This window comes from Flavobacterium sp. H4147, assembly GCF_029360735.1.
Classification (GTDB): domain Bacteria; phylum Bacteroidota; class Bacteroidia; order Flavobacteriales; family Flavobacteriaceae; genus Flavobacterium; species Flavobacterium endoglycinae.
On sequence record NZ_JARKNB010000003.1, the window covers coordinates 718,091 to 775,761 of the forward strand.

The 57,671-nt window shown below is 33.3% G+C and carries 21 protein-coding genes (2 of these 21 running past the window's edge); 2 read left to right on the forward strand and 19 right to left on the reverse strand.

Features of this window, described 5'->3' with window-relative positions; genetic code table 11:
- The 10 genes from P2W75_RS17050 to P2W75_RS17095 all read right to left on the reverse strand — a co-directional run.
- On the reverse strand, positions 1 to 568 hold the 5' portion of the coding sequence (locus P2W75_RS17050; protein WP_276381410.1) for an MBL fold metallo-hydrolase. Its footprint begins 1,040 nt before the window's first position; 568 of the gene's 1,608 nt are visible here — the first part of the coding sequence; the start codon lies at positions 566 to 568; the stop codon falls past the left edge of the window.
- 34 nt (positions 569 to 602) lie between these two features.
- Positions 603 to 8,477, reverse strand: coding sequence for a non-ribosomal peptide synthetase (locus P2W75_RS17055; protein WP_276381411.1), 7,875 nt, complete (start codon positions 8,475 to 8,477; stop codon positions 603 to 605).
- A gap of 40 nt (positions 8,478 to 8,517) precedes the next feature.
- Entirely contained in the window at positions 8,518 to 12,951 is a 4,434-nt protein-coding gene (locus P2W75_RS17060) for a type I polyketide synthase (protein WP_276381412.1), read from the reverse strand.
- The gene (locus tag P2W75_RS17065) at positions 12,944 to 25,783 is read right to left on the reverse strand and encodes a non-ribosomal peptide synthetase (RefSeq protein WP_276381413.1); all 12,840 of its coding nucleotides are present in this window, start codon (positions 25,781 to 25,783) and stop codon (positions 12,944 to 12,946) included. The genes P2W75_RS17060 and P2W75_RS17065 overlap by 8 nt, the downstream gene beginning before the upstream one ends.
- Positions 25,780 to 28,998 carry a beta-ketoacyl synthase N-terminal-like domain-containing protein gene (locus P2W75_RS17070; protein WP_276381414.1) on the reverse strand — a complete coding sequence of 1,073 codons (3,219 nt, stop codon included), beginning with the start codon at positions 28,996 to 28,998 and terminating at the stop codon, positions 25,780 to 25,782. Before P2W75_RS17070 ends, P2W75_RS17065 begins: the two co-directional genes overlap by 4 nt.
- Positions 28,999 to 29,015: 17 nt before the next feature.
- Positions 29,016 to 34,460: a MupA/Atu3671 family FMN-dependent luciferase-like monooxygenase gene (locus tag P2W75_RS17075; RefSeq protein ID WP_276381415.1), complete on the reverse strand. Its 5,445-nt coding sequence runs from the start codon at positions 34,458 to 34,460 to the stop codon at positions 29,016 to 29,018.
- Positions 34,448 to 37,858, reverse strand: a complete 3,411-nt coding sequence (locus tag P2W75_RS17080) for an amino acid adenylation domain-containing protein (protein WP_276381416.1) — start codon at positions 37,856 to 37,858, stop codon at positions 34,448 to 34,450. Before P2W75_RS17080 ends, P2W75_RS17075 begins: the two co-directional genes overlap by 13 nt.
- Before the next feature lie 3 nt (positions 37,859 to 37,861).
- Entirely contained in the window at positions 37,862 to 43,405 is a 5,544-nt protein-coding gene (locus P2W75_RS17085; protein ID WP_276381417.1) for a non-ribosomal peptide synthetase, read from the reverse strand.
- A 453-nt stretch (positions 43,406 to 43,858) separates the two neighbouring features.
- Complete coding sequence (locus P2W75_RS17090; protein ID WP_276381418.1) at positions 43,859 to 45,895, reverse strand: tetratricopeptide repeat-containing sensor histidine kinase; 2,037 nt, start codon at positions 45,893 to 45,895, stop codon at positions 43,859 to 43,861.
- A gap of 78 nt (positions 45,896 to 45,973) precedes the next feature.
- Entirely contained in the window at positions 45,974 to 46,204 is a 231-nt protein-coding gene (locus P2W75_RS17095) for a hypothetical protein (protein WP_207295566.1), read from the reverse strand.
- Positions 46,205 to 46,323: 119 nt separating this feature from the next.
- Between P2W75_RS17095 and P2W75_RS17100 the strand changes: the two genes are divergently transcribed.
- Together P2W75_RS17100 and P2W75_RS17105 are read left to right on the forward strand one after the other, a co-directional pair.
- Positions 46,324 to 46,992 carry a response regulator gene (locus P2W75_RS17100; protein WP_207295565.1) on the forward strand — a complete coding sequence of 223 codons (669 nt, stop codon included), beginning with the start codon at positions 46,324 to 46,326 and terminating at the stop codon, positions 46,990 to 46,992.
- A gap of 25 nt (positions 46,993 to 47,017) precedes the next feature.
- Entirely contained in the window at positions 47,018 to 47,440 is a 423-nt protein-coding gene (locus P2W75_RS17105; protein WP_276381419.1) for a nuclear transport factor 2 family protein, read from the forward strand.
- A gap of 97 nt (positions 47,441 to 47,537) precedes the next feature.
- On the opposite strand, the gene P2W75_RS17110 is transcribed toward P2W75_RS17105, so the two are convergent.
- The 9 genes from P2W75_RS17110 to P2W75_RS17150 form a co-directional block, all read right to left on the reverse strand.
- On the reverse strand, positions 47,538 to 48,236 hold the full coding sequence (locus P2W75_RS17110; protein ID WP_276381420.1) for a DUF1826 domain-containing protein: 699 nt from the start codon (positions 48,234 to 48,236) through the stop codon (positions 47,538 to 47,540).
- Between the two features lie 62 nt (positions 48,237 to 48,298).
- The gene (locus P2W75_RS17115; protein ID WP_276381421.1) at positions 48,299 to 49,231 is read right to left on the reverse strand and encodes an AraC family transcriptional regulator; all 933 of its coding nucleotides are present in this window, start codon (positions 49,229 to 49,231) and stop codon (positions 48,299 to 48,301) included.
- Positions 49,232 to 49,304: 73 nt separating this feature from the next.
- Complete coding sequence (locus tag P2W75_RS17120) at positions 49,305 to 50,144, reverse strand: SDR family NAD(P)-dependent oxidoreductase (RefSeq protein WP_276381422.1); 840 nt, start codon at positions 50,142 to 50,144, stop codon at positions 49,305 to 49,307.
- A 244-nt stretch (positions 50,145 to 50,388) separates the two neighbouring features.
- Complete coding sequence (locus P2W75_RS17125) at positions 50,389 to 51,726, reverse strand: Gfo/Idh/MocA family protein (RefSeq protein WP_373921647.1); 1,338 nt, start codon at positions 51,724 to 51,726, stop codon at positions 50,389 to 50,391.
- Between the two features lie 97 nt (positions 51,727 to 51,823).
- Entirely contained in the window at positions 51,824 to 52,915 is a 1,092-nt protein-coding gene (locus P2W75_RS17130) for an acyltransferase family protein (protein ID WP_276381424.1), read from the reverse strand.
- A 192-nt stretch (positions 52,916 to 53,107) separates the two neighbouring features.
- Positions 53,108 to 53,980 carry a PKD domain-containing protein gene (locus P2W75_RS17135; RefSeq protein WP_276381425.1) on the reverse strand — a complete coding sequence of 291 codons (873 nt, stop codon included), beginning with the start codon at positions 53,978 to 53,980 and terminating at the stop codon, positions 53,108 to 53,110.
- Positions 53,981 to 54,006: 26 nt separating this feature from the next.
- Positions 54,007 to 55,368 (reverse strand): DUF4832 domain-containing protein, encoded by a 1,362-nt coding sequence (locus P2W75_RS17140; protein WP_276381426.1) that lies wholly within the window; start codon positions 55,366 to 55,368, stop codon positions 54,007 to 54,009.
- A 56-nt stretch (positions 55,369 to 55,424) separates the two neighbouring features.
- Complete coding sequence (locus P2W75_RS17145; RefSeq protein ID WP_276381427.1) at positions 55,425 to 56,897, reverse strand: RagB/SusD family nutrient uptake outer membrane protein; 1,473 nt, start codon at positions 56,895 to 56,897, stop codon at positions 55,425 to 55,427.
- Between the two features lie 10 nt (positions 56,898 to 56,907).
- Positions 56,908 to 57,671, reverse strand: partial view of a TonB-dependent receptor gene (locus P2W75_RS17150; RefSeq protein WP_276381428.1) — the 3' portion only. 2,521 nt of this gene lie beyond the right edge of the window; 764 of the gene's 3,285 nt are visible here — the last part of the coding sequence; its start codon lies off the right edge, out of view; it ends in the stop codon at positions 56,908 to 56,910.

The window sequence follows — 57,671 nt, forward strand, 5'->3', positions numbered from 1 at the left end:
TATCATCATTAAGTCTTGGTGTACTCAATACAAATGATCTTGAATCATCTGCTTCTACTAACTGCAAAGAGATAGACTGTGCCGCTTCGTCATAATATTCACTTTTATAAAGTAAGTATTCAAATAATCTAAAATTAGGATTGTTGTTCAAATCGTAGATTAATTCTACATATCCTCTTAAAATTGGCGGTACTTTTTCATATAAAGTATTTAATGAATATCCTTTAGCTTCGTTTTGAAGCATTCTATTTAATTCCATTAATGCGTTTCCAAATTCTAGTAATGAAGCTCTTTTATCTAAAGTTTCATCATAAAGTCCCTTAATTTCGTCGACTCTTCCTCCCTCATAATCAATAAAAGGTCCTCCAAGCATTTTAGGATTCTGAACTGCTGCGGCGTGTATTTTAGGATTTTTAATATAGGATTCCATAATTTTAAGATGCCTGTCCTGTACATTCAATGCTGCAGTTGCAGGTGAAACCAAATGCGACCATGCGTACCATCTGTCTATTAATGCTTCTATTGCTACGTTTAACTTTAAGTAATAAGTATTTTCGTTTAATTCCATTTTTATAGTTTCTAAGTTGGTTATCAATTCATTTTTAGATTACAATTTTATCTGTAACATCTTCTTCTGATACTTCCTGACTGTACCATTTTTTGTTTCGTATTTCGGTGGCAATTGATTTAATTTCAGGGTTATTAAACAATACATCCAATTCCATTTTTACATCAAATGCTTTTTTAATTTCAGCAATAACCATAATCGCCTTAATACTTTGTCCGCCCAAAAAGAAAAAGTTATCACTGATTCCTATTTTGTCACGGTTCAGCACACGCTGCCAGATTTCTACCAATTCCGATTCGATTTCATCAGTAGGCGGTTCGTATTCTGTTTTAATTAAATCTGATTCGTCAACATCAGGAAGCTGTCTTTTATCGACTTTACCATTTGTAGTCAGCGGAATAGCATCCAGCTGGATGTAATAACTTGGCAGCATATAATCAGGAAGCATTCTGCTTAATTCCGACTGGATCATATTTTTATCCAATACTGAATCAGATACATAATAAGCTGTCAGGTATTTTTCATTCCCGTTTTCTTTTACTACAGCTACAGAGTGGCTGATTCCGTTAATGTTTGAAAGACAGTTTTCAATTTCTCCCAATTCAATACGGTATCCGCGGATTTTTACCTGATCGTCGATTCTTCCCGTGTAATCAATATTCCCGTCGGCAAGCCATCTTCCTAAATCGCCTGTTTTGTACATTAAAGCACCCTCTTTAAAAGGATTCGGTATGAATTTCTCCGATGTAAGCTCAGGACGGTTGATGTAGCCTCTGGCAAGTCCGTCGCCGGCAATGTATAATTCACCTGTAACTCCTACTGCGCATGGGTTTAAGGATTCGTCTAAAATATAAATCTGGGTATTGGCAATTGGTTTTCCAATCAGAACGGTTTCCGCTGCATTTTTAACATCGTAGATAATACAGCCTACAGTGGCTTCTGTCGGTCCGTATTCGTTAATGATCCTGATTTCAGGGTTCAGGTTCTGGAGGATTCTAACCTGGTTTTCGAGAAGTGCTTCTCCTCCAACAATTGCCAGTTTTACAGCTGTCTGTTTAATATCCAGGCTTTCGAGAATACTGATGTGCGCCGGAGTCAGTTTTATACTGTTTATACCGCTTTCAAAATAAGACGTCAGCAGTTTCGAAACATCATCTGTAGTTTCAAAAACAGTCAGTTTCCCTCCGCTGATGACAGGCAGAAACAGACTCGTTACCGTTAAATCAAAAGACAATGAAGTAAATAGCCCAAAATCAAGAGGATGCGTTCCACCGGCTGAATAGTATTCTTTTCCCCAGAGCAGATAATTTGTTAAAGAAGCATGTGCAATTTCAACACCTTTTGGATTTCCGGTTGAACCTGAAGTATAGATTACATAGGCCAGATTCTGAGGTGAAACAGCAGGTTTTTCAAAAACAATCTCTACAGAAGGATCAAATTCAACATCAATAGAAAAAATATTTCCATCAAAATCCAAATCAAAAATAAAGGCAGTTTCTGTGATTAGTAATTTTAATGCTGCATCTTCAAATATAAAGGCCTTTCTATCGTCAGGTAATTCAGAATCAATTGGAATGTAAGTTGCTCCTGCTTTTAATATTCCTAGAATTGAAATAAGAGTCCATTCGCTTCTATTAAGCTGAATTCCAACAAAATCTCCAGTTTGAACATCATAATTTTCGATTAAGACTGCCGCTAGACGATCTGAAAACAAATCAAGTTCTTGATACGTAATTCCTTTACTTTCAAACTCTAAAGCAATGTTTTGAGGTGTTTTTTCTGCCTGTTCCTTAAACAAACTGATTACTGTATCTGTTTTTGAATAATCTGATTCTGTATTATTAAAGTCATACAACACATTCGTCTTTTCGGCACTGTCTAAATAATCAATAGTATTTAAATTTAATGTTTCGGTATTTTTACTGAACTGATCCAGAATGTTTAAAAAGTGAGATTTTAGATATTCTATCGAATCAGGATTAAATACATTGCTATTAAACCTAAACTCGATTTTTAACCAAGTGTCTGAAGGAGCAACAGTGGTATGAAAATCATAATTAGTCTGATCCGCAAAATCAACTTTTCCAATAGTCAGTTTTCTGCTGTCTTGATTATAAAGAGATTCAATTTCATCATCGACTGCATCTTGTACTAAGAAGTTTTCAAAAACAATAATATTATTGATCAATCCCATACCAAGTGAACTCTCAGCTTGTACTTCAGACAAGTTCAGGTAATGGTGAGGTGTACTATCGAGCATTTCAGAATGAAGCTGTTTTAAAAATGATGCTGGTGTATCATTTTCTTTAAAGCTTACTCTTACTGGTATTGTGTTGCTAAAAAGTCCAACTATATTTTCTACTCCTGGTAAATCTCCTGGCCTTCCTGAAACTACGGTTCCAAATAACACGTCGTTTGTACCACTGTATCTTGATAATAAATACCCCCAAACTCCTTGAATATAGCTGCTCCAAGTTATTCCAATAGTGTGGTTAAATTTATTTATACGCTGAAAAAGTTCGCCATCAACTACTAGTTCTTTCGTATCATAAACCGGTTTTTCATTTTTAGAATTATTCTTTTTTCTAAACGGAATCTCCGATAACGTTTCTACACCGTTTAAATAATTTTTCCAATATAAAAGCGATTCATTTTTATCGATTTTTGAAAGCCATTCTATATAAGTAGAATATTTTACAGGCTCTGGCAGAACAAGATTCTGATTACTGCTTAAAGCCATCAGAATTCTGTAAAAATCATTCACTAAAATACTTACACACCAGCCATCCATTAAAATATGATGATGACTCCAGATGAAAACACATTCGTTTTCTCTGTTGGTTTCAATCACTTTCAGTCTCATGATAGAAGGAGTATGAAGATCAAATCCTTTGTTTCGGTCTTCTTCTTTTATTTTCTCGATCGTGGCAGTAAGTTCAGATTCGCTTGGTGAAATCTTTTCATATGAGAAATTACCATTGGCTTTTTTATGCACAATCTGCAAAAGAACATCGTCAATACTATCACTAAATGACGTACGAAGAATAGGATATCTTTCGATTAGTTTATTAAACGCTTTTTCAACTAGTTCAATATCCAATTTGTTCGATTGAAGGCTGTATGAAAACTGTTCTAGATATAACGGACTTTCGCGATTTACAAGCCAGTGATAATACAGTCCCTGTTGTAAAGGAGATAGTTCGTAAACATCTTCTATGCTGTTATCTTTATTTAATTCTTCCAGTACAGAATTTGATATTTTTTTATACGTTAAATCTGAAGCTGTAAGGTGTTTTTGTTTTATTGAAGCTAATTCAGTTATAAGATTTTCCAGATTTTCTTTATACGATTGATTCAGTTTTTTGATGGTTTCCGCATCATAGCAATCTGCGGAATAGCGTATCGAAATACTTAATCCATTTGAAACCATCATTCCTGTTATGTCTAATAGAATTTTGCTTCTGGTATTTTCTGCAGCTAATGGCAATCCAATACTTTCTGATGAGAAACTGAAAAATTTATTTTCGGCATCTTCTTCATTATTTTCACTAAAATCTCCTAAATAATTAAATTGTATTGCTGGTTGTAACTGATTTTGAAAAGAGTTATCCAGATATTTTAAAATCCCGTAGCCAATACCTTTGTTGGGTACTTTTCGAAGTAATTCTTTTGTGGTAACCAATTCATGATTTGCAGCATTTGTTAGGTCAAGAACAAATGGATAAATTGTGGTAAACCATCCTACTGTTCTTCCTACATCAGTTCCTTCAATGATTTCTTCACGACCGTGCCCTTCCATTGCTATCACACTTTTTTCAATATCAAAAACATCACGAACTGCTAGTGCCAGTCCTGTTAAAAGAATATCGTTGATTTCAGTATTGTAAGCTTGGTGAACTTTGGTTTTAAGAAGTTCTGTAAGGTCATTATTCAATAAAAAAGTATTTTCTTTATCTAAATTCCATGATGAATCTGCTGTCTTAAAATCAACAGGAAAATCAGGTATTTGATTTTCTGAATATTGTTCCCAATAAACACGTTCCTGCTGCATTACAGAACTTTTTGCAAATTCGTTTTGTAAAGACGCCCAATGTTGAAATGAATCTGTTTTTAGCGGAAGGCTAAATGTAGTTTTAGTTTGATACGATTCGTAAAGGTTCGATAAATCTTCCAAAAGGATACGCCACGAAACTCCATCAATAACTAAATGGTGAATAATTAAAGCCAATCTGTCGCCATCTGACAATCTAAAATGACCAATGTGAAATAATACCCCTGAAGTAATGTCAATAGAAGATTGAAGTTCTTCTCCAATGGTTTTCATTGCAGCCAGCTCATCTGCTTCTCCCTGCAAATCATATAAAGCAATTTTATATGACTTACCAGAAATATCTGCATTAGACTGTTTCCATGAATCGTTTTCAAATTGATAAACCATTCGTAATGCATCATGATGCGAAGTTAATGCACCAATACATTTGTCTAAAATTTCAGAATCTATTGTGCCATTGCATTTTAGCACTACTGATTGGTTGTAATAATTCTTGTTAGGAAAAGTTTCATCATTTAAAAAGTAATGCTGAATCGGTGTTAGTAAAACATCTCCTTTTACAACAGATTGATCGATTGTAATTTGATTTACTGAAAGCATTTTCGCTAAGTCTTCCAGTATTGGTGTTTTTAATATTTGTTCGACTTTTAAGGTGTAGCCCTGCTGTTTTAAGCGTGAAATTACTAATATGGATTTTATTGAATCTCCGCCCAGATTGTAGAAATTGTCTTTTACACCAATATTTTCATATTTTAAAACGTGCGACCATGCCAAAGAAAGAACTACTTCTTCCATTGAACGAGGTGCTATATATTCTGTTTTAATTAAATCTGATTCACCAACATCAGGAAGTTGTCTTTTATCGACTTTACCATTTGTAGTCAGCGGAATAGCATCCAGCTGGATGTAATAACTTGGCAGCATATAATCTGGAAGCATTCTGCTTAATTCCGACTGGATCATATTTTTGTCCAATACCGAATCAGATACATAATAAGCTGTCAGGTATTTTTCATTGCCATTTTCTTTTACTACAGCTACAGAGTGGCTGATTCCGTTAATGTTTGAAAGACAGTTTTCAATTTCTCCCAGTTCAATACGGTATCCGCGGATTTTTACCTGATCGTCGATTCTTCCCGTGTAATCAATATTCCCGTCGGCAAGCCATCTTCCTAAATCGCCTGTTTTGTACATCAATGCTCCTTCTTTAAAAGGATTCGGTATGAATTTCTCCGCCGTAAGTTCAGCACGGTTGATGTAGCCTCTGGCAAGTCCGTCTCCGGCAATGTATAATTCACCTGTAACTCCTACTGCGCATGGATTTAAAGATTCGTCTAAAATATAAATCTGTGCATTGGCAATTGGTTTACCGATCAGAACGGTTTCTGCTGCATTTTTAACATCATAAATAATACAGCCTACTGTGGCTTCCGTCGGTCCGTATTCGTTAATGATTCTGATTTCAGGATTCAGGTTCTGGAGGATTCTAACCTGGTTTTCCAGAAGTGCTTCTCCTCCAACAATTGCCAGTTTTACAGCTGTCTGTTTTATATCAAGACTTTCCAGAATACTGATGTGTGCCGGAGTCAGTTTAATACTGCTTATACCGCTTTCAAAATAAGACGTCAGCAGTTTCGAAACATCATCTGTAGTTTCAAAAACGGTCAGTTTTCCTCCGCTGATGACAGGCAGAAACAGGCTTGTTACCGTTAAATCAAAAGACAGTGAAGTAAATAATCCAAAATCAAGAGGATGCGCTCCACCGGCTGAATAGTATTCTTTCCCCCAAAGCAGGTAATTTGTTAAAGAAGCATGTGCAATTTCAACGCCCTTTGGATTTCCGGTTGAACCTGAAGTATAGATTACATAGGCTGAATGATCGGTAGAAACTTTTTGTCCTAAATTAATAATAGGATATTTATCTTCTTTGTCATAAAAAGCATTCCATTCAGCAGCATCAATAATAACTTTGCAGTTACTGTCCTTTTCTATAAAATCTATTCTTTCCTGCGGATAAGCCGAATCTATAGGCACATAAGCTGCGCCAGATTTTAAAACTGCGAGAATCGAAATCACCAGTTTTTCGCTTCTGTTTAATTTTATTCCAAGTTTATCTCCAGCCTTAATACTATATTTTGTTTTTAAGTAACAGGCAAACTGATTGGCTTTTGCATTTAATTGTGCATAAGTCAATTTCGTTTCACCAAACTCTAAGGCTTCTTTGTTAGGTGTTTTTTGAACTTGATCTTCAAAGAAATTAACAAAGGTTTTATCTTTTGGATAATTTGTTTCGGCAGGATTAAATTCAGTTACTACTTTTGACAGTTCTGCCGCGGGAACATATTTTATTTCTTTGTTTTTCTGCTCTGGATTTTCAACTATATTTTCGATTAACTGTTTGAAATGATGAATAAATCTCTTGATAAATTCTTCTTCATAAACATCATTATTGTATGAAAGTGTTAACGAAATAGTATTTCCAACTTCGTGAAAAACCAATTCAAGGTCAAAATTTAAATTAACGGGTCCGAAATCCAGAATTTCTTCAGATTTACTTTCTTCAATAATAATTCCTTTATTTACTTCAGAAAAATTATAAAGATTGACCATTATGTCAAAAATGTAATTTCTACTGATGTCGTGAGGCAGATTCAATTTCTCTACCGTCATATCAAAAGGATATTTTTGATGCGAAAATGCTTCGAGAATTGCTTTTTTCTCGTTTTCAAAAAAGGTTAAGAAAGAATCATCTTCATTTACAGAGCTTCTTAAGGCCAGCGTGTTTACGTAAAATCCAATTTGGTTTTCTAAATCAGAATCTTCTCTTCCTGCAACAGCTGTTCCTAATACGATATCATTTTCTCTGGTATACTTATTAAAAAGAACTTTTAAAACAGACATTAAACCTACAAACAAAGTTCCACCATTTTGATTACAAAATGCTTTTAATTGGCTTGCAAGTGCTGGAGATAGGTATGAAAAATACATATGCCCGCTGTACGTTTTTATTTTAGGTCTTGATTTTACGGCAGGAAGATTTATTCGCGTTAAATCACCCGAAAGTTTTTCAAGCCAGTAGTCTTCATGTTTTTGATAAGCGCCTTTTTCGATAGCAGACAATTGCCATGAAACATAATCTTTGTATTGAATCCTGATGTCTTCAATTTGATTTTTTTCGCCTCCTTTTATTGATTCATAAAAAGTAAAAATATCTTTTTCTAAAACTTCCAGCGACCAGCCATCTGTAATAATGTGGTGCATGTTGTAATAGAAAACATACGTATCTTCTGTAAGCTGTAAAAAAGCACATCTAAACAAAGGGCCGTTTTCTAGATCAAAGACTTTTTTGTTGTCTTCGAGCATATAAATATTGGCAGCTTTTCTTGAATTTTCCTCTTTACTAAAATCGATGTACTTAATTTCAAAATCTAAATCTTCTTCATTTATGATCCATTGTCTAACTTCTCCGTTTTCATTTAATTTAAAAACCGTTCGAAGTACTTCATGGCGTGCAATTACTTTTCTGATGGCTTTTTCAAAAACGACAATATCATGTTCTGCAGTTAAGTAAACTCTTGAATGTATGTGCTGGGCTTTGGAGTTTTCTTCAACCTGGCTTGTTAACCAAATGCGTTTTTGGGCGTGCGAAACGGGATAGCTTTCCTGAACAGCCGCTTTGGTTATTCCTGAATCTATAGTAGAACGTTTACTAAGAAAATCAACTAATTCTTGCTTATTCTGTTTTATTTTGCCGATAATTTCACTGTCTAGTTCTCCATCAAAATTAATTTCTAGATTGTCGCCATTCAATGATATTACAACATCGTTATCTTCTAATTCTTTTATTAAGCTTAACATTGATAAAAATTTAAATTAATTAAATCATTGAATTTAAATACTATATAGTTATTGTATTTTGCCCTTTTGCTTTTTCCTGCATTGATGTCATCATGATATCAAGCTGAATTTTTTCGGCAAGTTTCTGTACAGTAGGATTTGTGAATATGTCTAGGATATTTAATTCTACTCCGAATAGTTTATTCATTCGCTTCATTAAAGTCATTGCTTTTAAGGAATCTGCTCCCAAATCGAAAAAGTTGTCTAAAACTCCTATTTCTTTGTATCCTAAGAATGATTGGAAAAGCCCACATAACTGCATTTCAACATCATTAGAGGGTGCTACGTATTCAACTCCGGTTTCATTACGTTCTAGCAGTAAATCGTCTTCTGGAGACTCTACCGTATCTGTATTTTCTATATTGATTTCTAAAACATTAGGATCTTTAAGAGAAACTATCACCTGTGGATAAGATTCTGTTCGTAATGTTTTTTCAACAATTTGAATCAGATTTTGATTAGTGATTCGATTTTCACCAATACCATCTAAATTGACACAATACCAGTTTTTAAATTCCAGTGCTTTATTTTTAACGTATGAATCTATAAAGGCATTTGCTGCGGCATAAGCGCCGTAAGTAAGTCCACCTAAAATTGACGCAAGACTTGATGTAATCCAGATAAAATCAGGGTTTCTATTTTTAAATACATTTTCGATATTAATAAGTCCCTGAACTTTTGGTGCAAACTGGCTTAAGACGGTTTCATCATTCAATTTTTCGACAGGTTTAAACGTTGAAGGATCAACATTTCCTGCGGTATGGAATATTCCTGAAATTTTACCGTGAACTGATTCTATTTTGTCTATTATCTGTGTAAACTGGCTATGATTTGAAACGTCTGTCTGGTAATAATGAATCTGTCTTGTTTCATTTCTCAAATCAATTATTTCATCGATTGATTCAAGAACTTTTTTATCTGAATTAGGATTTGATTTTATATTATCCCATATATTTTCTGCGGGTACATTTTTTCTTCCAATTAAAATAATTGTCGCATTGTATGTATCGCATAAATAGGTTGTAAGCGTTTTTCCAATCTGGCCAAGTCCTCCCGTAATTACATAGGTTTTGCCGTTTGTCAAACTTTTAGTTTCTGGCTGATACTTGATATTCTCATAGAATTCCTGCCATCTGTTTATACCTCTATATCCTATTGTCTGGTCTGAATAATTATAAATTAATTCATTAATGATTTTTGAAACAAACTGCGGCTCGTGATTATCTTGATCAGCATCAATACTGCTGAAAAATACATTTGCATTTTCCTGAGCAAATACTTGCAGCTGTTTTATAGAAGCAGTCATTGCTGTGTTGATTTTTTCATCACCTGTGATTTGATGATTTAAAGTATTCAGCACTGTGATTTTCTTATTAGTTTCCGGTAAATAATCGATAACTTTTTTACATAAATTATTGATTATAGAAAATACAGATAAGAGATTTTCCTGAGTTTCTTCGTCAAAATTCCAGTTAAAAACAATCTGATTAACAGATACTTTACGATCTTCTAGTTTTTTAAATAATAACTTATAATCTTCTTCACTTACAGGATTAAGCAGAAATTCATTTTCGCTCACAGCAGTAAACGAGGCACCTTTTTTAATCTCGATTACTTTATTTCCTTCTTTGCGTAATGCATCAATTACTGCCTCTGCCAATGGGGTTTCTTCAGAAAAAAATAAAAAGTTATTCTCATTTTGTTTTGTTGATTCTTCTTTCTTTAAAATTGATTTTTTCCAGTTTGGCACATAGAACCAGTCATCAAACGAAACTGTTTTTGTGTTTCCAATTTTAGTAAACGGATCAACTTTAAAATCTAATTTATAGATATCAAAACTGTATGACGGCACCGAAATTCTTTTTCTTTTTTCATGAGCGTAATATTCAGTCCAGTTTATTTTTACTCCATTTTTCCAAAGATTTCCAACTGCATTTGTAAACTTCAAATTGTCGTTAGTTTCATCGTTAAAACGAGTCAGAGTTTCAATGGCTGTATTTTTTTTAGAATAATTACTATTCTGTTTGCTTAAAGACAATAATGTATTTCCAGGCCCAACCTCAACAAAAATACCCTGCCCTTTTTTAAGAATTAGTTCAATTCCATCACTGAAATTAACTGTTTGTCTTAAATGGTTTACCCAATAATCAGGCGAAACAGCTTCTTGATCGGTTATTTGTTTTCCTGTTAAATTGGAAACAAATGGCAGTTGTGGATTTGCCAGCTGGACTTTACTAAATTTTTGTTTATACGAGTCAAGCATTTCATCCATCATTGCCGAATGAAAAGCGTGAGAAGTTTTTAGTTTCGAAAATGATAGTTCATTTACAGTCAGTACTTGAGAAAATGATTCGATGTCTTCTATTTTTCCAGAAACAACACAGGTTGTTTTAGAATTTATGGCCGCTATTGAAAGTGTGTCGTTTAATAAGTGCTGTATATTTTCAAGTGGTGCATCAATAGCAATCATGCTTCCTTTTTCAACACTATACATTAATTGTGCTCTGTTTACAATTAAATACAAAGCATCTTTAAGTGAAAAAACACCAGCAATACAAGCCGCAACATATTCACCTAAACTGTGGCCAATCATGTTTTCCGGTTTGACTCCCCATTTTACCAATACGGAAGCCAATGCATATTCTACTAAAAATAAAAGTGGCTGTGTATAAATGGTTTCATTAATTAAATTAAAATCAATATCACTTGCTTTATACCCTAAAATTTCTGCATAATCCTGTTGTGTTAAATCAAATAGTATTTGAAAACCTTGATCCATTGCAATTCTAAAATCGGTTTCGTGCTCATAAAGTGATTTCCCCATTTTAAAATACTGGCTTCCCTGACCTGGAAACATAAAGATCAATTGTTGTTTTTCGTTTACATTTGAAGAGTCCGTTTGGTTTTCAGCTAGTTTGAATGCAACTTCCTCATTGTCTTGACCTACCTCAAAATTTCTATAATTAAATTCTGATCGTCCTGTATTTAGAGTAAAAGCAAAATCACTTAATTCTGATTTTTCATTTCTAAGCGAATTTTCAATTTTAGCGGCATATCTGCTTAACGCTTTTTCGTTCTTTGCAGAATAGGTAACCAATTTATAAGGTCTTGAAGGTTCTGATTTTGTTTCATCCTGATATTCTTCAACAATCATATGCGCGTTGGTTCCACCAATACCAAAACTGCTTACTCCTGCTCTCAAGGGTAAAGAAGGATCTGCAGATTGCCATTTTTCTTTTTGTGTAGTAACGTAAAAAGGTCCTCCTTTAAAATTAATTTCTGGGTTTGGAGTATTAAAGTATTTCAATGGCGGAATTGCTTTGTTTTTTAAAGACAAAGTTGTTTTGATTAAGCCTCCAATTCCAGCCGAATTTCCAAGATGTCCAATATTTGATTTTAAAGATCCAATCGCACATTTGTGATTTTTGTCATAATTAAAGGCCTGGTTTAGTGCGTCTATTTCAACAGGATCTCCTAGTTTAGTGCCAGTTCCGTGGCATTCTACATAAGAAATTGAATTATAAGGGGTTTTAGCCATTTTGTGAGCCGAAGTAACGCATTCAACCTGACCTTTAATACTAGGCGCTGTATAACCAACCTTCATGTTACCGTCGTTATTTACGGCCGAAGCACGAATTATGGCATATATATTATCTCTATCATTGATAGCATCTTCCAATCTTTTTAAAACTACTACTCCTGCACCTTCTGCACGCACAGTTCCAGTAGATTCACTGTCAAACGGACGGCAGTAACCGTCTTTGGAATTGATCATTCCTTCTCTGTAAAAATATCCTGGTGTGCTGCTGGTTTTTAAATTAACCCCGCCTGCAACAGCCATTGAACATTCTCGTAACAATAAACTTCTACATGCCAAATGTGTTGTTACCAGCGAGCTTGAACACGCTGTATCAACTGCCATACTTGGACCTCTTAAGTTTAGTTTGTATGAAATTAAACTGCTGATAAAGTTTTTATTGCTGATAAGTGATAGAAAATAAGGATCAATATTTTTGTTTTCAGTAATCATACTGTGTGCAATCCAATTGAAGTTATCTTCTGCCGTGAGATACATTCCTACTTTATCTTTGTAGTCAAATACATTATAACCTGCATCTTCTATGGCAAGCCAAACCTGCTCATGCAGAATTCTGATTTGCGGATCCATTAAATTTGCTTCATCTTTAGTGTAGCCAAAAAATGGATAGTCGAAACTTTCAGAATTTTCTATAGACGAATTTCTTTTGACAAAATTTTCATCATTTACGACTTTTTTATCTATTCCAAGTTGTTCTATTTCCTCATCAGTGTAAAATTGAACCATCTCATTTGCTTCAATTAAATTTTCCCAAAATTGTTTGGAGTCATTTGATTTTGGAAACTTACATGAGATACCAACTATTGCTATATCTCTTTTTAATGATTCTCTATTCATAATTTTTGTCTATTAATTCTTCTAAAAATTCGTCAAATTGTTCTAGTATGTTTTCTTGATCGGAGTTTGAAACTGGCTCTATATCAGTTTCTATATTTTGTATTTTATCTGCTAATTTTTTTACCGTTGTAAACTCGAAAAGAACTGCGATATTGATTTCAATTTTCAATTGGGATTTTATAATATCCTGCATTCTCACAAGTTTTAGGGAATTCATGCCCAAATCGAAAAAATTATCATTGATTCCAACTTTACTTTCTTCTATATTAATCAGAGAAGCTGTAATTTGAATGAGCTGTGCTTCAAGGTCATTTTCGGCAGCAACATATTCTTGATGAATAAGATCTTGATTGGTAACAGCCGGAAGCGCTTTTTTATCTGTTTTTCCGTTTGGAGTTAAACTGATTTTATCTACCGCTACATAAAAACTAGGCACCATATAATCTGGCAGTTTCTCCGAGATGTAATTTTTGAGTTCGGTTTTGTCGATGGTGTTTTTAGCTGTGTAATAAGCTGCCAACGTTTTCTCTCCATCGACTTCAACTGCCTGAACTGCTGTTTGAAGGATATCTTCTGAAAAAGCCGTAATCGTATTTTCTATTTCTCCAAGCTCAATTCGGTACCCTCTAATTTTTACCTGATCGTCTATTCTTCCTAAATAATCAATATCGCCGTTTGGAAGCTTTCTGACCAAATCGCCAGTTCTGTACATCAATTCACCATTTCTGAACGGATTTGGTAAAAACTTACTCTGAGTCATTTCTGGATTGTGGAGATATCCTCTTGCTAAACCATATCCTGAGACAAAAAGTTCTCCCGAAACTCCTGCGGTACATGGCGATAATGCTTCATTTAAAACGTAAACTTGCGTGTTTGCAATTGGTTTTCCTATCGGGATCAGGTGAGAATCTAGTTGTGTTCCTTTTTCTATTTTAAAGATCGTGGCACAAATACTGGTTTCTGTAGGTCCATAAGCATTAAAGAAGTTTCCGTATTGCAGATATTCACAAACTTTGTCATAAACTGCTGCTTCACCAGCTGTTACAAGAGATTTTACATTTTTAAGACTGCTTACATCCATCAATTTAAAAAGCGCAGGAGGTATAGTTGCGATTTCTATTTTATGATCGATAATGTATTTCTCGAGCATTTTAACATCTTTTCGGGTTTGTTCATTCAAAACAAATAATGTCTTCCCGGCCAATAGTGTTATAAAGATTTCTGAAACAGAAGCGTCGAATGAAAATGATGCAAATTGCAAACTGTTCTGACATTCTCTTACTCCAAAAATGTCTATCTGAGATAAAATTGTATTAAGAATACCGCCGTGTTCAATTACAACTCCTTTTGGGTTTCCAGTTGAACCAGAAGTATAAATTACATAAGCTGCATTGGTCGCGGTTACTCTTTTCTCTAAATTTGAGACTGGGTATTGTGTTGCTTCTGTAAAAAGTTTCAATTCGGCTTCATCAATTACAGCTTTACAGTTACTGTTTTTTTCGATGTAATCGATTCTTTCCTGTGGGTAATTTGAATCTAATGGAAGATAAGCTGCTCCTGTTTTTAAGATTGCTAATAAACAGATAATTAATTTTTCACTTCTGTCTAATTTAATACCAATGATATCTTCAGGTTTGGCATCGAACTTTTCGACTAAATAGTGCGCAAATTGATTCGCCAGTTCATTGATTTCGCTATAGGTTAAAACAACCTCATCAAAAACTACTGCCTTAGTATCTGGTGTTTTCGCTGCCTGCTCTTCAAATAAATCAATAATATTTTTCTCTTTACAAATATTGGTTTTCGTTGCAGTATATTCTGCTGCGATTTGATCTTTTTCCTGCAGAGTTAAATAATTAATCTTTTGTATTTTTTCTTCAGGTGAATTGATCAGTGCTGAAAGCATAATTTCAAAATGTGCCGTCATTCTTTCTATAAATGCAGTATCATAGATATCTGTATTATAGATAACTCTTAGCGATAAAGTGTCATTTTCCCTGAATTCAAACGTTAAATCAAATTTTGAAATATCTCGCTTAAGCGGATAATTTTTGACTTGAAGACCAGCCATGAATTGATTTTCATTTTTATAATCTGATGATTCGGTTTGATTTTGTAAAACCACCATTACATCAAACAATGCCGATCTTCCTGTGTCTCTTTTCAGATTGAGTTTTTCTACTAGTTCATCAAATGGATAATTTTGATTTTCATATGCGTTTAAAATCATATTTTTTTCAAAATCAAGCAGTTCTAAAAGAGTAGAATCTGTATCAATTATCGTTCTTAATGCCAGTGTGTTTAAATAAAGTCCAATCTGGTTTTCTAAATCGATATGGTCTCTTCCGGCAACAGGTGTACCTACAATAATATCTTGCTGGCCGCTGTATCGGTTTAGTAAAGCGTTGACTGCTGTCATTAAAATGATAAATAAGGTAGCATCATGCTGGATAGAAAAGGCTTTTAATTTTTCTGATAAATCTTTAGAAAAATGATATTCTGTATAATTTCCGTTATATGTTTTTATTAACGGACGGTTTTTGAATGAAGGAAGTTCGAGTACAGGAATAGTTCCTGAAAACTGATTCAACCAGTATTTTTCTGCAATTTTATATTTATCTCCCTGTACTTCATGATTTAGCCATGCTGTATAATCTTTGTACTGAATATTTAGTTCTGGTAAATCGGCTTCACCACCTGCGATCAAAGCGTTGTATATTGTCGTGATTTCTTTTATAATAAGTTCCATTGACCATCCATCGCTTATGATGTGATGCATTGACAAAAAGAAAAGATGTTCATCTTCTTCTATTCTAATGATACTGCTTCTTAAAAGAGGGGCTTTCTCTAAATTGAATACTTCTGAATTTCTTTTTTGAAGATAGTCGGTAACAGCATGTTCTTTATTAGAAATCCCTCTAAAATCTTCTGTTTCGATTGAAAAATCTAATACATTCGATGGTGTTATGTATTGGTAAACACTTCCGTCTGTATCATTTTTGAAAGAAGTTCTTAGAATTTCATGACGGTCAATTAAAAGTTTAAATGCCTTTTCAAGTTTATAAACATCTAATTCTCCTTTAAAAACAATCGCTGCTGGAATATTATAAGCCAATGATGCTTCTTTAAACTGGCTTAAAATCCAGAATCTGAGTTGAGATGCGGTTACGGGATAACGATCTGCTTCCTGAATTTTATGTATAGGATGATATGCAATTCCTGTTAGTTTTTGAGCAATTCCTTCGATCGTTGGTGTTTGAAAGAAATCAGAAATACTTATGTTCTTAGATAATTGTTTATTTAACTGATTAACCACTTTGATAAGGCTTAAGCTATGACCTCCAAGTTCGAAAAAGTTATCTTTAACACCTATTTTTTCTATTTTAAGAACATCCTGCCAGATTGCTGCAGTTTGCTGTTCAATAGTATTTCTTGCCGGAATATATTCTGTATGTATTCTGTCTTTTCCAGAAACTTCTGGTAATGCTTTTTTATCAACTTTACCATTTGTAGTCAGCGGAATAGCATCCAGCTGGATGTAATAACTTGGCAGCATATAATCAGGAAGCATTCTGCTTAATTCAGACTGGATCATATTTTTATCTAATACTGAATCAGATACATAATAAGCTGTCAGGTATTTTTCATTCCCGTTTTCTTTTACTGCGGCTATAGAGTGGCTGATTCCGTTAATGTTTGAAAGACAGTTTTCAATTTCTCCCAGTTCAATACGGTATCCGCGGATTTTTACCTGATCGTCGATTCTTCCTGTATAATCAATATTACCGTCGGCAAGCCATCTTCCTAAATCACCTGTTTTGTACATCAATGCTCCTTCTTTAAAAGGATTCGGTATGAATTTCTCCGCTGTAAGCTCAGCACGGTTGATGTAGCCTCTGGCAAGTCCGTCTCCGGCAATGTATAATTCACCTGTAACTCCTACTGCGCATGGGTTTAAGGATTCGTCTAGAATATAAATCTGTGTATTGGCAATTGGTTTACCGATCAGAACGGTTTCTGCTGCATTTTTAACATCGTAGATAATACAGCCTACGGTGGCTTCTGTCGGTCCGTATTCGTTGATAATCCTGATTTCAGGATTCAGGTTCTGAAGGATTCTAACCTGGTTTTCCAGAAGTGCTTCTCCTCCAACAATCGCCAGTTTTACAGCTGTCTGTTTTATATCAAGGCTTTCCAGAATACTGATGTGCGCCGGAGTCAGTTTTATACTGCTGATGTTACTCTCAAAATAAGACGTCAGCAGTTTCGAAATATCATCTGTAGTTTCAAAAACAGTCAGTTTTCCTCCGCTGATGATAGGCAGAAACACGCTCGTTACAGTTAAATCGAAAGACAGTGAAGTAAATAATCCGAAATCAAGAGGATGCGCTCCGCCGGCTGAATAGTATTCTTTCCCCCAGAGCAGGTAATTTGTTAAAGAAGCATGTGCAATTTCAACGCCTTTTGGATTTCCGGTTGAACCTGAGGTATAGATTACATAGGCCGAATCAGTTTCACGGATGTTTTCATCTAAATTATCGGAAGAATAATGGACTGCTTCCGCATCAAAATTAATCCACTCAGCTTCGTCTACAATTACCTTGCAGTTACTGTCTTTTTCTATAAAATCAATTCTTTCCTGTGGATAAGTCGAATCTATAGGCACGTAAGCTCCGCCTGATTTTAAAACTGCCAGAATCGAAATTACCAGTTTTTCGCTTCTGTTCATTTTTATTCCTGCTTTATCTTCAGACTGCAGTTTGTATTTGTGTTTTAAATAACGGGCAAATTGATTTGATTTTTCATTAAGTTCTTTATAATTCAGTGAAATCCCTTCAAATGTCAATGCATCTACACTTGGTGTTAGTTCTGTCTGATTTTCAAATAATTTTACGATTGTTTCTTTTTGATAAACGGCTTTTGTCGTATTAAAATCGTATAAAACTTTTGTTTTTTCCTGAGCTGTTACATAATCCAAATGTTTAATTTTCTGTTCTGGTTTTTCTGCCATTTTAGAAACCAAAACTTCAAAATGAGATAGTAATCTATAGATAAATGCACTATCGTAAATATCTGTATTATAATTAATTCTTAGTTGCAACTCATCTTCTTCAACAAATTCAAATGTTAAATCGAATTTTGAAACTTCTCGTTTAAGATCATATCTTTCTACTTCGATATTTTCTAGTTTTTGATTTTCGTTTTTAAAACTGCTTAATTTAGACTGGCTTTGAAAAACAATCATTACATCAAATAATGCCGATCTACTGGTATCTCTTTTTAATTCCAGTTTTTCTACAAGTTCATCAAAAGGATAAATTTGATGTTCATACGAAGCTAAAATCATCTTTTTCTCAAAATCTAATAGGTCTAAAACACTAGATTCTTGATTGACATTGGTTCGTAATGCCAATGTATTGAGATAAATTCCAATCTGGTTTTCGAGATCTGCATGATCTCTTCCTGCTATCGGTGTACCAATGATAATATCATCTTGTCCACTGTATTTATGCAATAACAAATTAATACCTGTCACTAAAGTCATAAACAGTGTCGCGTCGTATTTGGCTGAAAAAGTGTTTACCCTTTTAAGAAATTCTACTGAAAATGTATGACTTATATTATCTCCGTTATAGGTTTTAACCAAAGGACGGTTTTTAGATGAAGGTATTTCTAATACTGGAATACTTCCCGAAAATTGGTCCATCCAATATTGTGCTGCTGATTTGTATTTTTCTTTTTCAGTTTCATTGTTCAGCCAGGCTGCGTAATCTTTGTACTGGATTTTTAATTCGGGTAAATTAATTTCTGAACCTTGCGCGAGAGCATTATAAATTGCTACAATCTCTTTTACAAGTACTTCCATTGACCAGCCATCGCTTATGATATGATGAATCGACAAAAAGAAAACATATTGTTTTTCTAATGTTTGTACAATAGCACTTTTTAAAAGTGGTGCTTTTTCTAAGTCAAATTCTTCACTGCATTTGGTTTGGAAATAATTATCAATATGAATTTCTTCTTCTAATATTGAATCAGAATTAAATTTAACGATCTCGAAGTCTAAATTTATACTCTCAATTGGTAAAACAAATTGTCTAACATCATCTGTATCAGAATCATATTTGAAGATAGTTCGTAAAATTTCATGACGTTCTATGAGTATCTTGAAAGATTCATCAAAAAGAGCTGTATTTAATTCTCCTTTTAATTTTACGGCATACGACATATTGTAAGCTTGAGATCCGCCTTCAAACTGGCTTAAGATCCATAATCTTTTTTGAGAAGCAGATAAAGCATAACTGTTGCTTAAAACAGTATTTGGAATAGCCGAGAAATCACTTTCATTTAATTTTTCAGAGAGCGCCGCAATAGTTGGATTCAAAAAGAAATCTTTAAACGTAATGTGTTTATTAAGCTGTTTGTGAATTCTATTGATAATCTGCGACACTACAAGACTATGACCTCCTAATTCAAAAAAGCTGTTTTCTGTTCCTACTTCTTTGTAATCTAAGTTTAATGTTTCTGCCCAGATTGCCGTAAGTTGTTTTTCTAATTCGTTTTTTGGCGCTTTGTATTCAACTTTTTTCAAATCAGATACGACTGGAGCTGGTAATGCATTTCTATCTATTTTACCTGTTCTGGTAAGAGGGAATTCTTCCAGAATCAAATAAATAGAAGGCACCATGTATTTAGGCAGTATTGCAGCTAACTGTGTTTTTATTTCATCTATTCCCTGAGCTGATTTGACTTTTAAATAAGCGGTAATGTAATTGTTGTTTTGCACTTCTTTAACTAAAACTACGGCTTCGCTTATTGATTCTAGTTTTTCTAACTGATATTCAATTTCTGATAATTCTATTCTTAATCCATTCAGTTTTACCTGAGAATCTTTACGCTGCAAGAATTCAATTTCGCCTGTAGGCAGCATTCTTCCTATATCACCTGACTTGTAAATTCTTGTATTTTCTGATTCGAAATTATTAATGAAAACTTTGTTTGTCTGTTCTTCTCTGTTCAAATATCCTAATGATAGATAATCGCTTTTGAATGTAATTTCTCCCGTTTGGTATACCCCTTTTCGGTTATTATTTTCATCCAAAAGAAAGACACTTGTTTCTACTACTGATTTACCCAAAGGCACATTGTTTCTGGTGATCTGCGAATTATGGTTGACAAATTTTTGAGATACAATAGTTGCTTCTGTTGGTCCATAATCGTTTACCAAGAAAGCTCCTTCAGCAAAATGTTTTTTGAATAAATCAATATCAGAGAGATGGCATGATTCTCCTCCTAAGTCGATTAATCGTACGGTTGGAAGGATTTCATTTTCGGCAAGACCTTTTAAAAAATTTCTATAAATGGTAGGAACCATATGTATAATAGAAATATTTTGGGTTTTAAGCCAGTCTGGAAGTGCCAGCAATCCTTTATCTACTATATTATAAATACTTACTACAGCTCCGTTCAATATGGCTCCATAAATATCTTTTACTGAGGCATCAAAGGTGTAAGTAGAAAAAACGCTCAAATTGTCATCAACAGAAATATGGGTGTTGTTCGTATATACTCTAATGTAATGCAGTACGTTTCGCTGAGTTTGTACAACTCCTTTTGGCATTCCTGTAGAACCCGAAGTATATAAAACATATGCTTCTGTTTCTCTGTCAATACTTTGAAGCGAAATTGTGATTTCTGGAAGATTATAATTTTCATCAATTTTAAAAATCGATAAATCCTGAACTTCTTCTACTGCCTGCAAAGCTATACTTAAAGTCAAACTGTTGCATACTATGTGTTTACAGCCTGAATCTTCTATTATAAACTGTATTCTGCTTAAAGGACTATTGGCATCTATTGGCACATACGTATACCCTGCTTTCAGTACGCCAAGCATACCTATAACGCAAGTTTCATTGTGGTCTAAAAGCAATGCAATTCTCTTAGTATCAGTGTTTGTTTTTTCTTTTATCTGTACCGCTAAATGATTCGCACAGTTATTAAGCGTTTGATAACTAAGACGTACTCCGTTAGCATATACTGCAGTTTTTTCAGGAAATCTTTTAACCTGTTTTTCAAAACGCTGCGGAATACTTTGTTCTATTTCTTCTGATTCAAAATATTCGAAAGCATTGACCGGTTTTGCGTCTTCTTCCGGATACATATAATTTTCGAAGATTTTTATTTCCTTAACCGCAATTTGTTCATTTGATACAACTTGATCGATAATAGACAGATAGGCTTCCATCCAATATTCAATTGTTTCTTTTTTGAAAAGATTGTGATCGTATACGCAGTTTATAAGACAGCCGTTAGAAAATGTTTTTACATAACATTCTAAATCGAATTTCGGAGAGGTTTCTAGTATTTTGTGTACAGGATTAAAATCAGTAATAACCTGTGTTTCTTCGAGATCAAAATCCAGCATATTAATAAATACTGGACATAGTGGAAAACGGTTGTCGTCACTCGAAATTTTTAGTAGTTCTAATAACTTTTCGAATGGATAATTTTGATACGTTAACGCGTCTATAATAGTTTCATTAACCTGCTGCAGCCATGATAAAAAGGATTCTTCAGCACTTATTTTGTCTCTTAAAACTAGTGTGTTTATAAAACAACCTGCCAGATCTTTTAACTGAAAGTGGTTTCTGTTTGCTGCGGGAATTCCAATAATGATATCTTCTTCTGCAGTAAGTCTGTATAAGAGAATTTTTAGAGTGGCGGCAAAAAGGGTAAAAGTGCTGAAGCCCTTACTTTTTGATAGTTTTTCAATTTTTTGTTTTTGTACACTATCCAAATAAATAGTATACGAAGATGAATTGGTATCTCCGCTTTTTATTTTTGAGGCATAATCAGAAGGCAATTGCAGATAAGGCAATGATCCGGAAAGTTTTTCTTTCCAATAATTTTCATAACCATTTATTTCTGAAGATTGAAGCTGATCATTTTGCCATTTGGCGTAATCTTTATATTGTATTGATAATTCTGGAAGTTCTACTTTTTTTCCATTAATCAAAGCGTTATAAATATGCATTAAATCTCTCGAAATAACTTCGATAGACCAGCCGTCGCTTATAATATGATGAATATTAAAATACAAAGTATGACCTGTATTATTTTCAAGAACTCCGACTTTAAAAAGAGGAAAAACTTCAAGATCAAATTCGTATTCAAAAATTTCATTTCTAATAATCGATTCTGACTGATATGCAGGAATACTAAGGGTAGAATGAGAAAGTACTTTTTGTTTAGGAATTCCTGTATCTTCAACAAATACGGTTCTTAAAATTTCGTGGCGATCAATTAAAATGTTGAAAGCTTCCTGAAATACAGCAAAATTTAAATTTGAAGGTAAGTCTTGGGTGCTGTATATATTAAATTCCTGTGATTTTCCTTGAATTTTATACAACAGCCAATATCGAACTTGTGAAGGTGACAGATCATAGTTGTGCTGATTTTCTAATTTTTTAATTTCAAAAACAGCCGCTGTATTGTCTTGTTTTAAATTGTCGACCAGTATTGCATGATCTTTTAAACTTGTATTGGTATAAAGTGTTTTTAAATTTACGGAGATATTAAATACTCTCTGATATTCACTCAATAATCTGGTTAATAAAATACTGTGTCCTCCTAATTCAAAAAAATCATCTGTACTGCCTACGATCTCAAGATTTAAAAGATTTTCCCAGATGGCTGCGATGCTCTTTTCGGTTTCACTTTGCGGGGCTATATATTCTTTTCTTGCAATATTCTCGCTGTCCACATCTGGCAGTGCTTTGCGGTCAATTTTACCATTTGGAGTTAATGGCAGAGCATCCAATTGCACATAAATATTTGGAACCATATATTCAGGCAGTTTTCCTTGAAGATAGGCTCTGAGTGTTGTTTTCTCTATATCATTTTCTGATACATAATATACAACCAAGACTTTTTCAGAATTTAATTCTCTCGCAGCCACAACTGCTTGTTTTAAATCATCTGAATATTGAGACAATGCGGTTTCAATATCACCAAGTTCAATTCGATAGCCTCTTATTTTTACTTGATTATCATTTCTGCCCAAAAATTGGATTTCTCCTTTTTCATTCCATTTGCCGACATCACCAGTTTCATAAATAAGTGCTCCTTCAACAAATGGGCTTTTGATAAATTTCTGATTTGTTAAGGTTTCATTTTTATAATATCCTTTTGCTAATCCGTCACCGCCAATATAGATTGCTCCTACTACTCCAGGAGCGACAGGGTGCAAAAATTTATCCAGCAGATAAAATTGAGTATTGTTAATTGGTTTACCAATATTTGAAGCGTCTTTAGGTTTCTCAATTTGTTTTAAACTAGACCATATAGTAGTTTCTGTTGGTCCATACATGTTCCATACCTGAGAGCAGGTTTCAGTAAGTTTTTTTGCCAGTTCTTCATTTAGCAAATCACCTCCGCATAATACTTTCAATATTTTACTTCCCTGCCAGTCAGCATTAAAAAGCATCTGATAGAAACTTGGTGTTGCTTGAATAACAGTTGTCTGGATTTCATTTAATTTTTCAATTACCGAATGTGGATTTGCTAAAATCTGCTGTTCGGCGATATAAAGACTTGCTCCGGAAATTAACGGAACAAAGAATTCTAAAATTGAAATATCAAATGAATAAGTGGTTACAGAGAATAAAACATCTGATTGGTTAATACCTGGTTTTTGTTGTATACTAGTTAAGAAATTAAGTAATGCACGGTGGCTGATTTCTACACCTTTCGGGTTTCCAGTTGAACCTGATGTGTATATAATATAAGCTGTATCCGAAGCTAGTGCCTGTGATGGAAGAAACTCTTTAAAATCGTTTATTTTCTCAAAAAGTTCTTCAAACAATATCACAGAAATTTCGCTGCCAATATGACTGTATTCTTCTTGACTGATGATGTTTTTAACACTGCTGTTTTGAATGATATAGCGTAACCTTTCTTCTGGAAAAACTGGATCAAGCGGTATATAAGGTCTCCCCGATTTTAATATTCCTAATAAAACAGCCAGCATTCCTGCCGATCTATTTATAAGGACTGCAATTGGAGATTTGTCATTTTCCACAGCAGTAGCATGTATGTAAGAAGCTATTTTTTCTGAAATTTCATCCAGTTCTGCATACGAATATGACGTAATGCTATCTCTCAAAGCAATGTTTTGGGGTGCTTTTTCTACCTGCTCGCGAAATAAATCTACTACTGTTTTTTCTCTTGGATAGTCAGCAGTTGTTTTATTATATGCTATTAAAATCTGATTCTTTTCTTCTTGACTTAAAAAATCGATTTTTTCAATCCAAGTATCTTTCGCTTCAATCGCTTTGGATAAGAAAGTTTCAAAATGATTAAAAACATTCTCAATCCATGAAGCATCATAGATATCGGTATTGAATTCAATATTTAAGGTAATGAGATTGTTGTATTCAGAAAAATTGAAACTCAAGTCAAATTGAGAACTCTTTTTTTGAAAATCATATCGTTCCAGAGTAAGTCCGCTTATTTCTTCCTGAAGATTTAAAGTAAGTTGTGATTGATTTTGGAAATTTACCAATACATCAAAAAGTGCTGAACGGCTTAAATCTCTTTTAATGTTTAGTTTTCTCACTAATTCATCAAAAGAATACATTTGATGTTCATTTGCGGCAATTAGATTTTCTTTTTCAATTTGTAAAAGCTCTGCAAATGTATTTGTCTCGTTAAATAACGTTCTAATTACCAAAGTATTGATATACAACCCTATTTGATTTGCCAAATCTGGATGTTCTCTACCTGCAATTGGTATTCCCGCTATAATATCGTCCTGACCTGAATAACGGTATAAAAGTGCTTTTACACCCGCCATAAACGTCATGAATAAGGTTGCTTTATTTTCTTCTGAAAATACTTTTAATTTATTCGAAAAGTTTTCAGAAAAAGTACGGCTCAAGTTATCTCCATTAAAAGTCTGTAAAGCTGGTCTTTGTCTAAAACTTGGAAGATTAAGTATTGGAAGTTCTCCTTTTAATTTATCGAGCCAATACTTTTCTGAATTTTTATATTTTTCTTTCTGCATTTCAGCATTAAGCCATACGGAATAATCTTTATACTGAAATTTAAGTTCTGGAATAATACTGTCCTGCCCTTTTAAAAGAGCATCATAACGTTGTACAACTTCTGAAATTAACAATTCCATAGACAATCCATCACTAATAATATGATGCATACTGAATAGGAATATATGTTCTCGCGCAGCTGTTTTAATTAGAGAAGCTCTTACAAGAGGAGCATTTTCTAAATTGAATTCCTCATTGATTTTTTCATTAATAAAATGGTTCAGTTTTTCGTTGCGATCTGATTCTGAAGAAAAATCAATCTGCGAAATGGTAAAATCAACTTCGTTTGCGGGTACAATAAATTGTCTTACTTCCTGAGTTTCATTATCTACTTTAAATACCGTTCTTAAAACTTCATGTTGTGCAATAAGTTCTTTAAATGATTTTTCGAAAAGGATTACCGGAAGTTCACCTTTAAGCTTAATCGCATACGACATATTGTACGCCTGCGAACCTCCTTCGAACTGGCTTAACATCCATAATCTTTTTTGAGATGGTGATAGCGGATAATGCTCCATTTCTGGAGATTTTTCGATAGTCTGGTATTTTTTAAAATTTGTTTTTTCTTCTATCGTTTTTTTAATTTCTTCCTTATGCTCTTTTAATAGGTTTAAAAGACCTTGATCGATACCAGCATCAGGAAGTATACAAATAAGCTTATCTTCTTTTATGGCAAGTTTTACGTTGTTATTTCTTAGTTCTGCCAATAATAATTCTATATTCATATCTCAATATAATTATTGTTATTCTCGCTCTCTATTTCAACAATATCGAGTAATTCAAGAGTCCTTTTCTTTGATTCGATGAATGATGCAAGTCCTTTTATGGTAGCACATTCTGATAATTCTCTAAATGACAATGTGATTTCAAATTCATCCGATAATTGATTTAAAAGCTGTACAGCCAATAAAGAATTTCCGCCTGCTTCAAAATAGTTATCTTCAATTCCTACTGGAGAATATCCTAGAATGGCGCTCCAATATTTTATTATAGTTTCTTCAGTATCGGTTTCAGGTGCAGCAAAAACAGCACTAACCTTTCTTTTTGGATTTGCATTTTGAGCTGTACTTGTTTCAACATCACGTGAAAGTTCATTGTACAGAATTTCAACTCGGTCAATGATTTTTTGGTCTTCTGAAAAAAGCTTTTTGAGATCCGTTACATACTGTGTATTTAAATCATTCAGCTTGCTCAATACCTGTTCTGAAACTTTATTATCCGCAAGATCAATTTCAACTGATGTTCTTAATCGGTCATTTGCATATTGATCGTTGTTATGCTGATGTAAACCTTTTATTTGTTCAAAATTCTTAATGCTGATTGCCGTTTTTGGTTTCCAAAACTTGTTTTTTGAAAAAACATATCCAGGCAGTGCAATTCGTTTTCCTTCGTGATTTTCAGGTAAATGGTATATTGCTCCTTTTGCACACAATACCGCTTTGGCTTCATAAAAATTGACAAATGAATTATCCGTTTCAGATTGTTTAGAAAGCAGATTTACTACGTTTACGTCGTGATTGAAAATAGATTTTACAAAGGATGACAATCCATTTCCTGGACCAACTTCAATAAAAACCGGATTCGAAAAATAAGATGCTGCATTTCTTACCGCCTGAGAAAATTTAACAGGATTGATAATCTGTTGTAACCAATATTCCTTAGAACAAAAAACATCGGCTTGTATCAAATCTCCTGTATAAGTTGAGAACACTTTTAGGTCAAAATTTTTAAAATTTACCTCAGCTAGTATGGTATCAAATTCCTGCAGTACATCGTTCATCATTTGTGTATGATAAGCGTGCGATACTTTTAATTTTTTATATTCTATAGTATTGAATTCTAAATTTCTAATTTGATATTCAATCGCTTCTTTTGTTCCTCCAATTACAATATTTTCATCAGCATTAAATGCGCAGATAGCGACATCAGCAATTAATATTGACTCAATTTCTTCAGCTGTGGCACGCACCAAAAGCATATCGCCTTTTGGCATGCTGCCCATTATTCTGCCTCGATGGTAAACCAGTTTTAAGGCATCTGGCAGCGAAATACAATCAGCAATGCAGGCCGCTGTAAATTCACCCAAACTATGTCCAATAATAGCGTTTGGTTTAATTCCTGATCGTATCACTTCTTTAGATAAACAGTATTCGACAACGAATAAAGCAGCCTGTGTATTTTCGGTTTTATCTAATGACTCAGTTTCTGAAAAAATTATTTCTTTAAAATCAATGCCAGATAATAACTGCAGATGTTCGAAACAATCATCCATATCATTTCTGAAAGCTATACTGTGCTGATACAATTCTGATGTCATGTAACTATACTGGCTGCCCTGCCCTGGAAACATAAATATGTTTTCTGATATAGTGTTTCCGTATCCTTCGTAACAACTGTTTTTTTGAGTACCGTTTAATTGGTTCTGTAATTCGGTTTTATCATTACAAACCAGACTAAAACGATACGGCATTACTTTTCTTCCATACAAAGTGGTAAATTCTATATCTGCCAATTTTGCATCTGGATTAAAACTGATATATTCTGAAAGCTGCTTTTTTTGAAGCTCAAGATTATGTGGGTTTAAAGCTGACAATGAAATTACAAACGGACGGTTTGTCTTTTCTGTTTTTTCTTGTACCGGCGGCTGTTCTACGATAACATGAACATTAGTTCCTCCTACTCCAAACGAACTTACTCCTGCTCTTCTTAATGCAAAATGCTGCGGCCATGGCTGGTAATTTTGATTGACATAAAAAGGTGAAGAATCTAATTTTAATGCTGGATTGGGTTCTGAAAAATTAATACTTGGAACCAAAAAACCTTTATTAACACATAATACCGATTTTATAATGGCTGCAATTCCTGCCGCTGCATCGAGATGACCTATATTACTTTTTACTGAACCAATCGCACAATATTGTTTCTTATCAGAATATCTTCCAAATGCTTCTGTTAGTGCTGCTACCTCAATAGGATCACCAATTAAGGTTCCTGTACCATGTGCTTCGATCATACTTACCGATTCCAGGCTAACATCGGCTACTGCAGAAGCTTCAAGAATTACATCTCTCTGATAATTAATACTTGGCGATGTATAACTTTGTTTATTTGAACCATCATTGTTTACAGCAGTTCCTTTTATTAAAGCGTAAATATGATCCTGATCTTTAACTGCATCAACGGCTCTTTTCAATACAATAGTCCCAACACCGTCTCCACTTACTGTTCCGCTTGCCTCTTTGTCAAAAGGACGGCAGACTCCATCTCTAGAGTAAATAGATTCTGGAGCATGAATATATCCTGCATTTTCATTTGAATCAAACGAAGCTCCTCCGGCAAGCGCCATATCACATTCTCTGTTTAATAAACTTTGACATGCAAGATGTACAGCAAGTAATGAGGTTGAACAAGCTGTTTGAACCGTCATTACAGGTCCTGTTAAGTTTAGTTTATGCGAAATCCAGGTTGCTAGAAAGTCTTTTTCATTTAAAATTCTGTACAAAAGAGGATCAACCTGTTCTGGATAGGAATTGGAATGTAACAGTTTTAGTAAATACGAATTTGTAGACATTCCGCAGAAATTACCCACTGATAAATCTGAACGTGATACATCGTAGCCTGAATCTTCAATGGCATGCCAGCTTGTTTGCAGCAACAATCTAATCTGTGGATCCATAAGCGAAGCTTCATGATTTGATATACCAAAAAAATCAGCATCAAAATATTTTGCACTTGCCAGCTTAGAACTGGCATTTACAAAGGCTTTATGATTTAGGATATCTTCAGAAATACCTAGTTTAGCAATTCCTTGCAGATCGGTTTTCTTTATGCTGTTGATACCGTCTTTTAGGTTCTGCCAATATTCGTTAAGATTTTCTGCATCAGGAAAGCGTCCAGCCATTCCTATTATTGCTATATCATTTTCAGAAATTTGTTTCATTCTTTTAAAAAATTATATCAATTAATTCTGCTGGTGCGGGCATTTCTTCTCAATGTTCCTTTGTCAAGGACTTTTTGAGATGAATTAGTTTCAATTGGATTACTATTCTGGATTAGTTTTGCTTGCTGCTGTATAGTTGGGTTTCGAAAAAGTTCTACCAATGAAAAGCTTATATTAAACTTGGTCTGAAGTTTTTCATGAAGCAGTACTATTTCTATTGAATTTCCTCCAGCTTCAAAAATGCTGACTTCATAAGGAATACTTTCCTTTTTTAAAACCTCGCACCAAAGACTATAAATATCCTGTTCTACCTGATTGTTTAGTTTTACTGTATTCTCTTGTACTGCTTTCTTAGGTTTAAGCTCTTTAAGTTTTATTAGATTTACTTTTCCGTTTTCCATTAAAGGAATTGAGGAAACAAAAGCAATGTCTTTAGGATTCATATAATCCGGAAGCATATTTTTTAAATAGTTTCGAACAAATGATTCGTTGACTTGTGGAGCCGAATATTGTCTTTCTATGCTGTTATGTGTTTTTTTACGATCGTCATTTATAGCATAAAGCATATAGGTATTTTCATTTTTGATCGTATCAGAATCACTCATTGCCAATTCGTCAATTTGTATTTTGTAACCGTTTTTCTTTAAAAGTTTTACGATACTGTCAAGATTATAATCTCCATCTACCTCAATGGCAAGCTGGTGAATTTTTGACCAGTGTTCTTCTCTTACACCCTCTAAAACAAGGCATTCGCTTTTTTCTACGTCCACTTTAAGGAGATCAATACATTCAAGTTTAAGATCATCAATAACATCAGAGATTGTAGTAAGCTGACAGTCTACTTCTTTGGCTTCATATAGAGAATTCAGGTAATTTTTGAATTCGTCATTCATTTCACCTTCACTATCAATACTTTCATAAAAAGATTTTACAATAACATCTTCATTTGAATGATTAGCGTTTTGTGAAAGAACTGTTTTATCATGTTTCACATAACCGCCTACAGCATCTACAATAGTTTCTTTTTCTGTAAACCTTCCTGACATACCTGCCATTTCAGGATAATAATAAAAAGTCGCATTTTCTTTTTTGTTAGAAACTCCGTAATTCAGGATTCGACCTTTGATATTGCGGTGTTCAAAGTTTTGTTTTAATCCTGAAAAAATCTGGGGGATTGGTTCAAAAGCGACTAGAAATGCACTTGGCTGCTTTTGATTTACATGCATACTAAATGATCCTATATTAGCTCCTGCATCTATTACTACCGCATTTTCGGGTATGGAAATATTATGTTTGAAATAGATTTCATCTTCAAATATTTCTTTGTAAAGCATAGCCAGCTGTCGGTTTGACTGATGATAAACGGTGCTTCCGTCAGGAAATTTAAATGCTTTTGCCTGCTCTTGAACAGGAAGCTCTTTATAGTTTCCGAATACTATTTCTTCTTTAACAATGTAAGCAGATAAATATGTAGTATTACTATCAGTAATTGGTACAACTTTACAATCCTTTACTTCGGGAATTTTACATATTACATTCTCAATCTCCTCAGGTTCAATTCTGTAACCATTAATTTTTACCTGATTGTCTTTTCTTCCTTCATAATCAAAAGTTCCGTCAGGATTTAAGCGCATTAAATCTCCCGTTTTATAGAATTTGATAGTATCTGCCTGCTTGTTTTTTAGTTTTTTAAAACTACCCGCAGTAAGTTCTGAATTGTTGTAATATCCTTTTGAAACTCCAGATCCTCCGATATACAATTCGCCTACAACTCCAAGAGGAACCTGCTGTTCGAATTCATTAAGAAGCAATAATTTTGTATTTAAGATTGGATTTCCAATTTTAAAATTGCCGTTACGAATTTCTCTCCATGCAGACCAAACGGTTGTTTCTGTAGGGCCATACATATTGTATAATTTCGCATTTGTAATCTCGCTTAATCCGTCGATCAAGTTTTGGTTTAAAGGTTCTCCTCCTATCATCCAATGTTCTACAGAAGAAATGTCTCTTGAATTATCTTGATTGTATAAATCCAGGATTAACTTAGACTGCGAAGGTGTCATTTGAACATGAGTAACCTTATAAGTATCAATAAGTTCTAATTCATTTTTTTGATTGTTTATATTTAACAAATCTCTAAGCTCATTTTGTTTTTGGTAAAGTGATTTTGCTTTAGCAATGTTTTTCAATCCTGAAAGTACTTTTTCGTTTTCAACACCAAAATCTACAAGACATGCTACTTCCGTAACTCCTATATTTTGAATACTTTGCAGCATTTTCTGGCAGGATTGGACACTACCAATAAGTGTGTTTTCTTTGCTGAATTTTCGATAAGCAAATTCAATAATCTCATCACTTTGTGTATCGATATTGAGACTTAATTCTTGTGCAAGAGGTTCCATTAATTTTATGGACGATCTTAGATACTCTTTAAATGGCTTTTCACTAATCTCTGCGGCTTTTTCTTGATCCGCATCGATATAGGTATGCAGCATCAATGAAACTGTTTTATCTTCTACAGTAAAACCATTTTCTTTCAGTGCTTTATGATAAACTGCAATGTTTTCTGCTAATTTTTCTAAGGACTGGCCAAGCATATGTGTAAGTACATTTGCTCCAATTTCTCCTGCATATTTAAAAGTTTCTGGATTTCCGGCTGCGGTAATCCAAAGTGGCAATTGTTTCTGTATGGGTTCGGGTCTGATTGTAATTTCAAAATCTTGACCTGTTCCATTTTTTCGTATTACAGAATGTCCTTCCCAAAGTTTTTTGAGTTCAGTAATTTTTTCACGCATTTCAATATGACGCACTTCATAATTTGAATTTGAAAAAACAAAATCATTTGGATGCCAGCCAGATGCAATACTAATTCCTGTGCGTCCATTGCTCAAATTATCAATAACAGCCCATTCTTCTGCCACTCTAATTGGGTCGTGCAGCGGAAGAACGACACTTCCGGAACGTACTTTTATTTTTTCTGTTAAAACAGATATAGCTGAACCTAAAACTGCTGGACTTGGAAATAATCCTCCAAATTCTCCAAAATGTCTTTCGGGTGTCCAAATCGCAGTAAAATCATTTTTATCTGCATATTTTGCTGTTTCGAGAATTAAATTGTATTTCTGGGCATCGTTTTCTTTATCTGCGCCAAAAAACATAATACTAAAGTCCAGATTCTTAGTTTGTGAGATATTGTCTGAAGAAAGCAGCTTGAAAGGATTTGACTGTTGTAAAACAATTTGATGCCCTCTCGAAATCGTCCAGATTAATTCTAAAACAGAAATATCAAAGTTCATGCTTGTTTGTGCAAGCCAGTTTTGTCTCGTTTGTGTTCCAAAAGAAATATCAAGTGCTTTTAAGAAATTTTTCAAATTGGCATGACTTACTTCAATTCCTTTTGGTTTTCCTGTTGTACCAGATGTAAAAATTATGTAAGCTGTATTTTCATCATGGCAGTTTATTACCACTTTATCATTTACAGTTAAATCAAGTTTATCAAGATATATAAAATCTTCATACATCTCTTTTAAGTATAATTCTCTTAAAGCAGAATGTGTTATAATGCACTTGGGCTCAGCATCTTTTACGATCTGGTTCAATCGAATAGAAGAATAAACAGGATCAAGTGGAATATAAGCCGCTCCTATTTTAAAACATGCAAAAATTGAAGCAACCATTTCGATACTGCGAAGCAGACAAATTCCAACACGGTCACTATTTTGTACTCCGTTTTGTACTAAATGGGATGCAATCGAATCAACTTTTTCTCCTAATGCTTTATAAGTGTATGATACACCACCACAGATTACAGCGGTTTTATCTGGATTATTTTTTAACTGATATTCAAAAAGGCTATTCGTCTCTTCAACATCGGTGAGATTTAATACTTCTCCATCTAAATGTTTACATATATCTTCCGCATCTTTATCGCTGATCATGTTGATTTTAAAAACATTTTCGTCCGGATTTACTAATACAGAATTTAATAATGTGTCGAAGTGTCCCGCCATACGAGCAATGGTTTCTTCATTAAAAAGATCTGTATTGTATTCCCATGAAAGCGAAAGTTCTCCTGAAATCTCAATAATATTTAGGCTGAGATCATATTTAGCACTTCTTGTATTTTTATAAGTGACCGTTTCTAAAGTTAAATCTGTTAATGCAACCTGCTCTTGTTCGTTATTCTGCAGCGAAAGTAAAACCTGAAACAAAGGACTGTGCCCTAAATTTCTTTTCACTTTGAGTTCTTCAACTAATTTTTCGAAAGGAAGTTCTTGATAATCATATGATTCTTCCAGCATTTTTTTGCTTTGTCTCAGTAAATCGATAAAACTTGGATTTTGCGACAAATCACTGCGTAGTACTATAAGATTCATAAAAAATCCTACCAGACCTGCAATTTCAGCTTTTTCTCTGTTAGCAATGGGTGTGCCTACAACAATATCTTTTGCATTACTGTATCGGGCTAATAAAACACTAAACACAGCGTGAATAGCCATAAAAAGAGTTGCTGATTCCGTCTTACATAAGCTGTATAGCGATTTTAGAGTTTTTGCCTCTACTTTAGAATAATAGGTGCTTCCATTAAAAGTCTGTACAAATGGTCTCGGATTATCTAAAGGAAGATTATGAATTACTGGTAAATCTGCCAGCAGATTTTTCCAATAATCAATTTGTTTTTCAAGAATCTTGCCCTGCAATCTTTTTCTCTGCCAAATTGCATAATCAGAATACTGCACGGTTAATTCTGGCAATGCGTTTGTTTTTTCTTCTAAATAGCTATTATAAAGAATACTGATTTCATTAACGAAGATTCCAATTGACCATCCATCTGAAGCAATATGATGCATCGTTACAATTAAGAAATGCTCATTGGCATTTACTTTAAAAAGTCTAACATTTACTAATAAATCTTGAGTTAAATCAAATATTTTATTGGTTTCTTCTTCAATTTTTTCAAAAAGCTGGGATTCGATAGTGCTGTCAGCTGTATCAAATTCTTCAGCAACAATAGTAAAGCGCTCTACTTTTTGTATTTTTTGAAAAGGTTCTCCAGAATTATCTACAAAAAAGGTACTACGAAGCGTATCGTGTCTTTCGATAATGCTTGTAAAAGCTTTATTTAAGGCATTGTAATCCAATCTGCCTTTTAATTTAAAAGCTGATGTAAGGTTATAATGAGAACTTCCGTTATTGATTCTATCTAAAAGCCAAAGACTTTGCTGCGAAAAAGAAAGTGGTATTCTGTTTTCTTTATTGGTATTTTTTACCAAAGAAATTTCACTGGATGCATTTTCAATTAAGGAAATGATCTCTTGTTTATTTTCTTTTAAAAACTGTTTATCTTCTTCGTTTAGCACAGCCAGATCGCCTTTTACCAAAAGTTTGTCTTGTGACACTTCAAAACTTACTTTTTTCTGGATTAAGCGGGCTAGTCTTTGTTTAAGCATTAAATCTCCCATATTTCTGTGTTTTGGTTAGCAGAAACTTCTACTGTTATCGTATTTGCGATGCCTTTATTAAAAATTATTTCATCATCTATTGATTTTGCTAGTTCTTGTATATTTTGAAAAGTAAAGACATCTTTTATTTTTAATTTGATTCCGAAGACTTCATTGATCTTGTAAATCATTTTTACGATACTGAGAGAATGTCCGCCTAATTCAAAAAAATTATCCGTTACACCAGCTTTTTCTACATGCAGAATTTCTTTCCAGATAACAGCTAATTGTTTTTCTGTTTCTGTAACTGGCGCGACATATTCTACTGATGATCTTATATTTAAATCAACATCAGGAAGCGCTTTTCTGTCTACTTTTCCATTCAGGGTCAATGGTATTTTTTCAAGCTTAATGAAGAATCCCGGAATCATGTAATCAGGAAGTTTTGACTTTAAAAAATGCATGATTTCATTTTTATTTAATTCTTCTTTTGATACGTAGTAAACCACAAGTACATTCTCGTTGTTTATGGGTTTACAATCTATTACTACATGTTCCAATAAATCTGAAAACATATATACAGTAAGTTCGATGGCTTCGAGTTCAATTCGGTAACCTCTTATTTTAACTTGAGTATCGTTTCTTCCCAGATAAATGATGTTTCCTAAATAATCTAAATAAGCCAGATCACCTGTTTTGTATAACTTTTGAGAAGAATTAAATGGATTTGAAATAAATCGGTTTTTGGTTAATTCTGGCAGATTTACGTAGCCTTTTGCCAAATTCGCACCACCAATATAAATTTCGCCTATTACCTTTTCAGGCACTGGCTGCAGATTATCATCTAAAAGGTGAATTGTAGTATTAGGCAGCGGTTTTCCAATTGGCATATAATTTAATATATTCTCTTCTTTACCGGAAACCGAAAAACTGGTAACGACATGAGTTTCTGAAGGGCCATAATGGTTGTGCAGCACTACATCTGGAAACTGGATAAGAAATTTTTCTAGTGAGTTTCCTATAATCAATTGTTCTCCAGATGATATGATGTGTTTTAAATGATGATCATCAAAAAAGTTCTGATCAACAACATCGAAAAAACCTGATAATGCTGAAAATGGGAATGTAAGAACTTCTATCTTATTGTTTAAAATATAATCTGAGAGGCTGGTAAAATCTAATTTCATAGATTCTGGCGTAACATACAGCATTCCGCCACCGCTTAGCACAAACCACACATCTTGAAGGGATACATCAAAACTAAATGAAGTGTATTGCAAATGTTTTAATCCGGTTGTAATACCTGAATTATGTATGTTCCACTGGATTAGATTCGACAACATTTTGTGTGTCTGAATTACGCCTTTTGGGTTTCCAGTTGATCCTGAAGTATATATAATAAACGAGGCATCTTCTAGTGTATTTAAAACGGGTAGGTTTTCAGCAATATCTTCTGAATATTTAAATTGATCCAGATATATTAAATCAGCAGCAGCACTTGCAGTAAATGTAATATCTGAACTAGTAAGTATAAGATTAATCGAAGCATCGTTTAAAATATAATTTTTACGGTCATCTTGGTATTTGTTATCAATAGGCACGTAACATGCTCCTGATTTAATAACACCAATCATGGCAATAACATTGTAATGAGAACGGTTTAATAAAACACCAATGTTTTTTCCTGGTCCAGCATTATGATTTTCTCGTAAATGTGCCGCAATCTGATTGGAATAGTTATTTAACTGGCGATACGTAATTACAACATCATTATATCGTAAAGCCGTTTTATCTGGGGTTATTTTTACTTGATTTTCGAAAAATGCAATAACCGTGTCCTTTTTGTATCGAGCTGTATTTATATCATAATTCTGAATTCCTGAATATCCTTCAAGGTAATTTACTTCATTTATTTTTTTGTCAGGATTTTGTAAAAGAAGACTAATCAGCTTTTTATAGTTTACGATAAATTGCTTAATAAATTTTTCTTCAAATAGATCTGTATTATATTCTATTTTAAGCTGTAAATGATTTCCAATTTCCTCTACAGATAGTAATAAATCAAATTTACTAGTGTTGTTTTTTTCCTTCGTTATATAATCTGAAGCGTTCTCATTTATTTCTTCATCGGTATTATCTTGAGACAAAACAACCAGCATAACATCAAAAAGAGGAGTTCTAGAAGGATCTTTCTTTAATTTTAATTCCTTTACCAATTCTTCAAACGGATACTGCTGATTGGCATGTGCTTCTAACAATGATTTTTTTACCTTCTTAAAAAAGGTAGTAAAAGAGTCCTGTTTTTCTAGATTATTTCTGACGGCTAATGTGTTGGTATAAAAGCCTATTTGATTATTCAAATCAATATTCTCTCTTGCTGCAAAAGGACTTCCGATTACCGTATCGTTATTTCCAGAATATTTAGAAAGCATTACATGAAGTGATGCTGCAATAATCATATGCAGTGAACCTGTACTATTCTTTTTATAAGCTTGTATTAATTCGGCAGTATGATTATCGAAATAGGTTTTTAAAGTACTTCCGTTATGCGTTTTTACAGCAGGACGAATATTTTTAAGAGGCAAATCTAAAACAGGAATTGTATCTGAAAATTTATCAAGCCAATACTCTTTCTGTTTTAGTAAAGCTGCTTGTTTTAAGTTTTCGATGCTCCAAGATGCATAATCTTTATACTGAATTCGTAATGTTGGCAATAAAGGTTCAGTGTTATTTTTTAATGCATTATAGGTAATTGCGATTTCATTTTTAAGAATAGGAATCGACCAGGCATCACAAATTATGTGGTGCATATTACAATAGAAATAATAACCATCGCTTTGATATTTTAAAAGAGCAGCTTTAATCAAAGGACCATTTTCCAGATCAAAAACTTCATTATTTAAGGCAATGATATATTGTTCTATTTCTTCAGAAAACTTATCGCTAGTAGAAAAGTCTTTATACTCCAGATTGAATTTTATTGCATCTGCAGACAATACGTACTGCTTTAATTCATTGTCTTTGTTGACTTTAAATACCGTTCGTAATATTTCATGTCTTTTAATTACAGACAATAAGCTGTTTTCTAAAATTACTTTGTCATAATCTCCTTTTAGTTTTAATTCAAACGGAATATTATAAGCCAGAGAAGCGCTTTTTGACTGTGATTCAAACCAAATTCTAAATTGGGCATTTGATACCGAATAGTTTTCCGCACTATGTATCTGCGGAATATGTTGAAATTTGTCTTGCTCAATAGATTTCAAATAATCAATAATCTGGAACTTATTATTTTTTACTTTTTCAACAATATCATTCCCTATCCCTTCTTTTAAAAGAGATACTTTCAATTGATCATCAACAATTTTTACGGCAATTCCTTCTGCTCTTAATTCTTTAAGTAATGCAATTGTTTCCATAAATTAAATAATTAAGTGGTTTACAGATTGATCATCATCTACTTCTTGAAGCCATTTTGTATTCTCAATGGTAACAGCAAGATTTTCAATTGTTGGTGTTGAAAAAAGCGTATCAAGCTTAATGGTTAAATCAAATTTTTTATGAATGATTGACAGCAGCTCCATGGCTTTTAAACTGTGTCCTCCAAGCTGAAAAAAGTCATCGGTTGTTCCAATGTTATTAACTCCTAGAATTTGCTGCCAGATTTCAACCAATTCTTGTTCGATTTGATTTTTTGGAGCAGTATATTGTTTGTGAATCACATCATTTCCAGATATAGACGGAAAGGCATTTTTATTTAATTTTCCATTTGGTGTTAATGGAAAGGATTCTAATTCTATATAATAATTAGGAATCATATATTCAGGAAGTTTGCTGCCTAGATAATTTCTTATTTCGGCTTTATCAACCAAACCTGATGTTGTATAATAAGCTGCTAAAGTTTTCTCATTATTTTCTTCCTGTACCAAAACTGCAGCGGCAGTAATCAATTCTGAGAAATTGGCAATTGCTGTTTCAATTTCTCCTAATTCGATTCGGTAACCGCGAATTTTAACCTGGTCGTCTTTTCTTTTTAGAAATTCAATATTTCCATCTGGAAGCCAATACCCTAAATCGCCGGTATCATACATTCTTTCTCCTTCAGCAAAAGGATTGTTTATGAATTTAGCCGAAGTTAAATCTGGTTTATTAAGATATCCTCTTGCAAGCCCGTTTCCTGATATATAAATACTTCCAGATACTCCCACTGGAACCGGAGAATAAAATTCATCCAAAATCCATATTTTTGTATTGGATATAGGACGGCCTATAGAAACTGACTGATCTTTTCTTGATGTTACTAAATAACAAGTGCTGTAAGTAGTATCTTCAGATGGACCATATAAATTCCTAACTTCAATGGATTCTAAAGGAAGTTGATTAACAATATCTACAGAAAGTGCTTCACCTGCCATATTGATAACATTTACATTATCCAGCGAAACCTTATCTGTCAGTAATTTTCTAACTACAGATGGAACTGTGTTTAATAATACATTTTTATCAACATTTAGATAGTTCTCGATTTCCAATGCATTTTTTAAAACACGAAGCGTTTTACCAGTCGTAAGCGTAAAGAAAAATTCATAAACCGAAAGGTCAAAGCAGTATGAAGTAACTGCATATACAATTTCGAATTTTGACAAATCATATTCTCTTTTAGACCAGTTAATTAATTCAACCGCATTTCTATGCTCTATCATTACTCCTTTTGGATTTCCCGTTGTTCCAGAAGTGTAAATAATGTATGCTAAATCTGTTTCTTTGTTTACAATTGGCAGATTTTCTGAACTGAAATTTTCTTTTACAAGATCATAACGTTGTAAAAAATCGTTGTCGATAACTACCTTGCTATTACTGTCTTTCTCAATATATTCTATTCGCTCTTTAGGGTAATTTTTATCAATTGGCACATAAGCTCCACCAGCTTTTAATACAGCCAATAAAACAGCCAGCAATCTTTCATTTCTGTCTAACTTAATGCCTACCAAATCATTTGGCTTAATATCATATTCTTTTCTTAAGTAATCAGCTAGTTTATTAGAATCAGCATTAACTTCTAAATATGTATTATTTTGATTTTCAAATACTACAGCTGTTGCATTTGGTGTTTTTAGTACTTGATCTTCAAATAGATCTGTTATTGTTTTGCCTTGTGGATATTCAATATCAGATGCATTAAATTGTGCAGTTACTAAGTAATTTTCTTCAGGAGTTATATATTTTATTTCTTCAATAGTTTTGGCAGGATTCTCGACTGCTTCCACCATCAATTTTTCAAAATGGGGAAACATCCTTTGAATCAGAAATTCATCATAAACATCAGTATTATACTGAATACTAAGTGATAATCCTTCTTCGTTTTCTGTAAAGGCATAACTAATATCAAATTGTGCCGTTTTACTTTCAAACGGATAATTTTCAACTTTTAATGCTGCTATTTTTTCCTCATGAGCAAGATTTTTAATTTGTCTCTGATTTTGCAAAACGATCATTACATCAAATAAAGCCGATCTGCTTCGGTCGCGTCTTAAATTCAGATTATTTACCAAATCAAAAAAAGGATAATTCTGATGTTCATAAGCCAAAGCCAAAACTTCTTTTTCTCTATTTAAGGCTTCTAAAAAAGGATTTCTTTCTAAAAAAGATGTTCTTACGGCTATTGTGTTCAGGTACAATCCTATTTGATTCTCCAGATCATAATGATCTCGGCCTGCCACTGGAGTACCAATTATAATATCCTGCTGTCCTGTATATTTATATAATAAAGACTTTATACCAGTCATTAATGTCATAAAAAGAGTAACATCATTCTGGGCAGAAAATATTTTTAATCTATTTAGAAAATCTTTTGAAAAACTATGAGTAATAGTAGTACCGTTGTAAGTTTGAATTAACGGACGTTTCTTAAAGCCTGGCAGATTTAATATTGGTATATCTCCTTGAAATTGTTCTAGCCAAAATTTTTCAGATTCCAGATACTTTTCATTCTGTTTCTCATTAATCTGCCATAAAGTATAATCTTTATATTGAATTTTGAGCTCTGGTAATTCGATTAAACTTCCTGCTGTTAAAGCATTATACGTTTTTACTATTTCAGAAACCAATAATTCCATTGACCAGCCATCGCCAATAATATGGTGCATTGAAAGGAAAAACAAATGTTCGTTTTCTTTTGATTTTACTAATGACGCTCTGATTAGTGGAGACTTTTCTAAATTGAAAGCTATGTTATTTCTTTCCTGAAAATATTCCAGAATTTTTTCTTCCTGATTATGTACAGAAGAAAAATCTTCTTCAGTAATCACAAAATCAGACGAAGAAGCAGCTGACTTAATAAACTGGTTAATTTCTCCCGATTCACCAGCTTTAAAATAAGTCCTTAATATTTCGTGCCTCTCTATTAATAATCGAAATGATTCCTGAAATTTATATTTATCAATATTACCCGTTAATTTCACCACAAACGGCATATTATAAGCCAATGATCCACCTTCTAACTGACTTAATATCCATAATCTCTGCTGTGAAGCGGTTAAAGGATAACTGTTTCTAAAATCTGCCGATGGAATTGGTGAATACACTTCCGTTTTCAATACTTTTCTTAAACCTTCAATTGTAGGATTTGTGTAAAATATTTTATACGGAACACTCTTATTGAGCTTTTTATACATTAAATTAATGATTTGTGAAATCATTAAACTATGTCCGCCCAATTCAAAAAAGTGATCGTTTACACCAATTGGAGCAACTCCAAGAACCTGTTCCCAGATTTCTGTAAGTGCTTTTTCGATTTCATCTCCAGGAGCTTTATAATCTCTTTTAACGATTAGTGAATCTGTAATTTCTGGAAGCGCTTCTTTATGTACTTTTCCATTTGGCGTAAGAGGAAGGCTCTCTATCTTAACAAAATAAGACGGAACCATATAGGCAGGAAGTTGTTTTGCCAAATATTCTCTTAGCGCTACTCTGTTGTTTTTTTCGCTCTCTATATAATAAACAGCGAGAACATATTCTTCATTATTTTTCTTTACAGCCGCGACAGCTTGCTTAATCGTATCCGAAAATGACAATAATGCATTTTCTATTTCTGCTAGTTCAATACGATATCCTCTTAGTTTTACTTGATGGTCTTTTCTCCCAAAATATGCTAGATTTCCGTCCTCTTGCCATTTAGCCAAGTCACCAGTATCGTACATTTTTTGACCAAGGCTAAAAGGATTGTCTATGAATTTTTGAGAAGTAAGTGCTGCTTGATTAAGGTACCCATCTGCAATACCATCTCCTGAAAGATATAATCTTCCAATAATGCCCTCTGGTACTAATTGTAAATTGTCATCTAATATATAAGCTTGTGTATTGGTAATTGGTTTTCCTATAGGAATTGAAGATGTATATTTTTTTTCTTTGGATAATTGATAATATGTGCTATACGTAGTATCTTCTGAAGGACCATACAAATTTCGGATTTCAGCATTTGTCAGTACTAATTTATTAGCGATGTCTACCGGAAAAGGTTCACCTGCCAAATTGATCACAGTTACATTTTCCAAAGAATATCCGGCTTCCAGAATACTACGCATACTAGAAGGAACCGTATTTAATAAAATCTTTTTATGCTTTTCCAGTTCAGAACCTATCTCTAACGCATTGTTTAAAATTTTTATCGTTTTGCCTTCATACAAGGTGTAGAACATTTCATAAACTGAAAGATCAAAACAATGTGAAGTTGCAGCAAAAATAATATCAAATGATTCGCTATTGAATTCCTGAGAAGCCCAATTGATAAAAGTTCCTGCATTTTTATTGGTAATTACCACTCCTTTAGGACGTCCGGTTGTTCCTGAAGTGTAAATGATGTAAACTGGATCAGATGATTCTCTATGGAGTGTATTGTTTTCTTTTGAATACAAATTTTGATTGTCCAGAAACTGATTATAAACCTGAGCATCAATTACTAATTTGCAATTACTGTCTTTCTCAATATAATCTATTCGGTCTTCAGGATAATTTATATCGATTGGCACGTATATTCCACCCGCTTTTAAAACAGCCAGAATAGCAATAAGCAGTTTTTCGGTTCTTTCAACTTTTATTCCAACGAAATCACCTTTTACAATAAAATATTCTTTTCTGAGATAATCTGAAAACTGATTAACCTGATCATTAAGCTCTTGGTAAGTTAAAACGGTTTCTTTATAAACAACAGCAATATTTTCTGGTGTTTTATAGGTTTGTTTTTCAATTATTTCTGCTAAAGAAATAGTATTCTCATATTTTTCAGAACTGAACTTATTTAAAAGATTTTCTTTTTCAAGATTTGAAACAACTGGAATTTCAAAAATTGGAATATCGATGTTGATTTCTAAGTTTATCAGCCATTCTTTAAATTTCGTTAAAAAATGAGTCGCAATTTTACTATCAGTAATTTGCTGAGAATATTCAAGAGATATTTTTAGATTATTATTTAGCTCTTTTTCAACATGAAACATTATTCCAAATGCAATATCAGGTTGTTTCTTGTAAATCCCATAATGAAATTGAAACGGAATATAATTTACATCTGGATTTAAAAAAATAGAATGATCTTCAGAATAACTAACGTATTTATAAACGGTCTGAATTTCTTCTCTAGTTTCTTGAAGAAATTCTTTTATTGTTTTTTTCTCAATTAATTCAAATTCAAAATACACATTTAGAGATTTTGAATCTATTATCATATTAGAACCAACTGTATTGCAATCTTCAAAATAACGCTGAAGAAGCATATTATATAATGCAATCAGAACGGTATATTCAGCGATTGTATTTTCTGATGTGAGTTTATAGAAATAGGAAAGATCGTGTGCATCAATATTGATGTGATTTATAGAAGAAACATCAGAATAATTTTCTGTCTGAGGAACAATATTACTTGTTTTCTTATGCCAATACTCTTTGGCAATTTTTTGATTTATTTGATGCATTGTGTGGTATTTTTATTTAAAAACTGATAATCTACAAGACAGTAGTTATTAGAATGCCCAAAATAATTTTGGAAGTGCTTTTTATATCTACAAATTCTATCTAATATGTAGACATAATTTTATTAACTCTTCATAAAAAAACACTATCTAAATCTATATTTTGATTAGCATTATAATATTTTCTGTCACAAATATTTCTTTTTAACATTTTCAGTTATAATATATATGACGAAAATAACAGGAAAGAAGCAGTAAAAATTACGGGTTTTTAAAGTAAAAATTACGGGTTATAGAAATGCTTAAAAAGAAGATTTAAGCATGGAAAGAGAAATAAAAAAACTGGCTCTCTATTTTCGAAGAATAGAGAGTCAGTTTTACTAAAATTATGTAAAAAGATGTTTTTTTTGTACAAGCAGATTCACCAGAAAACAAAGAAATGAATCCAACTAAAATTTAATTTATTTCATTTAAAGAGGAAAGATTTAAGGTGACTTCAATTTTCGTTCCTTCATTTGGTTTTGATGTTATATTGAATTTTCCATTTAATGATATTGCCCTGTCTCTCATATTGTTAATTCCAATACCGCCTTTCCTGCTTTTAACATCAAATCCTACTCCATCATCTACAATAGTCAGCTTTAATATATTATGTTTTTTTCTATAAATTTTTACTTCACATTTTTTTGCATTTGCATATTTATTAACATTCAAAACCGCTTCCTGAATGATTCTGTAAAGATTAATTTTATAGATAATCTGAGTATTTCGCCAGTCGATATTATCATCATCTAAATAAGTAAACTTAGTTTGACTTATCTCTTTCTGATTTTCAATTAATGTGAGCAGTAAAATATTAAAATCGCTTTGTTCTAATAGCGAACTATTGCTTAACCCATGGGATATTGTACGTATTTCATTTTCAATATTCTGAAGTTCATATATATACCCTTTTCTTTTTTCGATTATTTCTACATCATTATTAGCATTAAAAAAACCTAAATTCATTCTTACACTGTAAATTTTATTCATAATTCCATCGTGTAGCTCTTTGGCAATTTTTGTTTTTTCATTTTCTTTGGCATTAATAATTTTTTCATGCTGATCTGTAAGCAGCTGATAAATTTCTTCATTCGCCTGTTGTTCTTTTTTAAAAAACTTCAGTTCCTGATTTTTATATTTAAAATACCTTAAAACAATAATTATTAATAACCCCAGAATTAATACAAACGATGTAATCAAAATATAAAAATTTGTCTTGGTTAAAACTTTATTTTCATCCTCAATTCTTGATGTTTCATATTCTATTCGTGAATACTTGTCATGCGCATTTCTTTGAATTGTGTTTATACTATCGCTTACTTTAATATATTCACTAGTATAAAACAAACTATTTTTTTTGTCAACTTTATATAGAAGCCTTAAAGTGGTCAAAATTTCATTGCTGCTTTTAATTTTAATTGCCAGATGATTTGCCTCATTTAAAACTTTAATAGAATTTACGGTATCATTTTGAGTTAAATAATACTCTCCTATATGTATTTTTTTATAAATAATATCCGGTTCCAGTCCAATACTATCAACTATCCTTAATGACTCAAATAACATAGGTCCTACGTCTTTATAGTCTTTGCTTTTCATTTTAGAATAAGCCAGATTACTTAGAACATTGGCATATAACCTTGGCCACCCTTCTTTTAGTTCATCTGTTAGTAATGGTTTAAGCTTTTCAATAGATTTAGAATATTCTCCCTGCAGATCATAAAGATTGCATACATTAATAATAGAAGTAATATTATAATTATTTATTTGATCCTTCTCATTACCTTTCATTTTATCTAAAACTTCCAAAGCCATATTATGATACTTTAAAGCTTCTTCATATTGAAGCAGCTTTTCAAGACAGTTCCCCATTAAGGTATTGCAAGTATAAATTAATTCGTAATCTTTAGAACCTTTTAAATATTGTAAAGCTTTAGAAATTTCAACATTACATTCTATATAATTTCCATCATAAAATAAAACATACCCTTTATTAAATAGCATTCTAGCTACGTTATCATCATCATGCAGTTTAAAATAAATCTTTTCTGCCTGCAGATAATAAAAATAAGCACTGTCTTTTTTAGTATTTTCATAGCAGTCACCTACAAAATAAGATGATTTTGCCATTCTAACACTATCGTGAGCCATTTTAGATAATTTTAAAGCCTTCAAACTAACGTTTAAAGATTTTTTGGGATTATTGATATAATAATATTCAGACGCAACTTTTAAATAAGTATTTCTTATCTGCAGATTATTTCTCTGAGCTTTTAATACCAATACTGTAGAGTCCAGATATTTCTCTTTCTTGTCTCCTTTTAAATTATCTGCGTAATTCTTATCAAAGAAAATGATTGAATCATTTTCAGAGCTAGCTGAATCACTTTTCTTACAAGATAAAAAAAGGAAAAAGAGGATTAAAAAAGGAATTTGGTTTGAAATATTCAAAATTATATTTGTTTTGGTATTCCAAATATAACACTTTGAAATAAACCAAATCCTTTATAATCATCTATTAATTAACAATTAGCGCCTTGGCGGTTTTGGATTACTTGGATCACCATCGCTTTCTGTACTCAATACTGATTTTACCTTAGTTGAGTCCAATACCTGAGTCCCTGACTCTGCTTGAATTTTAATCTTACTAATAGCATTTTCTTCATTCTCAAAATCGTCGTTTGAGCACGAAACAAACAAGAAAGAAGTAAATAAAGAAATCATAAAAACAAGTCCGATTTTATACAAATTATTTTTCATAGAATATTAATTTTTTATTAACTGTGAATTATTTGTAAAAAAAAAACATTGATTTGTTTAAATTGTACGGTATTTCCGTAAAATTTTAATTAGATTTGGTTCAAATTGAATGTCTATATATGAATTTAAATATTTTGATAGTCGACGATCATCCCATGACAGTCGACAGCTACATTAACCTACTATCTAACAGCGAGTTAAATAAACATAATTTGCATTTTATAAAAGGTTATAATTGTCAGGAAGCTTACAATAAAATAAACATGTATGTGAAACAGAATACCCCCATACATTTTGCTTTATTGGATATAAGTATTCCTGCCTATAAAGAATTGAATATAAATAATGGAGTAGATCTCGCCCAGCTCATAAGAAAAAAATTCAATATGTGTAAAGTGGTTCTGCTCACTATGCATAGTGAAGCACTAACTGTAGATAAAATAATTAAACAAATTAATCCAGAAGGTTTTATCTCAAAAAGTGATATCAATTTTGAGTTATTTCCTGTGATATGTCAAAAAGTTTTAAACGGGGATTATTTTAAAAGTCCTACTATTATAGAATCTCAAAGGGAATTATTTAAAAAAAATATAAACTGGGACGATCATGACAGCCAGATTCTGATTTTAATATCTGAAGGGGTAAAAACTGTTAATCTTCCCAATTATATTCCTCTTTCAATGAGTGCTATTGAAAAACGAAAAGCCAATATAAAAGATCAGCTTTTAGAAGGAAGGGGCGGTGATAAAGATTTAATAGATAAAGCACGAAAATTAGGCCTGATATAATGTATAATCCATAAACAAACATAAAATGAGAACAATAAAATTTCTATTCCCCATTATGGCTTTTTTTCTTTCTCTTAATGCAACAGCCCAAAAGGAAGAAAAAGCTTTAGTTACAGAAACCATTCAAACTTATTTTGACGGCTGGATGACAGGAGATACGCTTAAACTTGGAAAAGCAATGCATACTTCCTGCCATTTAAAACTTATTAAAGACAATGAAGTCTTAGTAATAGACCGAAAAACTTATCTAAGCAGATTTAAACTTCGTACAAAACTGCCTAATACTGAAGGCCGAATAATTGATATTAACATTACCAAAAACATTGCATCTGCAAAATGTGAGATAGAAACTCCTGAAAGATTATTTGTGGATTATTTTAACATGATGAAATTAAATGACAGATGGTATATAATAGATAAAATCTCCACGAGTTCAGAAAAAAAATAACAAATACAATAGGATTTTATATTATTAAGTGTAATTCCTTTTATCCGCATAAAAGTCTTAATCTCTTGATTAGGACTTTTTTTTATAAACAGCAATTTTAGCAAATTAGCAACAATCGATATTCTCCTTCGTTTTCTATTGGTGCTCTATGAACACAAGGCAGTACTTTTTGTTTTGGATGATCTACAGCTAAACGCCAAAGATGTTTTACCCCTAAATTAATAGGCACTGCATCCTCATGCTGCTGGTAATGCAGATCAAAATAATTCTCCTTCAAAAAGTTTTCGAATTCTTCTTCTGTTCCACCATGCAGTTCTTTTAGTTTCTGCCTGATTTCTGGAATTAGAATTTTTTGCTCTACCTGAGAATTAGGAATAATATCACTTGCCGCTCCGTGATAGGTACATAAAAAAGTATCCGTCGCAATAGGTGAACGGTCCACATGAAAAGAATACACATCAGTCGATATGAAATCAAATTCATCATCGCGCTCATAACACTTCAATAAATTAAGAGAGGGCGAAGCTCCAAAATCAGTTAATAATTGCAAATCCTTTAAGATTATTTCCCTTGCTGCATTTCCCTTTTCTGAGAGTTCGAGTGCCATTAAATCTTCAGGATAAACTTCTGTGATATTTTCCTTTAAAGATAATTTAGCGGTGATCTCTGCAAAATCGCCATCCAAATTTCTATACCAGCAAAGGGCATTTTGTTCACCCTCAAAATCAGTATGCACAAGCTCAGAAAAAGAAGATACGATGCCAATTTGATTGCTGTTAGAAAATGTATTTTTCATTTTGTTGTATAATAAACTAGTTATTGCATGTATCGCAAAAATAAGCAATCGAAGTGTTTTTCTTAATTAAACCTTGCTCTAAACTTTAAAGGTGTTTCATTTGTTTTGTTTCGAAACAATTTGCTAAAACTTTGCAGATGCTCAAAACCTAATTCATACGCTATTTCGGAAACTGATAAATTAGTATTTGAAAGCTTTTCCTTTGCTTTTTCAATCAATTTTTCGTGAATGTGCTGTTGTGCATTTTGTCCTGTCAAAGTTCGCAGCATATCGCTGAGATAACCAGACGATATTGCCAGACTATCTGCTAGGTTTTGTACGGTTGGAATTCCTTGATACGATTTTTTTTCATTATCAAAATGATCATTCAATAATTGTTCAAATTTATCAAGAAGAGTATTATTTATTGTTTTCCGAGTAATGAATTGCCGCTTATAAAATCGTTGTGCATAATTTAATAATAACTCAATCTGAGCCAAAACCACATCCTGACTTAATTCATCTATTCTGTTCATTAATTCATCTTCGATATTTCTAAAAAGGCTTAAGATAATTTCTTTTTCTTTTTCAGATAAATGAAGGGCTTCGTTCACTGAATAAGAGAAAAATTCATATTTCTTGATTTTTAAAGCCAAAGGAGAATTCAATAAAAAATCCGGATGTATTAAAATAGCGGCTTCTCTCCCACTGCATCCCGATTCTCTTGGTTCATTTTCATGTTGCGCTACAATTTGATTAGGAGCTGCAAAAAAAAGACCTCCTTCATTAAAATCAAAATGGGTTTGTCCATAACGAAGTGAGCCTCCAAGATTGGGACGAAAAGATATTTTATAATAGCTTAAAACATGGCTTTCGGTTGGAGGAGTAAATCCCAGATCTGAATCAATACCGTTCAGTACCGTAATTAAAGGATGCAACGGAGGCGGGCCACCGAAAGCTTTCAGACCTTCTGTTAGTGAAGTAAATTTACTCGGAGCATTATTTTTTTTCGCCATGGTGCTTTTTTTTCTGTTACAATTTAGGAAATAAAAAAGCAGCAGAATCTCTGCTGCTTAAATTTAACTTTATTTAGCCTTGTGCAGCTGTCGCAACATCCTGCCATTCTTCCCAAACTTTGATGCGATCTGAATACGCCTGACGGATTTCATCCAGATTATGGCTTCCCAAAAACATTCTTAATGGCGGCTGTTCTGCGTCTACAAGCTTTAATACAGCTGCGGCAGTAGCATTGGGATTTCCTCTTTCCAGCTTACTCAGATTTTCGAAAACCATATTTCGTATTGGTTCATATTGAGGAAGGCTTTCTGAAAATTTAAGTGAATTTTCACTTCCAAATTCTGTTGCATAGGCTCCCGGTTCAATAATTGTAACATTAATTCCGAAAGACTTCACCTCAACAGCTAAACTTTCGTAGATGGCTTCAAATGCCCATTTAGAAGAACAATAATATCCAATTAGTGGAACTACATAATGTCCTAAACTGCTTGAAGTTCCTAAAATATGTCCAAAACCTTGTTCTCTCATAATGGGCAAAACTGCTTGAATAACCGAAACCGGACCTAATATATTGGTTTCATACATCGCACGAATTTCATCTGTTTTGGCTTCTTCAACTGTTCCAACTAATGAATATCCTGCATTGTTAATGACAATATCTAATCTTCCGAAATATTCATGTGCGCTTTTTACAGCATTCTCAACTTGTGCTGGCTGAGTGACATCCAAAGGCAGAATCAAAACGTTGTCGCCATATTTATCTTTAAAATCAGAAATGCTGTCCACATTCCTTGCTGTAGCCGCTACTTTATCGCCTCTTTCGAGTGCCGCTTCTGTCCAAACTCTTCCAAAACCTCTGGAAGTACCTGTTATAAACCATACTTTTGGTTCGTCTATTTTTACTTTTGTCATACTATTTTTCTACTAAAAATTAATAGAACAAAATTGAGGAATCATAATTTCAAAATTTTAGTCAAAATGCGGAATTTTGTAACCTAAACGAGGCAAAATAGCTTCAGCTAAATGAGGATGAAATTGCTTATTCCATCCTTCGGTTATAAAAAGAATCAAAAATGACATAAAAAAAACCTGTAAGATTTACAGGTTTTTCAAAATTATAACTAACATTATTAACACTAAAAATTACTCTCAATACTTATTTTGAAAATTCAACTTTGTTTAGTTTTTTCCAGCTTCCGCGCGTAAAATCTGGAATTTCAACTGGTGCTGAATTATTGTCCAAAGAAATTTCTGTTAATGGACTTAGGCAAGACCATTCGGCTAAATCGTAAACATCCATGTCTAAAGGAAGTCCTTTTTGAAGACAATAAAACATACGGTAATCCATAATAAAATCCATACCGCCGTGTCCACCAACTTTTTTGGCCATTTCTTCGATATCTTTTACAATTGGATTTTTATATTTTTCCATCAAAAGTTTTTTAACATCTTCAGAAACAAATTCTTCTGCATTTAGGTTTTGATAATTTTTGGCAATTTCGGCTCCGGCTTCTTTCGCATCAATTGCATAACCTTCAACTGGATATTTGTTTGCAAAACCTTTTGTTCCAGATAATTGATACATTCTGCTGTAAGGTCTTGGACTTGTAACATCATGCTGAATCTGGATTGTTTTACCCATTTCGGTACGAATCATAGTCATGGTATGATCTCCATTTCTAAAATCTTTTACTTCCTCACCCGTTTTTTCTTTTATAAAAGCTGGATTTCCTACCGCTTTAGTATCCATTGAAACCAAGAAATTCATTTTATCACCACGGTGAATATTTAAGGCTAAACAAGCCGGTCCCATTCCGTGTGTTGGATAAATATCTCCTCTATGTTTACGGTTATAATCCATACGCCAGTTGTTCCAATATTCTCCCCAATAGGGCTGAAGTCCGTGTATATAAGAACCTTCTGCATGCAGAATTTCTCCAAAAACACCTTGCTGTGCCATGTTTAAAGTGGTTAATTCGAAGAAATCATAAACACAGTTTTCAAGCATCATACAATGTTTTCTTGTTTTTTCGGAAGTATCAATAATATCCCAGATTTCTTTCATGGTTAAAGCACCCGGAACTTCAACGGCAACGTGTTTTCCATCAGTCATGGCTTGTATGGCAATACTGGCGTGATGCTTCCAGTCGGTAACAATATATACTAAATCTACGTTGGGAAGTTTTGTTACTTGTTTCCAGCCGTCTTCACCAAAGAATTCCTGCGCTTTTGGTTTTCCGTGTTTTACCAAAGTATCGTTAGCCCCTTTTGTTCTTTCTTCAAGCATATCACAAAGCGCTACAATTTCAACTCCTGGTATGTGTGTTATTCTTTCGACTGCGCCTGTTCCGCGCATTCCTAAACCAACGATTCCTACTCGTACCACAGGAATTGCCGGAGTAGCTAAACGAAGAACATCTGTCTGGCCTTTGGCTCTTTTTGGAGCTTTCGTTTTGATAAGCTGAGCAGAGATATCACAAACCTTTAACAGCATAAATGCTATCAATAAAATTTTTAAACTTGAACTTTTCATTTTTATGTATTTAATGGTATAATAGGGTTAGACGTTTTAATTGTAATCGTTTATTTTTTTAGACTTTTATATACGTTTTGTTTTTATGCATGTACCAGAGTATGAAATATAAAATTGCAAAACCTGCTAAATCGCAAAATGCATCATAATAAGAACTTGTAAATTGGTCGAAACCATAAAAAACTTGTTTGGCAATTAATGAGAAATTAAAAACATGAGAGCCCACATAAGCTGCAATTGCGTTTACTCCGATAACTTTAAAAGGATAAGCCCATTTTGTATATCCTTTTACATCGATGATCCAATAAAAAAGCGCTAGTAAAACAAAGCTGATTCCTGATGAGAATAATACAAAGGAACTTGTCCATATTTTTTTGATAATGGGATGCCAGATTCCTATTAGTAACGAAATAGAAAAAGTGATTATTCCGATTACTGCAAGATACAACGCTATTTTGGGTCTTGGCATTGAGGACAAAAGTAATTCTCCTGCAAATAATCCTGATAAAGTAGTTGCTGTAAATCCCAGTCCGGTTAAAAGCCACGAATATTGTGTCTGATCATAAAAACGTCCAAAAACCTGTTGATCGATATAAATGGAAAGATTTTTATTGGGAAGAAGCTCAAAATGATGTCCAAAAAAATCAGGAACGCTTAACAAAACGGCATATAAAATAAGACAAACGGCAAAGAATATATACCTTCCTTTTTTGGACAAATTCAGATAGGCAATACATGAAAACAAATATCCAACTGCAATGGCTTGTAATGTATTGCTAAATATGTGAAATTTTGAAATGTCAAGAAATAATAAATTTCCTTGAACGATCCATCCTAAAATAAACAGAATTATAAATCGTCTAAAAATATGAGCATAGACATTCTGATTTGATGCTGCATTTCTTTTTCCTAATGAAAATGGAATTACAACGCCAACTACAAACAAAAACAAGGGCATTATAACATCATAAAAATGAAACCCAAGCCATTCCGGATGTTCAAACTGATCTGCCAATGATTTTGTAAAATCGGTTTTAGCTGCTGCATTTAAATTATAAAAGAATCGGTCTGCAACGATTATCATTAATAGATCAAATCCTCGCAAAACATCTACAGACATTAATCGGTTGTTGGTTATGATTTTATTCATTTTGTCTATATTCTTTTCAGTTGAAACTTTTTAAGAAATAATCCGCGTATTTTTCTGTTTTTTGAAAAAGCCAAAATACCGCGGATCATTTTTAATATGGTAACTCGATAGCTTACGCCATTAAATTCAGAAAATTATCTCTCCAAAAAACTTTTACTTAATGGCGTATTTTGACCGGCTATCGATGACAAACTACAATTCTAAAGTTGAAAACTTAGGTGCTTCGGGGAAATTAGCAACTGCCGCCCATCCCGACGTCATTTCTGTAATCGCAATACCAATTGAGCTTCCTAAAGTTCCTAACTGTGATTTTGGAATACTAAATTCAATTGCATTTGTAGTTGCAGACAAGCTGACAATTCCAGAAGCTGTTAAGCTTGATCCAGAACCTGCAATAGCGCTCCAACCCCAGCCTCCATTTGGATCTGTATGGTTATAAAATGATCCCCAGCCGTTCGTTACTAAAGGCCCTTCAAATAAAAATTCTGCTCCAGAACCTTGAGGCCAATTGCCGTGTAAAAATCCAGTCTGCGTATTGCCATCTGTATTGATATACATATCTACCAGTTCCATCAGCATTTTTTTGTTTCCTTCTAAATATACATTGACATTTGGACCACCTGCCCAGATTTTAATTTTCTGAATAGAACCGTTACCAGAAGTATTTTCATCGGTTACGGGAACATCATTCCAATCCGCAAATTTTCCATCTATTTTAATATCTACTATTATAATTTTTGGAGCATTTATCACCTTTGTCACAAAAGATTCTTCTCCAGCATCATTGGTTACTGTTAAAGAAACTCTGATTTCTCCTCCAATTTTATAGGTATAAACAGGATCTTTTTCATTAGAAACATAATAGAGATCACCAAAATCCCATCTGTATTTGGTTCCATTTGTGGAAAGATTCGTAAAAGTAAAGGTGCTTCCGTCATTGGTAAATGAAAAATCTGCGACTGGTTTATTTGCCGAATCAGAAGCATTATTATCGCTAGAACAAGCTGTAAGCAGTAAAAAAGCCGACAGTATTGCTAGATACTTGGTTAGTTGTATTTTTTTCATGGTTTTTAATTTAAATGTTTTACGAACTATTTAATGATAACCGTTTGTGATAATTTGTTGAATCCAGTTGTACTTTCCCAAACCCCTGTATTAGCAAAACGAATGCAATAGTCTGGTCTTTCGGATAGTTTTGAAGAACTGTCTTCAATTTTTAAAAGTAATTCGTAGGTTCCTGCTGGAATACTGGACAAACTCACCGATTCTTTTAAATTAAAAGAAACTCTTGGAACTACTTTTCGAACATCAAAGTCTAATTTTTTCTTATAAACTGTTCCATTTGCAGTCGATCTTAAAATTAGATAGGCATTTTTAGGATTATACACTGGCGCAAATCCAGTATTATTTACTATCGCATTTAATGCCAATGTTCCGTTAACCGACGCTTGTTTTGTAACACTGGAAGATGCTAATGCTAGTCTATAACCAAGCTTTCTTTCAAAATCTGTAAAACAGTTGTTATTTCTCCATTCTTGTAAAACTGGTCCATAATAATCCAGATTCAAATACGTCCATTTTAAAAGTGTCATTTCTTTTTCTGCTATGCTGCAGCTTGCAATTGGAACATCAGTTGGCGGACAGGTTTCTCCTCCAGTTGGAACAAATAGCGCCTCGTTGCTTACATATGTTTTTTCGGCAGTTACATTTACGTACGTTCCGTAATCATCGACACTTGCCATAAAACAATCGTTATGAAAACCTAAACGTGCTGTATTTGTCGTTCCGTAACCCACAGTCGCATCCATTGCAGTTGTTGTGGCCACAAAATCTTGTTTTATTTTTGGCGTTCTTACCTGAATTTTAGTTTCTTTTGGAAACGTAGCCAAAAGTTTATCCAAGATCATTTTTTTATTTGCTGGTGTAGTAAGCTGATTGGTAGTGTAATACCATTCGCCCCACGCACCTACAAAACCAGCCTGTACAAAGGCAATTACGTCTTTGTTATCTTCAAGAATTGGTTTTAATTGGTCTAAATGTCCCGAAATAACGGCAACCGAAGCATCTGTACCATCTTGAGCATCTGTATAAGCAAAACGCAAAACACATTTTAATCCTGACTCTCTCAAACGAGTAAAGTCGGTTTTGATAAGGTCTAACTGAGTCTGGCTTAAAGCTGAGGTTTTGAATTTTTCTAAATAATACAAACGCAGAATCAGGCTTACATTTTCTTTTTTCAGATTATTCAAAGACGCCGCTGTCATGGCTGATCCTTCAGAATTTACCTGCCAAGTGTGCATAAATCCACGTTCTGGATTTGTAAAAACTTCATTAGAAACTGTATAAGTTACTTTTTCGTCTCCACTTGTTTCTTCTTTGTTATCACCTCCATCACTTTGACAGCTGGAAGCAAAATTTAAAAAAAGAAAAAATGCTATTAATAAATGTTTCATATCCTTTATAATTAAATTATCTAATTAATACTTTTAAAATCTTTCTTAAAAAGAAATTAATTATATCCTTGGTTCTGAATAAATTTCCCTTTTCCTTCGCTTATTCTTTCTAATGAAAAAGGAAATAATGCTTTATAAGGCGCGCTTTGGCTTGCTGATCCATTTAAGGCAAGTGCGTGTTCTGTAAATTTCCCGTGTCTGATTAAATCGGAACGGTATTGCCCGTTTTCACACCAATATTCGTGAGATCTTTCTAAAAGAATCATTTCGTTAAACTTAGCTAGTGATGCATAGTTCGCCAATGTAATTTCGCTGATTTTTGCTCTCTTTCTCACGATATTAACCAAATCAATGGCTTCTTGTGTTGGCGTTCCTGTTTTGTTGGCAATAGCTTCTGCTTTCGATAATAAAACATCTGCATAACGGTACACAATTATGTCTACGGTTGTCAAAGCAGTTGTTCTGGCTGCATCTGGATCAATTTTTAACGGAATTGGTCCTAACTGCATGTAATTTGCAGGATTTTGTCTATTGTATGTTACACCGTCGGTTCCTGTAAATTCGGCAATAAGTGCTTCTTTACGAATATCTGTTGCTTCAAAAGAATCATAAAAAGTCCATGAACTCTGAATCGTTCCATAACCGCCGCGTCCTGGAAAGTTAGCTGGTAAAACCATTAACTGCCATTGGTTTTCGCTTGTTCCTGCATAATCTGCTGGAACTGCCCATATTACTTCTTTAGTATCAACTGGCGCTTTAATATCCCACATTCCAGCGTAATCTTCTTCAAGAGCATAATAATTCATACCGATAATTGCATTGGCTTGTTCTTCAACTTCCGCCCATCTTTTTTCATGAAGATATAATCGTATCAAAATCATTCTAGCCAATCCACTGCTGAATCTTCCATAGGCTGTTTCAGAAGGAGATTTTAAATCTGCTGCTGCATCTTTAAGATCGTTTTCAATAAAACTTACCATTTGAGTATTGGAAAGTCTTGCCAAAGGTTCTTCTTTCAAAGGATTTTGAAGAATTTCCAAAGGTGCTACTACAAGCGGACCGTACATATCAAAAAGTTCATAAGCTAATAATCCTCTTGCGCATTTAATTTCGGCAATAGCTTGTTTTTTAACCAACTCATTTACTTTAGACTTTTCGATTCTGTCGATACTCAAAGTCATTCCGCTGATTTTATTATAAAAAGTATCGTAAAAACGTGTAACGGCTGTCGTTGTAGCTTTATAACTGTGTAAAGATGCTTCTTGCTGTACTCCATAAGGTCCTTGAAGGATTTCTGTTGTAGCATCGAGCATAAACATCAATCCATTTTCAGATGTGCTGTGAATTCCGTTTCCATAAGAACCTCTAAGCGGATAGTATGCCGAAGCCACAATAGCTTGAATATCTGCCTCTGAACTTGGAAATATACTCGGATTAATCTCATCGTAATTGATAGATTCTAAATCATCACTGCATCCTGAAAAAACAAGCAGCAGTAAAACTATTGTATAATATTTTAAATTTTTCATATCTTCTTTATTAAAACTTAAGATCAATTCCTACTGTATATGTTTTTACGTTTGGATAAGCAGCAGCATATCCGTCTGTTTCAGGATCTATACCATCATATTTGGTAATGGTAAAAAGATTTTGTCCGTCTAATCTAAGGGCAGCACCCTGCATGTATTTTCCGAACCATTTTTTTGGAAGATTATAACTCAACGAAACGCTTTGTAAACGAACAAATGAAGCATCCTGCATAAAGAAATCTCCAGAACCGTATTGTGTATATCCAAAGTGCGAACCCGGACGAGTATTTGTTGGATTATCTGGTGTCCATCTATTGTAAATGCTTCTAAGTGCATTTCGGCCATTTTGTGCTACTCCAACAGCTGTTACGCCATAAGCGAAATCCGTTTGATCGACAATTTTTCTTCCAAACATTCCATTGAATTGAAAATTAAGCTGGAAGTTTTTCCAAGTAATTGTATTTCCTAAACCAGCTACAAAATCAGGGTCAGATGATCCAAGTAATACATAATCAGCATCGTCAATTTTCCCATCAGGTGCTCCTGTTCTCAAGAATACACCATTTTCATCTGTTACAGGATTTCCCGCAGCATCTCTCACGAAACCATTAAGGTCTTTAATTTTTATTTGTCCAGGATATAAATCTGGTTGTGCAGGAACTACTTCTCCAATCTGCATTACGCCATCGGCAATTTGGCTGTATTGTGCACGAACTGGATCATTATAGCTCATATAAACTGATGGTTTCCAGTCTGGAGCTCTTTCTTTCCAGT

Coding starts and splice junctions, on each gene's coding strand:
- P2W75_RS17055 (WP_276381411.1), bottom strand. CDS start 8,477: ATGTTAAGCTTAATAAAAGAATTAGAAGATAACGATGTTGTAATATCA.
- P2W75_RS17060 (WP_276381412.1), bottom strand. CDS start 12,951: ATGAATAGAGAATCATTAAAAAGAGATATAGCAATAGTTGGTATCTCA.
- P2W75_RS17065 (WP_276381413.1), bottom strand. CDS start 25,783: ATGAATATAGAATTATTATTGGCAGAACTAAGAAATAACAACGTAAAA.
- P2W75_RS17070 (WP_276381414.1), bottom strand. CDS start 28,998: ATGAAACAAATTTCTGAAAATGATATAGCAATAATAGGAATGGCTGGA.
- P2W75_RS17075 (WP_276381415.1), bottom strand. CDS start 34,460: ATGGGAGATTTAATGCTTAAACAAAGACTAGCCCGCTTAATCCAGAAA.
- P2W75_RS17080 (WP_276381416.1), bottom strand. CDS start 37,858: ATGGAAACAATTGCATTACTTAAAGAATTAAGAGCAGAAGGAATTGCC.
- P2W75_RS17085 (WP_276381417.1), bottom strand. CDS start 43,405: ATGCATCAAATAAATCAAAAAATTGCCAAAGAGTATTGGCATAAGAAA.
- P2W75_RS17095 (WP_207295566.1), bottom strand. CDS start 46,204: ATGAAAAATAATTTGTATAAAATCGGACTTGTTTTTATGATTTCTTTA.
- P2W75_RS17100 (WP_207295565.1), top strand. CDS start 46,324: ATGAATTTAAATATTTTGATAGTCGACGATCATCCCATGACAGTCGAC.
- P2W75_RS17105 (WP_276381419.1), top strand. CDS start 47,018: ATGAGAACAATAAAATTTCTATTCCCCATTATGGCTTTTTTTCTTTCT.
- P2W75_RS17110 (WP_276381420.1), bottom strand. CDS start 48,236: ATGAAAAATACATTTTCTAACAGCAATCAAATTGGCATCGTATCTTCT.
- P2W75_RS17115 (WP_276381421.1), bottom strand. CDS start 49,231: ATGGCGAAAAAAAATAATGCTCCGAGTAAATTTACTTCACTAACAGAA.
- P2W75_RS17120 (WP_276381422.1), bottom strand. CDS start 50,144: ATGACAAAAGTAAAAATAGACGAACCAAAAGTATGGTTTATAACAGGT.
- P2W75_RS17125 (WP_373921647.1), bottom strand. CDS start 51,726: ATGCTGTTAAAGGTTTGTGATATCTCTGCTCAGCTTATCAAAACGAAA.
- P2W75_RS17130 (WP_276381424.1), bottom strand. CDS start 52,915: ATGAATAAAATCATAACCAACAACCGATTAATGTCTGTAGATGTTTTG.
- P2W75_RS17135 (WP_276381425.1), bottom strand. CDS start 53,980: ATGAAAAAAATACAACTAACCAAGTATCTAGCAATACTGTCGGCTTTT.
- P2W75_RS17140 (WP_276381426.1), bottom strand. CDS start 55,368: ATGAAACATTTATTAATAGCATTTTTTCTTTTTTTAAATTTTGCTTCC.
- P2W75_RS17145 (WP_276381427.1), bottom strand. CDS start 56,897: ATGAAAAATTTAAAATATTATACAATAGTTTTACTGCTGCTTGTTTTT.